This window comes from Streptomyces sp. P9-2B-2 (genome assembly GCF_030406865.1).
In the GTDB taxonomy this organism is placed as follows: Bacteria; Actinomycetota; Actinomycetes; order Streptomycetales; family Streptomycetaceae; genus Streptomyces; species Streptomyces platensis.
Map to the genome: position 1 here is coordinate 109,835 of NZ_CP129127.1, position 42,867 is coordinate 152,701.

A 42,867-nucleotide genomic window follows, 5' to 3' on the forward strand; every position below is an offset into this window, starting at 1 on the left:
CGCCATAGCCCAAGGCCCTGTGTGCAGCGGAGACGCGCCGTAAGTAGTACTCGTTGGTCCAGCCGTTCAGTGCCAGCAGCTGGGTGAGCGGGTGCCGGTCCGCTAACGCGCCCTCGACCATGCCTTCTCCCCTTTCCCAGAACCGCACACGGGTGTCCAGTGTGGCGGGGGCGCGGCCCGGCCACAGCCGTTCCCATTGGAAGGCAACCAGCGCAACCAGAGGCAACGGCAGGCAACCTGCCGCACCTTCCTGCCGACGCGCCCGGCCGCTGTCATAGGACCGCCAGCGCCGCCAGTCCGGTGGCGCACGTCAAGGAGGTTCTGCGATGCAGCAGTCCCAGATCCCGGCGAAGTCCACGCGGACGCTCAAGGCCGCGCCGAAGGTGACCGCTCAGGCCGTCACTGCCCTCCAGGGCCGGGTGGCCAAGGTGGTCGGCTCCGGCACGCTCGACAGCGCGCCGTTCAGCTACCACCACTGATCCCCGGTTCCTGGGAGGCGTGGCCGCCGCTGCACGCCGCGGCGGCCACGCCTCCCGCCGTATCCGCATCACCTGGAGGAGCACGATGACCGACCGCTCGCTCACGTTGACGTTCCTGGGGCATCAGACCTGGCTGGTGGAAGGGGACGGGCACTGGATTCTGGTCGACCCGGTCCTCGGCCGCGGCTTCGGGCTCTCGCCCGAGTTGGAGTTCCGTATCTGGCCGCCGCGCACCGTCGAGACCGCCCGGATGCCGCAGCTGGACGCGCTGGTGCTCACGCATGAGCACCTGGACCACTTCCACCTCCCGACCCTGGCGGCCCTGCCGAAGTCGCTGCCGGTCTACACCGGGCCGCTGCTGCCCGCACCCGTGGCCGAGGCGATCGAGTCGCTCGGCTTCACCGTGCGCCGAATCGACCACACCGGCGTCATCCAGTTCGGCGAGCTGACCATGAGGCTGTACCCGGCCGGCGCCCGGACTCTGTTCTGGGAGGACCGTGTCGTCCAGCCCGTCGCCCGGGTCGGCGACGGCCCGCCGGTGGTCATCGGCGTGGACGCCGACCTCTCCGACGTCTACAAGGACGCCGTCGCCTCTGGCCGCGAGCCCATGCCGCGCATGGCCATCGTCTCCAACAACTCCCAGATCGCACCGCCCGGGACTCCCGGCTCCGACACCAACCTGCTGCCCGGCACCGGCGACATCCGCGGCCGTAAATCCGGCCTGAAGGTGCTGGGCGAGCTGCTGCTGGACTACCTCGAACCCCTGCCCGGCATCCGGGATGTAGCGCTGTGCGGCAACGGCTTCCTGCCGGCCAACACCCCCCACGGCCCGTACCTGTACGCCGACCACCCCGCGATGGCCCAGGCCGCCAATATTCTCCAGCACCTGTTCACCGTCCACGGCCCCCGCCCCGGCGACCAGCTCACCGTCCCCGGCGACGGCCCGGTCACCAGCGAACGGGTCGACTGGGTCCACATCGACGAACGCTTCGAGGCTCAACAGCTCGCCGCGCACGAGGCGTTCCTGGCCGAGCCGAAGGCCCCGCCGATCGCCCCGATCGCACCACCGATCACCGACGGCGGCAGCGCCCTGATCGAGCTGGACGAGGAACTGCCGCGCCTCGCGCGGGAGCTGGTGCCCACCAGCGCCGGGCAGCTCGCTGCGAGCATCCCCGAGTACCTGGACGGCCAGCCATTGGGCCCGCACCGCATCCTGCTGGTGTTGCGTGACCTCCCCGGCGGCTGGGAACGGCGCTACGCCTGGGACCTGACCACCGCGAGGTTCACCCTCGTCGACCCGCTCGACCTGGACGAAGCGATGGCCCGCTACCCGTTCGGGTTGATCATGTTCTTCCAGGACCTCATCGGCATCCTGCGCGGCCAGGTCCAGATCTGGGACGTGGCCGGGTCCTCCATGCAGTGCTGGAACATCGGCCGCCCGCTCGACAGCTTGGTGTACGCGCTGTTCGCCATCTACGGCGAGCACCAGCGCCCCGAACTGGCCGCCCGCTCCTACGCCTACGCCCTCGGCCACCTCGCCGGCGCCCGGCGAGCGGGCTGAGACGGTGCGTCCCGCCACGGCGGCCGAGGCCCTGCACGGACTGATCCGCGTCCGTCCATACGGATGGCTCGCCTCCCCGCTGCCCACCAACCCGGCCGCCGCGGCGGAACGCCTGCACAAGGTCCGCGACCAGGACCACGCCGACCACCCGGCCGCCGGCGGGCCGCTGGAGGTCCTGGCTGCCCGCGCCACCGCGGCCGTCGCCGCCCTGGGCGAGCCGCCCGCCGCGGTGCTCAAGGTTCACGCCGACCCCGACGCGTTCAACGCCGAGCTCCTCGCCTATGCCCTGGTCGGTCACTCTCCGGTCCTGCCGCGCCTGCTGGGGGCAGCTGATGCCTCCCGATCCCTGCTTCTGGAGCACCTGTCCGATCCGTTCGACTGGGCGCCGGCCGACGCGCCCGCCGCCCTGGTCGACGCTGTCGCCGCCGTCCACGCCGCCCCGGCCGGCCTCGACGCGGCATCCGCCGACGCGCTGGCGCCGTTCCGCCTGGACCGGCTCACCGCGGCCCCCGCCCCGGCCTGGATCAGCGACTTGGACGCCTGGCACACCGCCCTCACCCTGTGCATCCGTGCTTACGGGTCCGAGCACGTCCCCGTCGGGCACCTCGACCTCAAACCCGAACACGTCCGCCACCGCCGCGGGGACGGTGCGGTGTGTCTGATCGACATCGAGACTTTGCGCCCGGATGTCACCGGGCTGATTGACCTGATCACCCTGCCCGCCGTGCTCCGCCAGGCCGGACACCCCATAGCCGGCCCCGACGTCCGGGAGCTGTACCGCGCGGCCACCGCCCGGCACGGCGCCGCCTGGACCACCAGCGACCTGCGCGCTGTCTTAATCGCCTACCAGCGGGCCACCAGCGTCGCTACGCTCTCCGGGCTGGCCGACTGAATGGCCGCCCCGCCGCGACTCCCCGTGAGGACCCTTCGGCCATGGAACCCACCGCACCCGCCGCTGCCCTTGCCGCCGCTGCCGCCCGCTCCCTCGGCGTCGAGGACCAGCCCAAGCACCTCACCGGCCGCAAGGGCGCCGACACCTGGCGGGCCGGCGCCTGGACCATCAAGACCGCGACCCCCGGCGCCCGTGGCCACCTCGCGCACGAGCACGCCGCCTACGAACTGCTCCACCGCCAAGGCCGCCACCCCGGCCCCCGCAGCACCGCCGGTCCCCAAGGCCGGTGGATGGCCGTGCCCTGGGTCGACGGCCGCCCCCTGTGGGACCTCTTCGCCCCGGCACGTGAGGACACCGCCACCGCCGAGCAGCGCACGCGGATGCGGGAAGCCGCCCGAGCCGCGCTCACCGCGCTCCAGGAGTTCCACGCGGCCGGCTGGATTCACGGCGACATGCAGACCGAGAACGCCGTCGTCCTCCCGGGCGGCACGGTCGAGTTCATCGACTACGACAACGCCCAGCACCCCGAACTGCCGCTCCCCTTCCCCTACCGCGGCGGCCTGGTCCACGTCATCGCCCCCGAGATCGCCGCCCAGCTCATGACCACCGGAGACGACCAGCACGTCAGCCTCACCCCCGAGGCCGAGCTGTACGCCCTGGGCGCCGCCCTGTACTGGGCATGGACCGGCAATCGCCCCACCGCCTACCGCGGCGACCCCGCAGGCCCGCACGCCGAGCTGTTCGCGGACATCGCCGACGGCCGCCGCCGAAACCTCACCGAGGACCGGCCGTGGACAGACCCGGAACTTGAGGTCCTGATCCTCGGCGCCACCCGCCCTGCCCCCGCTTCCCGCAGCTACAACAGCGCGCCCGATCCCCAGCCGTAGCGGCCGCACCCGACGACACCGCCGAGGGTGGTTGCGACCAGGACGGTGGAGACGGCACGGGCACGGTGGGCGGGGGCGGCGAGGTCGGCTCCGGCGTAGCGGGCCTGGAGGTTGGTTGCGGTACCGGCGCCGTAGACGAACAGGGCGAGGAACAGCAGGACAGGGTTGTCGGCGACGGCGGCGGCGATGACCCCGGCAGCGCCGAGGGCGCCGGTGAGGTATCCGGCGGCCATTCCGGGGCGGCGACCGCGGGACGGGGAGATCCGGCCGACGGCGACGGCGGCGAGGGCGGAGCCGGCGGCGAACAGGGCGCTGGGCAGGCCGGCGAGGCTGGTCGAGCCGAGCATGTCCTGGGCGAGCAGGGCGCCGACGGTAATACCGGCGGCCAGCCCGGCACCGCTGAGGACCTGGGAGGTGACCAGGACGGTCAGGATGCGGCGCTGGGCTTTGCGGTGCGGGGATATACGAGTTGCGGCGGGGGCTGTGCTCGTCACAGGAGGTTCTTTCTCTGGGGAGTGGCGGTGTAGCTACGGGGAGGCCCGACCGTCGCTTGCGCAGCCTTGCCCCTGCCCTGATGGAACGCCTTCAGCGACAGGCAGTCGGAAGGAACCGGGCGGATTGGCGGGGGTAGCGTGGTTCAGCATTCAGCGGTCCTGGCCTTTCCGGGGGGCTTGCCGGGCTCGTATACCCGTATCTCGTGCCAGTCGGTGAACCGGCGCTCCGTCAGCCGCAGACCGAGTTCGCCGACCTGATCCGCGTCCAGCCCAGGGGCGAAACCCGACAGGCCCAGGCTCCGCTGATCTGCCTGCGAATACAGTGACAGGACGCAGGCCCCAGGGCGCCAGGACGAGATCACGAGATGGCCTGCGAGCGCCGGCAGAAGGTCGCGGAACACCTGGTATTGCTGCTCGACCGTCAGGTGGTTGATGGTTCCCATCATCATGGTGACCAGGTCGAAAGGACCGTGGCGGTTGAGCAGCGAGGTGAAGGCCATGGTGTCGAGGAAGTCCGCGCGGTGTACGTGGACGGGACCGTGCCCGTGCAGTGCCTCACACCGGGCCACGGCGGCCGTTGACTTGTCGATGCCATGGGCCGCCGCAAACCCTCGGGATGTCCCCCACCGCAGGTAGCGACCCGTGCAGGTGCCGAGGTCGAGATGCCGGGCGGCGCAGTCGACCACGTCACCCACCTGGCGCTCGAACCAGGTCTCCACCGCCTCCAACTCGGCTTGGAGTATCGCCGCATCCAGGCCAGCGGCACGGTCGTAGCGTTCGAGCCAGTCGTCGTCGTACCACCCGCCGAACAGCTCCGGCGCCTCTGTCGTCCGGACAGACGCGGCTGCTTGGCCCCTCATGCGTCCCCCCCGGCGCGCAGGCGTGCCTGCAGCTCAGCCTGGTGGATGCCGCCTGATGACATGACGTCCATGATCTTTCGCCACCGGGAGGCTATGGCTTCCCGGTTACGGGCCAGCTCAGCGGCGAAGTCATTGCACTTGCAGCCCGTGATGTGCACATAGTTGGCGTAGGCCATGAGCGGGGTGTGAACCGCCGAGAAGAGCCCGTCGTCGCTTTCACCGATCATCAAGGGGTCGAGGACACCCATCGACCGCAGGTCCGAGGTGTCCACCCCCATTCCTGGGCTGACCGTGAACCCATTCACAATCCGGTGTTCCACATACTTCACGGTGGGCTGGTGGATGTTCCGGAACCCGCACAGGGTGCGCACCAGTAGCGGGGCGCTTGCGGCAAGGGCGGCCGGCTGCGCCTCACCCAGGTCGCCCGCCTTGTTGCGCCCGGTGAGGATGGTCGGCTCGAAGTACGAGCGCAGGCCCTGATCGACGACGTACGCCGCGACCCCGGGGAGGTCGGACACACTGGCGTCGCTCACCGGCATCTCGATGCCGAGTCGCGCCCGCAGATCACCGGTGAAGATCTGCTCCATCATGGCGATCAGTCCGGAGGGCAGAGAGAGCGTGGTGCCCCGGCTGTCCACCGAGATGTACCGGTAGTCGCCGGTCATGGGGCGCCGCAGCGACGTGTTGCGGTCCGCGTCCGGACTCCACAACGAGTGGTAGATCTCCACGTGTTCGCGGTACTCGGCCAGTTCCGCGAGCAGAGCTCGGACCGTGGGGTCCGGCTGCCCGTCACTGATGAACTCATGCAGTCGGCGCTCGATACGTTCCCGGCTGATGCCCTGCAGATGCTGACGGGCACTCTCCCATACCGAGATCGCCGCGCTCTCGCTGGAGAAGGCCAGCCCGGCAGTGAACAGCAACCACTGCATGCCCTGCCGCTGGAACTCTTCGAGGAGGTCGAAGAAGCGGGGAAAGAGCGTGGGCTCTCCGTCGCCCGATGTGTACACATTGCGGGCGCCCAGCAGCTTTGCCTGACGTATCACCGCAAGGCCGCCGTTGAAGTAGGAGTCGACCAGGGAGTTGGTGTAGGGGCGGGTGGTGATAGAAACAGCCGCGGCGTAACAGCCCCTACAGCTCATATTGCACTGTTTGGGGATGAAGAGGTTGACCGTCTCCATAGTGTCCTGGGAAGCCCGCGACACCTCGTTCGCCAATTGCGGGCCGTCCATGGACCGCAGCTGGGCCAGCCGGTCCGCGTAGGCGTTCCGGTCCGCGCCTTCGAGTCCCACGGTCCCACAGCTGCGCGCAGTTTCGTCGGCGAAGCTTTGCAGGTACTCCTCGTAGAGCGGTGCGCCGTACGCCACACCGATGCTGTAGTCGACCGTCATGACGTTCTGGACGAGCTGACGGATACGAGGCTCAGCCGGCAGGTGGCTGGGAAGGAGGTTCATCGCCCCGAAGGCGCCGCGTCGAGACTTGAAGAAGTCCATGACATCGGCCGCTATCTGCGGGACCTGCGGCGTCTTCTCCCGTGTGATTGTCATTCCTTGCTCCTCAGCTCGTAGCTGCCACAACGCCCTGGCTGGCGCCGCTGCCCCTCGACCCAGGGCGATGAGCGGGGTGAAGCCGACGTCGACAGGCTGGTAGGTCTGGCGTATGCCGCAGCCGATGGCGTTGAGATTCTTGAAGGCGGCGTGGTCGCGGTGAGGAAGCCCTCCGCCACTCCAGGTGCTGTTCACGGCCAGCGTGAGCCGGCGCTGTTAGAACTTCTTGCAACGTGTTCCGTTGCCCGTGTACGGGGCGGCTGGCGAGTCGTCGTAGCTCGCCAGCAGTTCGTCCTACGGCGTGGGAAGGCTGACGAAGCGGCAGCCCACGTCACCGAGTGGCATGGCGGTGTCCTTGCGCGCGGGGTAGTGCGGCGGGCGGGGTTCAGCCCCAGCCGAGGTCGTCCTCAGCGGTGGCGATGCGGGCGTGCCCATGCTCATGCCCGGCGGCCGAAGAGACGGCGACGGGCGCCACCGCCGATCCAGGCCAGAGCTGAATGACCAGTCCTGTGGGCACCAGTCCGGGCAGGGCGTGAGGGGAGGAAGCTAAGGCAGGACGCTTTGCGCAGGTGTTCATCTACAAATCCCCGTTCTGGTCGTGCAGGCGCCGCAAGGCGCCCGGCGGTTGAGCGGTTCCATGCTGCGCGCACAGGACACTCTTCGGCGCACTTGACACGCATCGTTATGCGAGGCGGCCAGCTTGGACGGGTGAATGATCAGTAACTTAATATCGCAAACATGAACATAGCCGAGCTAGCATCTGCGACTCCGCTAGGTGAGTTAGAGCGCCGCATCTATGAAATTGCCGTATTTCGCATAACTGTTGAGGAGCGGGAACTCACGGACCAACTTGGCGTGTCCCCGGACCGCGTGGCGGACGCCGTCCGCACGCTGCTCGCTCTTGGTCTGCTGCGCGAGCAGGAGGGGACACGCGGCACACACATCGCCATAGCGCCGGACAGCGCGGAGATCCAGCTGGTGGGGCCCGCGATGCGCCGCATCGCCCAGATGCAGAGCGCCATGGACCAGATCCGCGGAGAGTTCTCGGAGCTGCTCGACACCTACCGGTCCGGCATGCTCCACCGGCTGCGACGCGAGGGCGTGGAGATCATCACCAACCTCGAAGCGGTACGGGCTCGACTGGAGGATCTCTCCGCCGGCGCCAAGAAGGAGGTGCTCACTTCCCAGCCAGGCGGGGCGCGGTCCGCCGAAGTCCTCGGCGAAGCCGCAAGACGCACCGAGGCCACCTTGGGGCGTGGTGTCGTGATGCGCACGCTGTACCAGCACACGGCGCAGTTCAGTCAGGCCACGCTCGCTTTCGTAGAGCGGATCACCGAGCTGGGCGCCGAAGTCCGCACGCTCGGTGACGCCTTCTTCCGGTTAATTGTCTTCGACCGGGAGGTGGCCTTGATCGAACTGCACGACAATCCACGGGGAGCCGCGCTGGTACGGGATCCCAGCGTGGTGGCCTTCATGGTCGACGTATTCGAGCGCGCCTGGGCGCAGGGCAGGCCCTTCCCGTTGGCGGTGGGCCGCAGGGAAGCCATAGCGGCGTCGGATGCGGTGAAGGCCGACATCATCCGCATGCTGATCGCGGGTGCGGACGACAAGGTGATCGCCCGCCGGTTGGCGGTATCGGTACGGACGTGCCAGCGGCACATCAACGAGATCATGGCGCTAATCGGGGCACGCAACCGCGTTCAGGCGGGGTATCTGCTGCGGGAGGCGGCCCCGTACGCGACCGGCCGCGCCGCCCCGGGGGTGACGCCGACGTGCGGAGAGGAGCCGGGACCCGCCAAGCCCGAACTTCCGGAGTGGTGACCAAGGGGCGGCTGAAGGGGTCGGGTCTCCGGGGGCCCGTCGGGGGGAGGTTCGGGGGTGGCAGACGCCATCCCAGGTTGCTGGCCAGCGTGTCGGGCGCCGCCTCGCGCAGCACCGAGTGACCCAACAGTCCACGAGGCACGGCGCGGCCCTGGCGGCGAGACCGCCGGCTCTGCTGCTGAACGGAGGAGGCTCCGAAGCCAGTCCATGTCTTCTCATACGCTTCCGTGGGCGGCGGTCGACGGTGACGGCTTAGGCTGCTGAGCCTGGGGGCCACCGCCATGACGCCGCCCCGGCGGCCTGCCCCTTTCATGATCGCAAACCTTAGGACAGGAGCATGCTGTGACGACAGCAATCGTCGGTTTCGCCGTCTTCGCCTTGCTGGTGACGATGGTCCCGGGCCCGGACACGCTGCTGGTGCTACGCAACTGTGTGCGCGGCGGGCGTATTTCAGGTGTGGCTACCGCTGTGGGGGCGGCGGCGGGCTCCCTCGCCTGGGCGGTCGCCGCGGCGGTCGGTCTCGCCGCTGCTCTTCAGCAGTGGGACGCGGCGTTCATGGCCTTACGCCTGGCGGGAGCGGCCTACCTGGTCTTTTTGGGCGCGCAGGCCCTCTGGGCGCAGCGTCGGGCCGCCAGGGCGGTCCGGGACGAGGAGGCGGCCGAGCCGGAAGTCCCGGCCGTTGCCGCACCCACCGCGATAGCGGCCTTCCGCCAGGGGCTGTTGAGCTGTCTACTCAATCCGAAGGTGGGGATTTTCTTCGTCGCCGTCGCCCCGCAGTTCCTGCCGAAAGACGCCTCCGCCTTCTCAACTACGCTCCTCTTCGGCGCCATAGATGCGGTGATCGCCGCGCTGTGGTTGATCCTGATCGCGGTCTTCGCGACGCGCCTGCTGACCTGGCTGCGTCGCCCCCGCGTGAACCGGACCTTGGAGCGGACCACTGGTGGGGTGCTGGTCGCCCTGGGAATCGGCGCCGCAGTCGAAACGGTCTAGCTCGCCACGGATCGTGATCACAGTGATTACCATCGGGTCATCGTGAATGCGGTGATCCGCTTCGTACCGAGTGGCGGATCACCGAGCCCATTCCGTACCCGGCCTCACAGGGCCGTGCATCCGGCCGGGTCCTGCAGCGGGGTGACGCGCACATCGGGGCGAACGGCCGCGAGCACCTCGGCGACGGTCGTGCCGATCGCCTCGCTGTGTGCGGCTCCCTCGCCAGGGCATCCCAGAACCACTAGCAAGGCCTGACTGTCCTCGGGGGTGAGCTGGCGGGCGGCGGAATCGCAGTCCCGCCGCCCGAGCCACGCGAACGGCTCCACCGTGCCGTCCGGCTCGCGAGTGCCGTAGATCAGGTCGCCGGCCGGGACACGGCGGGAACGGGTGGTGAATGCCGGCGTGATCCGCTCATGACCGGAGGCGCGCGTGATGACGAGGTTCCGCTGCCCGTCGGTGGGCAACGTCCGGTGCAGGCCAACGCCGGCGCCGTGCCGCAGCGTCGCCACAGTCACCGCATCGACCACCGCACCGTGCGAAGCCCAGCCGCGTGTGCGTACCAGCTCCCGAAGCCGCTCGCCCGCCGGGATGATCTCGGCGTGCCCGAGGGCGGCGAGCAGTTTGCGATAGCCCTCCGGGATGGGGGAGCGGGCGTCGTACAAGGCGCCGGCCTGCTCGGCCGTCAGCCCGTCCTGGGCGAGGAGGGGCCCGTCGGACGTCAGACGCCAGATGCGGGGGTGGTGCAGGCCCAGAACGTGGACTTCGGGTGAGACGCGTAGGCGCATGGGGCTTCTCCAGCAACGGTAGTTGATTCGGTATCGCCGATATCCGGCAACGGCGTTGGCCGGCAACGACGTTCGGATGGTCCGCCAGCCATCCTCCTCCAGCCGTACGGATCTTTATCCCGGACACCTCAATTGTGTCGGTTTGTTCAGCCGACCGAACCTGTTTCCGCAGATCAGGACGTGTTTGCGCGGCACAGCGGCGGCCGGTGCGTGCACACGATGGGCAACGAGCATCCCAAGCAACCGACCCGGGGGAGAGCCGTGCGATTAGACCGAAGCGAGCCGGACATCGCCAGCCAGGAGCAGGTGTTGCCACTGATCAGCGAGTGGATCAAGGGAGACGACTTCTCCTGCCTCGCCGCCAAGGCCGCCGTACGTCGCGGACTGTTGGGCCACGCGGTGCTCGGCCCACTGGGGGCACCCGGAACCACCGAAGCCCTCCATGCGCACCTGGAGCGTTTCGTGACCGAATCCCTCGATCCACAGGAGAACTTCGCCACCTTCGTCGCGGTCTTCGACGGACCGACGGGGCTGATGGAGGAAGAGTTCGAAGGTGCACTGTGGGGGCAGCTCCAGGAGCTGCACGATTACGACGCTCAGCGATACGGCTGGGCAGCAGGAGCGGACGACGACCCCGAGTCTCCGCATTTCGCATTCAGCGTCGCAGAACACCCCTTTTTCGTCGTGGGGTTGCACGATGCGGCCTCCCGGATCACCCGCCGCTTCCCGCTTCCCGCGGTGGCGTTCAACTCGCACCATCAGTTCGACCGGCTGAAGCGGAGCGGGGTCTACGCGGGGCTGCAGCGGCGCATCCGCGAGCGGGAGATGCGGCTGCAGCATTCCGTTAACCCGAATCTGAGTGAGTTCGGCGATATCTCGGAAGCGCGTCAGTACTCCGGGCGCAGCGCAGAGGCCGAGTGGAAATGCCCCTTCCGCCCTCTCGCGCTGAAGCGCTGAGCCGCCCGCGCGCCCGGCCAAAGGTCGCGGACGAGCCGTCCCGGCGGGGCCACCCGCCACCCGCCACTCACACGGAGCGCGACGGGTGGCCCCTGTCCGGTGGGCGGACGATGTGACCGAGCGCGGATCCGGCGGGGTCGAGCGTTGTCTGCTGACCCACGACAACTCAGCAGTAGCCTCGTCCCCATGGGACTGGACATCACTGTGATGATCGTTGACTGGTCATGGCTGGGGGAGGTGCCACCTCGGGAGCGGCTGTCGCGGTTGAGGGATGCCTGGTACGCCGACGAGACGGGGCTGTGGGATCACGGCGCACCGACGGTCAAGGGCGACTGGGAATGGCCGCGGGGCCCGACGGCGCCTTCTTCGCCGTCTACGAGTTCCTACGCACCTGCGGCTCGTTCAAGCCCCACTTCTGGGCCGGGGAACGGTGGGAGCCCCTCCGCGACCATGCCGACCCGATGGTGCGGACCGGGTTGGACACCTTGCTGCTGGGACTGATCTGGAATGGGTCAGACGGTGAGGCGGAGCACACGGATCCGGGCTTCTTCTGTGATGACCTTGGATTCTCCTACGGCCTCCTGGTCGGGCGGTCGCCGGACAGTGTTCGGGAACTGGCCGCGACATGGGAGGGGGTACGGCCCCGGCTCGGCGGGTTGCGTGGGGGCTTTGACGAGCATGCCGCTGTTCCCGCGGCGCGCTGGTTCCCCGACTTCGAGGCGTTCACCGACCTGTTGGAGGAGTGGGGCCGCGTCCTCAGCGAAGCAGCACGACGGGGCTGGGGCATCGTGGGGCTGAGCGAATAGGGCCGGCCCCGGTCGCTGTCGCCCGCATGGTGGCCACGCCGGATCGCCGCGTACAGGCGTCGCGGAGCTGGGCCGGCTGACGGCGGTGGCGTCGTCAGCCGGCCTGAGCCGATCCGAGTGCGGTGGTTGGCAACGTTGGGACCGCTTGCTGCCGCGGCTCCACGAAGATGCCTGACCGACCCCGCCGCCATGGGCGCAGCGTTCGGCCCCGGCGGCCAGCTCCCCGCAGCAGCATTCGGGTAAATCGAAAGCGAGGTGCTTCAGGCGTGAGGGAAGCTCGACCCGCACAGGCCGTCCGACCTGCTGAACCTGGTGCACCGGATGGAAGCCATCGGCGGCGTCTACGACTTCCTCCCCGACTCCGCGGCCGCCGACGGCGACCCACCCAACTCAGCCGCCGGTGCTGCTCTCTCCGACCAGACCACACCCGGGATCCGGGACTGACCAGCTCCCGCAGCAACCAGGCCTCGCCGACGAGCACCACGCAAGACACAGCGCCGTACCGTCGTACAGAGAAAGCCGAACCAGGTCGGGGTGACGATGAAGGACCAGCACAGCCAGGCGGGCCGCCTGCGAGTACACACCGGTGCTGAACCTCCCGACGAGGCGGAGATGGGGCAGACCGGGGCACGGTCAGCTGAACTGCGATCCGCGCTTGACAGCATCCGCAACATCCGCAACCTCACCAACCTCGGATCCGACCCGGGTGCGCGCCCCACCGAGTGGGAGCAGCGCCGGCTGCTGCGCACGGTGAGCCTGCTGCTGGAAGCCGATTGAGAAGAGTCAACCGTTTATAGGCGGGACTCAATACCGAAGCCGTCCAGCAGCACGCGAACGCGACGTGCGATGTCGTCACCGATCGGCCGGACAGCCTCTACTCCCTGGCCAGCGGGGTCGTTCAGCTTCCAGTCCAAGTACTTCTTGCCGAGAAGACCAGGCAAGCGTCGCCGCAGCCATGGTGATCACCGCATCGGAGGCTTGCACCGCCTCCAGCGTCAGCACCTTCGGCGTCTCGGCCGACAGTTCACCGCGCTTAACCGACCACGGTCCGCGCACACCGCGTTCGGCACCAACGGCCCGGCCGGGGGCGTTAAACGGCGCCCCTGGTACCACCGGCCTCTTCAAGAATGCACTTGCTGTTCTCCGACGACAGCCACCGCGCCAGTCCCCGACCCTACTCACGGCTTGGTTCGTCTTGACCACCATCGTCGCCGGGGGCTATGTCATCAGGGGCCCCCTCCGCCGACATCGTGCCGTCAGAACCCACTCCAGAATGCTCCTGGTTGTGGGCGCCGTCAGGGCCGACGCCCTCGCCGTTCGCTTCACTTCCCGCACTGCGACCCCGCTGGACGCCCCGGCGCAGATTGCTCAGCCTGCCCCGTACGTCGCCAGGGGTGCGGGAGATCTGCGGGCCTCCCCGTGGGGTGCTCTCCGTGGCTTCCACCAGGTTGGCCTTGGGCACCCGCCGCGGCAGGCCGGAGGCGGTGACCCCGCCCCGCCTATGCTTCCGGAGCTGCGTGGCCTCCTGCCACCGCTCGTGGTTCGCCGCACGCCAGCTGCTGTCGCCGTTGCTCTCCGGTGTGGGGGCCGGTGCCGACGCTTCCTGCTCCACGGGCCGTGCGCCGTTGGTGCCGCCGCTCGCGGTGGATCCGCGGCGGGGAAGCTCGGCGTCGGTCAGGGCGTGGGCGGCGGAGGAGGCCGGCCCCGGACGGTCGAACTGCCCGCGTGAGTCCGGACGCCGCGGTAGCGGGAACTGCGCTGTGTCCGGTCCCGGACGGGCGAAGGGCACGTGTGAGTCCGGTCCCCGCCTCCCCCAGCGATCGGTGAGCAGTCTGTTGTCCGTGGCAGCAGGATGGGCGATGAGCCTTTCAGCCCAGCGCCGTGTGCCTTGGGCCTCTGTACCGGACAGTTCGACGCGGACGGCAGGGGCCTGCACGGCCTCTACGTCGAGGTGAGCACGAAAGGTGATCTTACTGCCGGGCGCGGAATACAGGGGCGTGCGGACGCTGTCATGCGACTCGTCGGGCACGATCTGTCTGCTGCCCACATACAGCTCCACCTTCACGTCGTCGAGTGGCACGCCGGCGGTCTGCGCAACGTCAATTGTCAGTCGTCCTTCGCCGCTGGGGAGCAGCATCGTCGCGGCGTGGGTGACTCCAAAGCGGGGCCTGATGCCGTCGTCTCGCAGGGAACGCTCCAGTGCGAGTTGGTCGCGCATCGCATTGGCCTGGTCCTCGGCCGCCTTGACGGCGCGTCTCGCACTCTGCGCCTGCCACCAGCCAACCCCCGCCGCAGCGGCGGCAACAAGCGCGCTGGCAGCAGAAATGAAGTCGCCCGCATCCATCGGCCCGCCCCTGTCTCGTCTCGTATGCACTCCTGCTTCCCTCACAGACGATGAGGGGTATCAGCCAGGTTCTCAGGAGAGACAGGAGACCGGGGTCGTTACGGGAGAGCCGCTTCGCCAACTGCGAATGGCGGTCGCGTAGCCCTCGTACCTCAGGCACTGATGCGGATCGTCACCATGTGCCTAACTTGCCTTACTCTCCTCCAACGCGTTGAGCTGTAGGGATAGTTGACAGCACTAGATAACGAGCGAGGACCCGACGTCTGGGGTGTCGCTTCGGCTGATGACGCAGGTGCCTGATTGGCGGGGTGGGGCCCTCGCCAGCGCCAGCGGCCGCCGTCCCGAGCACCTCGACCAGGCCCTCAACTCCGCGGGCGAGTCCACCGCTCTCGGCGAGCCACGACACGGCTCGGGTCCCGACGCCGTGAGCCGGGGCTGCGCAGGGGGCAGCTGTAGGATCGAGCCACAATGGCAGAAACGTTCGATTTTCCGCGTGATCTGGTGGCCGCCCAGCTGGAGCTGCGCAGCGTGCAGTCGGAGCTGTCCGCCCTGTACAAGCGCTTGCCCTGGTCGGTGGAGCCCCTGCCGGGGTGGTCGCACACCAAGGACGGTGGCCGCTACTACGAATCGAAGCGCCCCGATTCCCCAGGCTGGAATGACGAGGAAAAGCAGCAGGTCAACGACTTGCGCGCCCGCCAGATGGAGCTCGTCACCTTCATCTACGTCCACGACTTCTGGGCCTCGTGCTCAGACCCGGTCACCGCGCGCTCCGCGCTCAAGCATGTCCCGGAAGCCGGCGCCGCCCCGACCCGTGATGGATGACAAGGACGACCTGACGCCGGACGTCTCGCCCCCGCCCCCGCAGGCAGACGTCACGCTCCCGAATGGCCACCACCTGCAGGCGGCGGTCACCCGCCGGCGCCGGGACCGCTCAGTGGGTGTTTTTGAACCAAGCTGCTGGCGAGTGCCGCCGGTTGAGTTCTGGATAGACCGGGACGTCGTCGTGTGGCCGGTGCCGGTGTGGCAGAAACCCGGGCTCAGTCCAGTTCCAGCATGCCCACCGTTTGGTCTCCGCTGGTCTCTCCAGTTGGTCGGAAGCCGAGCGCCAAATAGAAGCCTGTGGGGCCATCCGGTCCGGGATGCCAGGTGGTAGTCAGGCGGGTGCCACCTCGGTGCCGGATCTCAGCGGCTACGGACTCCACTGCGAAGCGTCCGTAGCCCCGGCCCTGCTTTCCATCCGCGATGTTGAGACGCCAGAGCCCGGAGCGAAAGTCGGTGCCTTTCCCGGTCCAGTCGATGTGGAAGAAGGCCATGAGGAACCCGACGATCTCGTCTTCCTCGCAGATGAGCCGGGGCCAGGCGATGCCGGGGTGGACGTATGCCTCGGCGAGCGACTTCACCACGGGTGCCACCAGGTGTTCCTGGTCGGGGCGGACCCTCAGGTTGATCGCGGCCTCGAAGTTGTCAGGGGTGATCTCTTGTAGGTGCGGCGAAATTGGCATGTCCGCACTCTAAGCAGGCACTGCAAGTGATTTTCGCAGCGTGTTACCCAAGGTCAGCCGACGGGCCGCTGCTTCTTGGTCCAGTTGTCGGCGCGGGGGCTTTTGCGGGTCAGGCGTCGGGTCATCATGGTGATGAGTGCCCAGTTCAGGTGGGCTTCGGAGTGCTGGGGCAGCCGTTCGTAGTCGCGTGCATTGCGGCGGGCGTTCATGCACCAGCCGATCGTCCGCTCGACTTTCCAGCGGCGGGGCAGGACAACGAAGCCCTTGGTGCCTTTCGGCCGGGAGACGATGCGCAGGGTGAGCCAGAGGCTTTCGCGGGCCCAGTCCACGAGGTCGCCGGCGTAACCACGGTCGGCCCAGACCTGGGTGATCTGCGGCTGGGTGAGGCGCAGCCGCCAGAACACGTCGCGGGCGGCGTCCCGGTCCTGGATGTCGGCGGGCGTCACCGTGATCATCACAGGCAACCCGAGCGTGTCCACCGTGATATGTCGTTTGCGCCCGTTGATTTTCTTCGCGGCGTCGTAGCCTCGACTGTTGCGGCCCACGGTGGAGGCGCCCTTGACCGACTGGGAGTCGACGATCAGTGTCACCGGGTGCAGGCAGCGGCCCTTGCCGGTGCGGATTCGGAGCCGGAGCTGGTCACGGATGTAGGTGACGACTCCGGCCCGGTTCCACCTCCAGAAGAACCCGTAGATCGTCTCCCAGGGTGGGAAATCCGCAGGCAGCGCCCTCCATTTCGCGCCGTTGTCGACGATGTAGCGGATGCCGTCGACGATCTCCCGCCGTGGCCACTTCTCCGGATGCCCGCCGGCCTTGGTCTGGCAGGCCGGGACCGGCAGGAGAGGTTCCAGGAGTGCCCACTCGGCAACGGTTGTGTCGGACGGGTAGCGGCGGCGACGGGAGACAGCGGGCATGGCGGGCTCGGCAGACATGGTGACCGGCGGTGGACAGGGGCTATTTGGCGAGTTGGGCGAGGGTGGCGCGGACTCCGGTGAGCTGGGCGGTGGCGAGCTGGGCCCATTCGTCGTCGGGGTAGCGGGCCAGGTGCGGGTCGAGCGTGCCCGTGATCACCCGGGTCAGCCGTCCGAGGATCTGCCGGAACTGCCGCTTGTCGTACTCGATCCAGTCCGCGGGGTCGTCGGAGAACATGTATCCGTCCCTGCGGGTCCAGGTGATCGGGGTCAGGTTCTCCGCGGCGACGACGTCGCGGACGTGCCGGATGCCGCGGCCGACCTGGGAGCGGGTGAGGCAAGTGGCGGCGATGAGCTGATAGGTGTGCAGGCCGGCGGGCCTCGCTTCCATCAGGGCGACGCGGACCAGGTCGCCGTAGTACTCGGCCAGCGGCCGGGCCTCCCGGCGTCGCGGCATGGCCTACTCACCCTTGAGCAGCTGGACCAGCTGCTCATCCAAGGTGAACTCGCCATTGTCGAGGGCTCCTTCGAGCCAGTCCGCCGCCGCGCGGACCCGACCGATCTGCCGGCGCACTGTCTCGCGCTCGTCCTCAGTGAACGCCTGCCCACGCAGCTGCGGGACCAGTCGGCCCAGGGTGGCCACGAAGCCGTGGCAGGAACCGACCAGGTCGAGGTACTCGATGGTGTGCTCGATCGCCCGGACGGCCGGAGTGCGCTCCCGTATCCGTTCGCGGGTCTCGGCGGAGTTGTCGAACTGGGCGCGGTTGACGAGCATCCGGGTGGTGTCGTCCCGCATCGTCTTGCGGGCGACGTCGGGGCGACGCAGCAGGCTGGTGGTGACCTCCTGGGCGACGGTGTCGTCCCTGGTCAGCTCCGTGACGACCCGCACCTTTTCGGCCGGGGTGACATGCTCGGTCACCGCCGGCCGCTTCAGCAGGTCGGTGGCGACCTGGGCAGCGACCTCATCGTCGCGGGTCAAGTCGGCCACGGCCTGGACCTTCTCGTCCACCGTGACCGGTCGGTCGACCCGCTGGCCGACGACCCGCTTCGCGCCGTCCGGCGTCCACTGCCGGGTGCTGGTGCGCGGGTTGAACGGCGCGTCCTCGATCGCCGCGATGCGGTGGTGACCAGCCGATCGCCCCCATACCGGTCCCCTGTGGGGGCCGGTGCGTGACGGAGTCGGGCTTGTGGGAGATCTCGTCGTACATCCGGCGCGCACGAGGGAGCCAGTCACCTGGCCGATCGCGGATCCGGCGGTGCCGGGCAGGAGGAGGGCCTGCGTGACGTCGGACAGTGCGGACTGCATCTGCCGCGGCAGCGCCCGCCCGAACTGGGCGGCCAACCTTCCCGAGTGATGCAAACCACACGGTAACTCATCGTCACTCCATGCCGACGAAGCTGTGCATCTTTGTCATGATATCTACCGCATAAGATTAGCTAATCGCTACACGTATTCGAAAATCCGACGTCCGGGAATCTTTTACCTGGGCGTTTCGCCGGTCCGACGGTGTAGATTCCTGGCCGATCGCGAGGCTGCCCTGACTCGCGTGAACCGGGGGGTTCACCAGGGCGGAGCTCCCTTTGCGATTTCATCATTTCGTGATGCTCCCAGGGGGGAATTCAATGATCAACACCATCGTCAAGCCCGCGAGAAGTTTTTTCGCAACAGTCGCCGCCTTAGCGTTAACGGGACTGATCGCGCCGCACGCAGTTGCCGCTGACGCAAACGCGGAATCGGGGGTACGGATTTCTGCGCAAGCGAAATCCGAGACGCGTGCAATTGCTGCGAAAGACCCACAGGCCGTGAATTCTGCGGCAAATCTCTGCGGGTCAGGGTACGAACTATTCACGGCAGAGCGACTTCCGAATGCGACACGCCTTGGCACCCTCTTCACGTACACCAAGTCCGGATCATCGGGACTTACGAGTTCCTGTGCAGTATTCGACAACAACTCTGGCAGCAGCGTGTACATGAAACTCAAACTCTGCCCGAACAGCACCGACGCCAAGTTGTGCAAAACGGACGAAGGCACGTTCAGTCAGTACGCTGGCCCCGTCCGCGTCACAGGATCCAACGCTTCCATCCTCTGTTCCAAGGTGACCGCCATCATGAAGTACGAGGGCGGCACGGTCATCAATCGCGTCACGTACGCAGCCCCCTGCAACTGATGGGACAGCGAGCTGCGCACTCCGATGCGAATTCCTCCCGGCGTCGGGCCCTGATAACTGCCGTATTGCTGGCCGCTGTCACGGGGTTGGTAGCTATCGCTCTCTTCGCGTTCCGCGATACGGGGATCAACGGGCAGCCGGCACCGGAGAAGCAGTCTCCTGGGCGGGCCGGTAGTACTCCCTCCAGCTCTGCGTATCAGCCGGTTACTCCGCGGCCTTCAGAGAGCGCACCAAGCTCAGAAGGCTCTGAACCCAGCTCCTCTCCCGAGAAGCGCGAGTCACGCGAGCCGGAATCGTCGAAAAAGACTGACGCCAGCTCCGGAGTATCCCAAGCCGTCACCACCAGGGACGGCGTAACCGTAAAACGCCCAGTGGCAAAACCGTCCGGAAACGGGATGTGGGTAGCCGTCGACATCGCCAATCAAGGGCAGACGCCGGCAACCTACGAGGTTGAGATCCGCATCACTGGACCGCACGGGTTTTCAGCAACCGTACGGGCCACCACGCAAGTACTCGGGCCGGGCGATAAGGCATCTCAGGCGCTTACCGCAATGGATGCGTCCGGAACTCCCGTGCCGAAGCAACCAAAAGTCCAAATCATTGACGTAACCCGGACGCCTGCCTAGGTATTTGCCAATGAGGCGTTCGGGAACGGTCCGTGTACGTGCCCAGAAAGGTACGTAGTTCAAGGAACAGCCGTGGCGTGCAACGTAGATACGCCACGGCGTGAGAAGAAACAGAACCAGGGGGGTAACAGCAGTGCGGGGTAATAGGTTCAGACGCAGTCGATTACCTGTGACCGTGGGGGTCACACTGGCGCTTACCGCCGGCATCGCCGGCAACCAGGCTGTCGCCGCAGACAGCCCCGGCGTGCCCAAGAAAGCAGCGCAGGGCTGGAGTGGCCCAGGGGCTAGCGGAACGTCCATGGCCGAGTCGGGAGATAAGCCGCGATCGCTTCCGGTGAAGGAGAGGGCGGCAACGCTCGGCAAGAACTATCGGGCTTCGAACGACATCGCCTGGACCACCTCGGGAGACGGCACGGGCTTTCACCTCCTGACTGGTGCTGAGAAGGACGGCTACCGGTGGAGGACGGCCGCGTCGCTGTCCGAGACCGGGTTCGACACCGATACCTGGATAGGTAACGCATGTGTGACCGAGTCCGGGAAGCACGCGGCCGTCGCCTACGCTCCACGCACCTTCACAAACAAGCCCGAGATGATGTCGCGAGGCGCGTTCACCGCGGTCGTTGACCTGGAGACCGGAAGAATCACGAAGCTGCCGTTCCAGGCAACGCTCGGCTACTTCTCACCTGGCTGCGGCCATGGGGAGGATGCGGTGTTCACCGCACTGACGGACGACACTGCTAAGTCGCCAAAGAGCCGCCTTGTCACTGTCACCGCCGCGACCGGGAAGGTGAAGTCGAAGGTCTCCGTCGCCGGCCAAGTGACCTCGGCGATCCCCGTCAGAGGGGGCCTTGCGGCGGCGCGCGGCAACCACATTGTCAAGGTGACCGGCGGCAAGGTACGCGAGGTCGCCACGACGAAGGCGACTCCGTTCCAGCTCAAGGCCGATGCTGATGGCGGTGTGACGTTCATCGACCGCGTGCCCCAGAAAGCCAAGGCTCGCGCCGGCGCACAAGAGGCAGCGACCGTCTCTCGAGTGCCTGAGCTCGACTTACAGAAGGCGAGCGGCAATGCCCAGCCGACCGCACTCGCCCGGGGCAACCTGACCGGCTTCGATCTCACCGCGACGGCGTCCGGCGAGGTGTACATCACCGGTGAGGCCTCCTCCACAACAAGCCGGGCCGGCGGCGTGGTGCACAATCCGGGCGGGCTGGCCAAAGGGGCCCTGGTCTCCAGCCACGGACAAGCTGCGGTCACGTCACGATGGGCGGATGGGAAAGACTCCCGCATTCGCCCCGAAGAGGCACTCACCCAGCGGACCATCCGGACCACGCTGAAGACGATCGACACCGGCAAGACCGCCGTCCTGGACGCTGCTCCCGGCGACCTGATCGGCGGCGCAAAGTCAGCACGCGCGGGAAACGAGACCTCCCCGGTGCTCACTGCCCAGAGCGCGGGGGCCGCCACACGGGCCAGCGGGCCCGTCGATGACGACCGCTACTGCTCCGTGCCGCGGGGCGATGCGAAGAAACAGGCATTCCAGCCCACGCCCCGCCAGATCGAGTGGGCCGTGGACCAGGCCGTCGTCGGCAAACTCAACAAGGGAGCTACCCGCGGGGCGAACTGGAAGAACACCGGCATGGCCGCGTATGCGCCCCAGTCACTGTTCCCGCTGACTCCGCTCAAGGGCGGCTCGGGTGCGGACTGGCACGTTCCCGCACAGGTAATGCTCGGCATTACCGCGCAGGAGTCGAACATGTGGCAGGCCGCCCGCACCGTTGTCCCCGGCGTCACCGGCAATGCTCTGATCGGCAACTACTACGGCATCAAGTACAGCGCGGACGGCGACCAGAAGGACCCGTGGGCGATCAACTTCGCTGAGGCCGACTGTGGCTACGGCGTCACGCAGGTCACCGACGGGATGCGCATGCACGGCAAAGAGAAGGAGGACGAACACCCTAAGACGACCGTGCAGCAGGAGGCCGTCGCGCTGGACTACGCAGCGAACATTGCCTCCGGCGTGAACATCCTGATCGGGAAATGGAACGACACCCGCGACGACGGGATGACCATCAACGGCGGCGATCCGAGGTACATCGAAAACTGGTTCTACGCCCTGTGGACCTACAACTCCGGCTATCACCCTAAGTCCACAGCTGGCAGCAACTCCGGTAAGTGGGGCGTGGGCTGGACCAATAACCCGGCCAACCCACTGTGGAAGGAGAACCGCACCCCGTTCCTGGAAAACGCATCAGGCGATGACGACTACACCCACGCTTCGCACCCCCAGGACTGGCCCTACCAGGAGAAGGTAATCGGCTGGGCTGCACGGCCTATCTCCGCGATGTTCGGCCCCGGCGACTTCCAGGCCGGCTACCGACCCTCCTGGTGGATTAACGTGCAAGAGCGCACCCAGGCAAAGCCACCGATCGGACTGTTCTGCGACGCCTCCAACAAGTGTGACCCCCTCTCGGCCGGCGGCGGCGCCTCCAATGAGACGGGCAAGGGCCCCTGCATGCTGCCCGGTGACCCGGACACGCACAACCCGCTGTACCTGAAGTGCTGGTACACCAAGCCTGCCGCGTGGAAGAAGTGTGACAACGCGGAGTGCGGCAACGCCGTCCACCGGTTTGACGACACCTACCCCGAGCAACCGGACGTCAACTCGTATCCGCCGCGTTGCAACACGGGTTTGCCAGCGGGGTCACTGATCGTCGACGACCTGCCCAACGGCACGACCCCAGCGGGATCGTCCAACCGCTGTTCAGGAGTCGCCTCCCAGGGATCATTCACGTTCGACTTCGCGTCGCCATCGGCTCGGATCGACCTGCACCAGCTCGGGGCAGGCAACGGCAACCACTTCTGGTTCTCGCACACCCGCTCCAAGATCAGTCACGATGACGGGGCACGCCTGTACACCAAGGGCACCTGGACCCTCAGCTCGTCCAAGCGCGGTTGGATGCGCGTCTACGCACACCTGCCCGACCACGGTGCTCATACCCGCCAGGCCACGTACACGATCGGTGGGACGGACTCCACCAGCCCCTTCCGGGTACACCCCCAGCGGGTGATGGAAAATAAGTGGGCGGACCTCGGCGTCTTCAACTTCACCGGCACACCGACCGTGTCGCTGGACACGGACACGCAGGACGGCACCGGGGACGAGGACGTCGCGTGGGACTCGGTGGCTTTCCAACCGCTCGGTGCGAAGCCGAAGAACTTCGTTGTGGCGATGGGCGACTCCTACTCCTCTGGTGAGGGCGCGACAGCGCCGGGAGGCAAGGACTACTACGCCGAGTCGGACTACTACGACAAAACGCAGCCGAAGACGAAGAACACCTGTCACCGCTCAAAGCTCGCCTGGTCGCGTCAGGCGACTCTGCCGGGCTACAGCAAGTCCATCGGCGCAATGGCTGATGGGCAGGACGCGAACATGGACTACCACTTCGTCGCGTGCTCTGGCGCCCGCATCTACAACGTGGTGAGCTTCGGACAGAACAGTGAACTGCCACAGCTCAAGCAGGGCTACCTCGATCAAAACACCACACTGGTCACCCTGTCCGTGGGCGGCAACGACGCCCGGTTCACAGACATAGTCACGAAGTGCTTCCTGCCCATGCTTGTGAACTGCCAGGCGAGCTCACTGGACAACGTGAACCCGGACAACGGTGATGCCGCCGAGGGCGAAACAGGACGGCTCGACGAGTGGGCTCCGAAGTGGCTCCATGATCAGATCCGGCCGCGCATCACCGCGATGTTGAAGATGATCCACGACAAGGCACCCAACGCGAAGATCGTCCTCATGGGCTATCCGAAGCTCCTGTCAAACAACGGCTCATGCCTCCCCGCCATCGACGAAAGCGAGGGGAAGTGGGTCAATACCGTTGCCGACACCCTTGCCACCGAGATGAAGGGCGCGGTCGACGACGCTAACAGCAAGTACGGAGCGAAGTCGGTCTTCTCCGATCCACGCGCAGCGTTTGCCGGCAAGACAATCTGCGGCGAACCCGAGTCCGTACACGGCATCGTGATTTCAGGGCAGTCGCAAGCGGACAACGAACTACCACAGCCCTCGATGCAGTCGTTCCACCCCAAGCCCGCGGGCGCACGCCTCTACACAGACTCCCTCGAGAGCACCCTCAAGGGCTAGCAGCACTCGGCCAGGAACAGTTGGGAACCACGGAAGGATGATGAAGAGACGGTCGTCGAGCCGCTCGAACGAAACGGCAAGATGACCGGCACCCCGCTTCTCCTCTAACCGCCCTGAGGCTTCAGGGGTCCTGAGTACAAATACTCAGGACCCCTGAAGCCTCTTTCGAAAGTATGTGCCCTATGACCAGTTCTCGAGCTGCACGGCCCCTCAAGGGGGCGGCAGTCACCGCGTTCGCCATCCTTGTCTGCCACGTCATCCTCAGCGCCGGATATGCCGCCGCGAGGGCCAAGAAGCGGGCAGACCCGAGCAATGCCTGGGCGGATTTCGACGTGCGTCTGGCGACCTTCGCTCTGGGGCTCGTGATCGTGATGCCTCTGATTTTGTGGATAGGCATGCGGATCATGGGAGAGAAGGACAACTACGCGCTCGTCATCGGCGGCAGTCTGGCCTGGCTGTTCGGAGCTGGCTACAACCTCAGTTACATCGAGTACACGCCAAGCGAGCACCTGCCGGTACCGTTGCTCGTCGCCCTGGTGGCTGTTGGGGGGCTCCTATCTCTCGACAACGTGGCGCACCAACTGACGGGGCGTGCGAAGAGCTGAGGGGCGTCGGGTCAAGCTCCTCAACTTCCACGCAGTGCGGTCGCAGCGGCTGCCATAGATGGTCGTGTGTGCACTCTGCGCGGTCGCGGAGGATAGGGACGACCTTCTCGTCCAATGTGGCCGATGTCCTCCCTCGCGGGCAAGGACCCCAACGCCAGCTGAGCATTTGCCTGTGCCCGGAAGATGAATTCGTGTGGCTCCGCCGGATCCGGCGGAGCCACAGTGCGTTACGGGGTGGCGCGCAGGTGATCGCGCCGGGCGGTGACCAGGCTGTGCCAGCGGGTACGGGTAGCGCGCTCGCTGTCGAGCCACCGAGCCGGGGAGCCAGGATCAGCGAGGGAGTGGCGGTCGGCCATGAAGTGGGCGATGTCGGTGTAGTAGGCGTAGTCGCCGCTGCCGGTCAGCTCGCGCAGCCGGCCAATGCTCGCGTCGGTTTTCTCGTGGTCTTCGCGGACGGTGTGGTGGAAGCACAGGGCGAGCTCCAGCGTTGCTTCCACGGAGGCCAGGCCGGCGACGCTGATCTCGGTGCGCAGGACATGTGCGCGGTCCTCCACCTCCGCGGTGGTGCCGGCGTCGCGGGCGAGGGCGGCGATCTGAGTGGTGAGGGTGGTGGCGCGCAGGTCGAGTCCGGACAGCAGCTGCTCGGCGAGGTCGAGTTCGTCGGCGGCGCGAGCCGGGTCGGTGAAGGCGAGGGCGAACGCCCGCTGTGCCTGGGAGGTGGCCTGCTCGCCTGCGACGCCATGCTCCTCGGCCTCGGTCCGGGCGGCCTCGTAGGCGGCCGCCGCGCGGTCCATGTCGCCGTGCGGCCACCACACGTCGCCTTCGATGCGGTGGTGGCGTCCTGCCCAGCCCAGGGTGCGGGCTGCGGCCAGTGCGGTGGGGAAGTCACCGGCGAACCGGGCGAGGTGTGCCAGACCGCGTCGGGCGGCGGGTGCGAGCCGGCCGCCACCACCAGCGACGAGTTGCATGCCGCGGCGGGAGTCGTCGGACCGGCCGAGGTCGCGTTGGGCCTTGGCCAGGTAGTAGACGGCCATCTCCTGCAGCTCGGCGGGCAGCAAGCCGGCCTGGACGACCGCGGTGAGCCGGTCGGCGGTGCGCTCGCGGTGCTCGTGCTGGCGGCGGGCGAGCGTGCTGAGCAGCTCTACCAGTGCGTCGGCGGCCGTGGGCTCGCCGTCGAAGGTCTGCAGGGCGGGTGGGGCGATGGGTTCCCACACGGAGTCGCTGACGTACGTCCAGGCGGCATCGGTGAGCCAGCCCAGGTCGAGACCGAAGTCCCGGGCCAGGGCGAGGCCCTGGCGCAGGCATCCGACAAGCAGGAGCCGGCCCGGCGCGGTGCTGGTGGTCCATTGCGCGCCGAGCGCGGCCAGGGCGCGTTCGGCGGCTTGCTGCCAGTCACGCGGGGTCCAGCGGTCGTCGGCCTGGTCATCGGCGTTGCGGACGGTGGAGCGGATCAGACCGTGCAGGTGGTACGGCCACAGCCCGAAGGGGTGCTCGCGGACGAACGGTCGCTCGATCAGGCGCCTGGCCGGCGCTTCGTGCTGCATGCCGGCGGTCTGGGTGGCGAGGGGGATGTCGAAGGCGTCCAGGAGCGCGACGGAACGCAGGACGTGCCGCTCGTCCGGGGTGAGGTCGGAGAGGGTCCGGGCGATCAGGGCGGGGAAGTCGTGGTCGAAGTCGGCCGGCTGCGGTCCGCGGCCCGTGCGGCGGATCTCCAAAAACCGCATCACCGACAGGTCGAGATAGAGCGGCAGACCATGAGACCGGTCGGTGATGACGCGACGGACGTCTTCGCTGATGAGGGCCTGGCCGTCCCGGGCGAGCCGACGGGCGAGGTAGTCGTCGCAGTCCTCGGGCGAGAAGTCACCGATCAGCACCTGCCGCCTTCCCCGGGCCGCAGCAGACGCAGTGCCGCGAGCGGGCGGGACGGTGGAGGCAGCCAGCCCAGGCCAGGCCGCGGGCCCGGTGTAGTCGAGCTGGCCCTGGAGGGCGGGGTTGGCCCACTGCACGCGGGAGCGGCCCGTGATGATGAAGAACGCGGCGGGCATCAGCCACACCACTCGCTGAAGCAGACGCTCCATGTCCCGGTGGGTCCGGTCCCCGACGTCCTCGAAGGTGTCCAGCAGGATCACCGGCGTGACCTTCTTGTCGGCCGGGAGCTGGGCGAGGTCCCACGCCAGCAGGTGCGGGTAGAAGGACAGGGCGTCCGGGTCGGGTTCGGCCTCCAGAAGGTCGGCGAGCCGCGCGCATCCGGCGAGTGCGCGGACGGTCTGCCGGCGCTCCCGCAGCGCCCGCACGAGGGAGCCGCTCACCTGGCCGACCGCCGATCCGACGGTGCCGGGCAGGAGCAGGGCCTGGGCGACGTCGGACAGCGCGGACTGCATCTGCTGGGGCAGTGCCCGACCGAACCGGGAGGCTAGCCCGCCGCGGCGCAGGTACTCCTCCAGCGGCTCGCCGGGATGCTGGTGCTCCCAGTACCGGCGCAGCGCTACGTCGAAGGCGGGCAAGGGGCGGCCGAGCTCGGCGAGCGCGGCCCGGATGGTGAGGACGATCTGCTCGAAGTCGGTGCCGGCGGAGCGGGAGAGGTCGATCCGTACGGGCAGGATCCGCTCGCCGGACCAAGCCGGGGCGCCCCACTGTGCGGGCCGGTGGCCGGCGTCGGCGAGCGCGGCCTCCAGTTTGCGCGACAGCGTCGTCTTGCCGATGCCGCCGACGCCGTGGAACACCAGCACGTTGTTGCGGGGCGCTTCGAGGTCCTCGGCGTCGAAGGCGGGGTCGGCGGTGTGCCGTAGGTGTGCGGCGAGTGCGTGCGCGACCAGGTCCCACTGCGTATGACGGTTGGTGAATGCCTCTGCTGTCGTCAGGCCGCGGTCGTTGGTGCTGAACAGCGCCCGCAGATCTCGTCCCGACACTTCATCCCCCCGGTAAATGATCAACCCGGCCCAACCTACGCTCCGCGGCGGGCCTTTGAACAAGCATCCCTGCTGCGGCGAGGCGGCCACAGCAGGGCTTCCCGCCTTTCCCGCTGCACGGCCGGTCAGGCGGCTGTCGTGCTGGTCAGGCCGGTAGGACAATGGCGAGTTCCCTATTCCAAGGAGGGTGGCCGCTGTGTCCGACCCCAACGTCCCTGATTTCTCCGCGCTGGAGGGAGGTGAAGAGCAGCAGGCGTTCGATGCCGTCCGTGCGGTGGTGAGCTGGTACACCGCCCAGATCGCCGCCGAGCACCGGGCGCCGGTGTCCGACGAGGCGCGTATGGAGGAGCTGAAGGCCGCCCGGCAGGCCGCTCTCGATGACCAGGCGCAGCTGGCGACCGCTGATCCGGAGGAGGCGGCCCGCGTCGCGGCCGTCTATGCGGCCCGGCTCAAGGAGCTGACCAAGTCGTAGCCCGAGGTCCGGCGGGGGAGCGGCAGTGGCCACAGCGGCGGGTGCGGCCGGTCGATCCGGGCCGGCTGCAGCCCGGCGGGCATCAGTGGCCGGGCGAGTGCGATGATCTCGTCCAGCTCACGACGGTGCTGCGGCAGTGCCTTGCGTAGCGCCGCGTGCAGGGCGAGGACCTGGGTGGCCTCCTGCTCGGTGTACGGCCGCTGCCGCTCGGCCGCCAGCGCCCACGCCGCTCGCCTTCCACCGCCTTGCTCCTGGCGCAGCAGCGCCTGACCATCCCGGCGGATCACCGTCACGGCCGTGAAGGCCGGATGGGAGACGGCGAGCTCGACCACATCGGGGACTGCGGTGAAGCACCGACCGTGACCGGCCTTCGTGGTGAACCGGGCCGGGATACCGAGCTGCTGGGCGCGAGCGTAGCGCAGCGCGGTCGCCAGACGGCTGTCAGTCTCCCGGACGGCCACGACCACGAGTTCAACGGGGTAGCCGTCGGTCGCGAACGGCAGCGCGCTGGACAGGAATTCCTCCGCGCTGCCGGGCGCGGCCTCGAGCAGCGCGTCGCCGCGCCGGGCGCGCACAGTTGCCTCAGCCCTGGCGTACCAGGCGCGATAGTCGGCGCGGATCGCCGCGCCGGCACCGCGCGGAGCGTCCGTGAGCAGCTGCGGGTAGTCGGGGTGGGCGGCTTTGAAGTCGTCGCCGACCAGCCGCGTCGTCCCCGGCCGCATCGCCCGTCGCACCATGGTGGCGAGCGCGGTCTTGTTGGCTCCGGGCTGCCCGACCACGTACACCGCTCGCGGGTCCGTCCGGGGCACGATGCCGCCAAGGAGTGACGGCGCGATCAGCTCGTCGTAGATCCACTGGTGCTCCGCTTGGGACAGCCGGTGATAGTCGACACCGGGCGGCTCCCTCCTGGGCTGCGCAAGGCGGCGGACCGGTTCGGCCAGCGCGGCGGCGCGCTCGGCATCCCGCTGTACGGCCAGGCGCCGGTCCTCACAGTCGACTTCGCGGTGCAGACGCTGGTCGGTGCGCGCCAGGTTCCGGCGGAAGACGGCCGTCTCCTTGGCGGTCCACGGTCGGCCCCTGTCGTAGGCCACTGCATGGTCGGCTGCGGGCTGCCGTCGCCATGACCCGTCGATGAGCTCGTTGTCGTAGAGGACGGTGCCGTCCCGCCGGACGACGGTGATGCGGTCGGCCAGCTGCTCGGCCTCAATGACCGTCAGAGTGTGCAGCATCTCTTTCGCGCAGGTGTCGTGGTTCGTCCACGACACATAACGGTGTTCCGTCAGGAAGCGGTCCAGGATCCCGAGCTGGCTCCAGGCTTCCGCGGTGGCTACCGCCACCAACTCAACCCGGTAGCGGGATCGTCGGTAGGCGACCGCCGAGGCGCGGAACTCGTCAGCATCGGCGAGCGCGGATTCGGCCACCGCGTCGAACCCGCAGGATCGGACGTGCTCTTCAACGGCGGCCTGCCAGCGCCGCGTATCGGGCCGGACCTGGGCTCCTGCCGTGCGGACGTCAGCGGCAAGCAGCTCGGTGTAGCGCCGATGCGCGGCCTTGTAGAGGTCGCGGCAGACGCGCACGGCTCCGCCGCGCCGGCCCAGTGCGGCCTGGACGAGATCCGCGATCTCGGTCTTTCCGGCACCCGGCTGGCCTCCGACGATGACGACAACCGGCCGGTCCTGGCGCACAGCTCCCTTGGTGGCCGCCGGAAGGATCACCTGATGCAACACGTCGCGGCTCTCCTGTTCGGACAGCGAGTCCGGCACCGTCACTGTCCCCTCCTGGTGGTCTCTGTGCCGCTCCGCGCGACGGCAAGATCACTCTACCAGAATTCTCCGATCGGGTTAAAGAATCAGGTTAAATCCAAAGGCAAGTGCTGCTAGTGTTCAGGGTGGAGGTAGACACACATGGCAACTGAGGAAGAGCTGTTCGCATCGGTGGACGCCCTGCTGGAGGAGGAGCCGCAGCTCCCGCCCCCGGCGGAGCGGGCCCGGCTGCGTGAAGCCGCCGGCATCACCCAGGCCCGCCTCGCAGTCGCACTGAAGACGTCGACGCAGAGCATCAAGAACTGGGAGAACGGCCGGAGCGAGCCGAAGGAGCCGCGCCTGACGGCATACCAGCGGCTGCTGAACGGCTGGGCCGCGAAGCACCCCGCACACGGCGGCGCCCCCGCCGCTGCGCCCGCCCCGGCCGCCGCGCCCCACCCGGAGCCGGTCCCGGACACATTCACCGGCCCGACCGCACCCGAGGCGGAGACGGCCCCGGTGAAGGCGACCGCCGCCCCGGTCACGCCGGAGCGACCGGCCACCCGCCGCCCGGCGACGTCGTCACGCCGGCCAACCGCGAGGAAGGCCGCCAAGCCCGCCGTCGACCCGCGCTTCCCGCACGGTCCGCTCGCCGTCCTGGACGGCGACGGCTCTGCGTACGGCGTGGACGGCATCGTGCTCGACTGCCCGGTCACGACGGTGCCGGAGCTGGTCGAGTGGACCCTCAAGGAGTCCGGCCTCGGTGCCGCGAAGCTCAACCGCTACGGCAAGGACAGCGACCCGCTGATCGTGCTCACGGCGGCGGCCGCGGTGAAGCTGGGGCTGCCGGAGCACCTGGAGGGCCACGAGCAGCGCCGTTCCCTGCGCCTGCCCGAGGACCACCCGGTCGTCAAGCAGGTGGCGAAGGCGAAGTGGCAGCTCACCCAGCGAGGTTTCGGCCCGTGGGCACGCATCTACCGCAAGGCCCAGGGGCGCGAGCGGCAGTGCGTGCAGCTCGCGATCCTGTCGTGGGACGCCCTCGATGAGCGCTCCTGGCCCGGCGTCGCGGACATGGAGCCGGCCGACATCGCCCGCGTCCTCGGTGTCTACGCCCAGCGGGTAATCACCCCGCGCGGTTCCACCGCCGTCTCCGGCCTGGAGCTGATGACGGCGCTGCGCCCGCCCACGAAGGCCGTGCAGGACCCGGAGACCGGGAACTGGGTGTCCGGCTACAACTCCGGCTCGCTGGGCACGGAGCCGATGGACCCCGCGCCGCCGGAGGCCACCGCCGAACACCCCGTCGTCGTGCAGTCAGGCTGGACCGGCGGCTTCCTCAACGAAGAGGCATACCAGTGGGTGCGGTCAGTGGACACGCTCACCGATGAGGAGTGCATGCTGCCCTACGCGGTCGGCCTGGACCTCAACACCGCCTTCCTCGCCGCCGCGGCCCGCCTCGTCGTCGGCCTGTCCGCCCCGGACCACTTCCACGCACCGAAGTTCAACCCGAAGATCCCCGGGAGCTGGCTGGTTGACCTGCGCCACATCGAGCTGGACCCGCGCCTGCCCTCGCCGTTCACCCCGGACGGCAGCCGGCCGACGGGCCCGGCCTGGTACCAGACGCACACCGTCGCCTACGCCCAGGAGCTCGGCTACGACGTGCACCCGATCGAGGCGTACCTGCGCCGCGAGACCGGCGCCTACCTCGACCCGTGGCACGACCGGCTCAAGACGGCGTACGTCGACACCCTCGCTGACCTCGGCGTCACCCGGGACCTGGACGACCGCGCCTTCCTCGCCGCGATGGAACAGCACAAGCAGGTCGACCCCGCCCTGGCCGCCGTCCTCTCGGCCATCAAGGCCACGGTCAAGGGCGGTGTCGGCAAGCTCAGGGAGCGCCCGCAGGGCAGGCACTACAAGGAGGGGGAGCGGTGGCCGGCCCTGGAGCGGCCGACCTGGCGGCCCGACGTCCGGGCCGCCGTCATCAGCAAGGCCCGGGTCAACATGCACCGCAAGCTGCTGAACATGTCCCGGATGACGGGCCTGTTCCCGCTCGCCGTGCTGTCCGACTGCGTCGTCTACCCCTCGCCGGGTGAGAGCCCGCTGGACTTCCTGCCGTACGCCGCCAGTGGCAAGCCGCAGCCCGGCGGGTTCCGCCTCGGGCCCACGCCCGGCTTGGCAAAGCTGGAGGGCGTCCAGTCGATGCTGTGGGCGGTCGACCTGATGGAGAAGGACCTCAACCCGGCCCGCCACATCAAGGGCGGCGACGCCGTCCTGGACGAAGGGGAGTAACCGATGGGGGAGATCGAGGACGCCATCGAGCGGGCCGACCGGGAGGCGTTCACCCGGGAGCCGCCCAAGACGCTCCAGGCCCGGATCAACTTCCTGATGGGGAAGCTCAAGACGACCAAGGCCGTAGCCCAGGAACTCGGGGTCACCCAACGGTCGGTGGAGCGCTACCGCAAGGGCGAGCGCAAGACCCCGCCGAAGGACATCGCCGCGAAGATCGACGCGGCCGTGCGGCAGCGCTGGCAGCCGCAGGTCCGCAAGCGCCGCCGCAAGCAGGCCGCCGCCGCGACCGGAATCACGGTGGAGACCCGGGCCCGGTTCGGCTACACCGCACCGATCGGCACCACCGACGACGGACGATTCCGGCGACTCACCGTGCACCTCCCCGCGACGTACGCGCAGCGCCTGTTCGACGCCCGCGACGCCGGGGCAAGCGACCAGGAGATGCGTGGCATCATCGCCGAAGGGTTTAAGGACGTCTATTTCCAAGACGGCGGGGGCCGCGCTATGGGACTCTCGGACGTCGCTATCAACGACATCGACTACATGGATTTCGACTTCTAAAAAGAGAAAAACGTGACCACTGAATTCACCTGGCTCGTGAACCGAGGCACGATAGTTGTCACATGGGCAGGCTTGTTGTCACCAGGGCTGGACGCCGTGCATCGGCAGCTGCGATGAACGGCAAGGGCGTAGTCCATTTACTCGAGCCTGATCAGCGCAGATCAGCGCGAACGGCGAGCGTGCTCCTTGGTGTGCTGCCTCACCTTGGGGTGTCCCAAGACGCGTACATCTCCGCCCTGTACTGGGCACACACCGACGGCGGTTGGCTCTCCGTCCTGCTGATGAGCCGCCACGACCATGAAATGGCCGATGATCCAGCCTTCCGCGAGACGGTGGGAGCGCTTGCTGCGTCCGGGCTTCGGTGCAGCTTCGCGCGCATACTGAATCTCGCCGAAGAGTGTCATGAGACAGGCACCCCGTCAGAATGGATGGCCCTGAGCGAAGCGTCCCCCGAGGAGTGACAAGTAGCTTGCCTCGTCGGTGACAACTACGGCGCCTCGCTCGCGGGAATCCGCAGTGCGGCGCATCCCGGTAGTGACAACTACCGTGCCTCGGCACAGCTCGGATAGCCACCTGTGACAACGCCCCGACCCCGGCATTGCAGCTGCCGGGGTCGGGGCGATTCGCATCGTAGCCAGGGCTGTATCCAGCGGTAGTTACCTGGGCGGCAACGCGTATCCGCGCGAAGTAGTCACCAGGTGCCGGGAATGAGTGGCGCGGGTGAAACCACGAAGGCACAGCGCCTGCATGCACTCAGGTGTGGGTGGCAACCGGGCAGGGGAGAACCTAACGGCGCCTGTCATGCGGCGAGTTGGCCGTGAAGGCAGGGGAGTCCGAGTGAAGGGTGACGACGTGCCGAGACGCGATTTGGCCCCAACGAAGCTGGTCGTTTGCCCCAAGTGCGGTGTACCGACGAAGGCGAGCCTGCGTAACGGTCACCTCTACGAGCACTCGGCGCCGGATCACCCCGGCATTTGCCCGAAATCCGGCCAAGTGGTTGTGACCGGCAAAGAGCTGACGAACAGCTACGAGTGCGCTTGCGGCACCTGGGCCCGGATCACCCACAAGGACACTCTCGCCCAGCACCTCATGCCGGAGGGGGAGCGCTGCCCGCTGTCCGGAGAGCCGATAAGGACTCCAGCCCCTCCCCGCCCCGTCGTGAATGGGCTGCTGCGCATGGTGCCGACCGCGCCGGCCCAAGGGTGGCGGGCGGAGTCGGTCCCCAGCAGCCGCGGTTCCAGCGTGTACGCGATCCCAGCCGGCCTGCCCGGCCACGGCCGAAGGCGCCGCTGACCACCTACTGGCCGCCACCCCACCCGTTTCGCGCCCCGGCCTGGTGTCACGTACTTGGTGTCACGTCAGGCCCAGCCTGTGAGATCTGTAAGGCTCACAGGGCGTTTCCCCAGGTGGGCGAGGTGCGGTGTGAGGGTGTGAGGTGTGAGGCGAGGGCCTGCGGCGACGGGGTTGTCGCTGCTCCTGGTCGTACTGATCGACGTGGCGTGCAGCGGGTTGCTGCTCGGTGAGCTCCGGTGGGTGGTGGCCGTCGTCGGTGGGGTGCTGCTCGTGGTCCCGGTGGTGGTTGTCGGGTTGCAGCTCGGTGGTGTCGTGGGTGCAGCGCAGCATTTGCATGGGCCAGGCGGCAGACGGGTGCTGCACGGGTAGCAGGCCGGCCCCGGCCGGTGCAGCACGGCCAGCTGCTGCACGCGCTCGGGCCGCGCTGCTCATGGCCGACGCCTGCTGCTCCAGGGCCCGGAAAAGAACGCCGATAAGACCGCGATCACCAAGAGGGCGGTCATCGCGTACGAGGACCAGAAAGCCGCGCGCCGTGCCCGATAGCCCCACCCCGGCAACCGGCAGCGTGACCGAGGACATCGAAGACCTCAAAGCCCAAGTCCGTGCCCTGTCCACAGACTCTGCTGCCCAATTCACCATGGGGGTGAGGCCCATCGGCGACCTGGCCCTGGAAACATGAACTCGCGGCCGCATTTCCCCGCCTGGCCGCACTGCCCCGCCCCGCCACCTGACCCGCCGTCCCCGCCCACCTCGACTCAAGGACCTTGGAGAACCTGACCCCGCCTCGGGCCCCCACCATGCCCACCGGCCGACACGGCCTCAAACAACCTCAATCAGCCGTCCAGCAGACCCAACCGAAACGGCGAGGCTAGGGTCTGTTGCGAAAGTGGATCTTGGTCGTGAATGATCACGCGTCGTGGGACGTGGTGATCTGACGAATGGCCAATGGGCCCGGCTGGAGCCGTTGCTGCCGCAGGGCGTCAAGCCGGGCCGTCCGCCGTCGTGGACCCGGCGGCAGCTGATAGACGGCATACGGTGGCGGACCCGGACTGGTGCCCCATGGCGGGATGTGCCGGAACGGTACGGGCCGTGGGATCGGGTCTATGACCTGTTCCGGCGGTGGCAGCGCGACGGCACCTGGGCCCGGATCGTCACACAACTCCAAGCCCAGGCCGACGCGAAGGGTCTGATCACCTGGGACGTGAGTGTCGACTCGACCGTCTGCCGGGCCCACCAGCACGCTGCCGGGGCGGCGAAAAGGGGGATCTCCAGAAAGAGCCGTCCGGCGGGATCGCCATCGAGCCGGCCGACCATGGGCTCGGACGCTCCCGGGGCGGCCTGACCACCAAGATCCACCTCGCGGTCGAGCAGGGGCAGAAGCCCCTGTCCGTCGTGATCACGGCCGGGCAGCGGGGTGATTCCCCGCAGTTCGAGCCGGTCCTGGAAGCGATCCGAGTTCCCCGGAGTGGACTCGGGCGCCCACACAAGCGCCCAGACCGAGTCCGCGCGGACAAGACACCCCATGCAGCTATCGGGTCAAGCAGCTGCTGCGAGCGGGGGCAGCGCCGGAGGGGCGAAGGCGATCGCTTCGTCGAACTTCTGGCGGGTCGTCAAGCAGTGGTGGAGCTGTCCGAGCATGCGGTTGAACAGGCGGCGGAGGGCGGCGTGGTAGCGATCGCCGGTGTCTCGTCGGCGGTTGTAGTGAGCATGGGCTCCGGGTGAGGCGGTGAGCGCGGCGAACGCCCAGTGCCGACCGGTCTCGGCCAGGCGACTGTTCTTGATCCGGCGATGGCTGACACGGCGGCTCTTGCCGGATTCACGGGTCACCGGGGCGCTACCGGCGTAAGCCTTCAGGTCGCGGGCGGTGTCGAACCTGGTGCGGTCGTCACCGATCTCGGCGAGTATCCGAGCGCCGGTGAGCACGGCAAGACCGGGAAAGCTCGTGATGATCTCCGCGTCGGGATGCTGAAGAAAGAGCTCTTCGGTGTCACGCGCCAGGTCCTCGCAGGCTCGGCAGGCCGCGTCGAGCTGGGCGAGCAGTGCGAGTGTCTGGCGCCCCATCGCCGTCTCCACCAAGGCCGGTTGGCGAAGCGAGGGCCGGCGCAACACCTCAAGGAGCCGATCGGTCTCGGCCTCGATCCGGCGTTGGCGGCCGGCGCGCGTGACGGCAGCCCTCAGCCGGCTGCGGGTGAGGCGGACGGCCTCGGCCGGAGTGGGCGCGATCGCCAGGATCGCGCGGGCCTCACGCGCCAGCAGCCGCTCCCGCTTGTCTGCGAACGCCTCAAGAATCGCGGGGTAGTACTCACGCAGGTGCGACCGGAGCCGGTTGTGGGCTCGGGTGCGGTCCCAGACCGCATCCTGCTGGGCTCTGGCAAGGACGGCAATCGCCCTGGCCAGGTCGGAGTCCTCCGGCAGCGGTCGGTGCTGCCCGGCGTCGGTCCGCAGGATGTTCGCCAGGACAAGTGCGTCCTGGTGGTCGGACTTCTTGCGGGAGACGACATGGCGGTCGCGGTAGCGGGCGACAGCCATCGGATTGATGGCGTAGACCCGGCGGCCGGAGGCCCGCAGGCAGGCCACCAGGAGTCCGCGGGAGGTCTCGATCGCGATCGGGATCGGATCGTCCGGGCTGTCGCCGTTCTCGGCGAGCAGTCGCAGCAGGTCCTGGAAGCCCGCCGCGTCGTCGCTGATCCTGAGCTTTCCGAGCATTCGGGCGTCGGAGTCGACCACTGCCACGTCGTGGTGGTCCTCCGCCCAGTCAATTCCGCAGGTCACGTGCATCACGTGCTCCCTTCGAGCCTTCGCTGTCCCTCGGCGTCGAGCCGAGGCGGGACCACCCGGCGACCTAATAGAAGCGCTCGCTGGCGCACCACCCCATCAGCCGTCCGTGGCCCCAGCTGAGCCCAGGGTCCTCGCTCTCGTGAAGAGCTCCACGGCTCCGGCTGTTCGGGAGGTGGTCCTGGGAACGGCTCGAACCGCGGCACGGTATGCCGACCGAATTCGACACGGCAGGGGCCGCGTATGCGTCCCTCTTGTCGAAGCGCTCCCAGGCGCTGCGTACAGACCAGACGTCTCACCCGGCCCCTGCCAGGACTGGCCTAACAGCCAACCCACGGCGCCTATTAGGCGTACGACTCCCGAAAGAACCGCTCCTACCTGCGGCGACGCGGGATCAAGGCCACGATCCCGGTTCCGGCGGACCGGGTCCGCAACCGGCAGAACCTCGGCTTCAAGGGTGGCCGGCCGCCCAAGTTCGACAAGACCGACTACCGCAAGCGGCATGCAGTCGAGTGCGGGATCAACCGCCTCAAGCGCCACCGAGCCGTGGCGACTCGATACGACAAACTCGCCGTGCGCTACGAAGCGACCGTGCTGATCGCAGCCATCAACGAGTGGCTCTGACGTCCGTAAACGCTTCGGCGGCACCAACGGTCGAGCACTAACGTGCCCTCATGGGGATCAGCGTTCAGGTTCGGACATTCGCAGGCACGGTCGAAGCCACGTGCGCGCATCCTGCCATCGCTGCCCTGTGCGGACGGGCGGCGAGCCAGAACCTGCCCCTGCTCGGATGCGTCGATCCCTACGACGACACCGTGTTCAACCGGTTGCAGCTCAGGGTCCTCATTCCGGAACTCCGGGCCTTGACGGACGGCTCAGCCGCCGAGGAAGCCGAGGCGGTGCACGAAATCCTCGCTCTGACTGCTCAAGTCGAGCGCAGGGCTCACCGATACCTCGTCTTCAACGGCGACTGACGACGCCACTTTCACAACAGGCCCTAGTGCGTCGCCCTCTGCCCTGGCGGTCGGCGGGCCCGTGACACGGATGTGGCACCGTGTCACCCACTACTGGCGATCATGAGGACTCGCCAGCCTCCTGACAGGACCCCGGCCGTGATGGAGACCGTGAGCCGACGCGCTCATCGGGTCATGACGACGCCCGTCCAAGTGTCGAACAGGTTGCCGCCCAGTGTGTATGCCTGTAGACGGGAATAAGTCCATCCGGGAGTAAGGGTGATTTGGGCCGGGTCCGCATTCGCGAGCTCACCACTGGCGAGTGTTCCGTCCGAGCCGCACGACTGGAATCGCACCCTCATCCGCGGGCCGTCGTCCTTCACGATCGTGGCCGTGCCAACCGCTATACAACCGGTGGCGTTTATCCAGGAGCCCCGCTTGAGGCCCGCGTTGTCGATCTGCAGGTTCGCGGCGTTCGCTGGAGTCGAGGCCAGTGTCACCACGGCGGCAGCTGCGGGAAGCACAGCCCACCATCTTCTTCTGTTCATAGTTCCTCCTGAACTGATGTGGCGTACCGTCTCCCAGTTTCACGTCTGTCGCGCGGAGCGCGACAGACGTATCAGCGCCAACACGACCGACCCGGCCAAACGGGGCATTCAGGATGAACCTGGAAGTAAGGTCACCTCTTTGTTCGTCCCTGCTCCAAAATTTTCCGTGCCCAAGCCTAGGGCTGCCGGGCCGGATTGCATGGAATTCTTTCGTCCACCGGTCCAGGCCGCGTGAAATCTGAGAATGGCTCACCAGGGACGTGACAACGACGTGTGTCCAATGCTGGTCTTGGACTACAGCTGGATATCTTGCGACAGGGTCCGTGCTGCAATTTCCGCACGCGAGTGATGGTGGCCCTCAGCTCACTGCCGGGCGCCCGTGCCTCCCGAACTGCCCGAGAAGCGCTGCTCGTCATCGACGAGCCAGGCTCCAGGGTGCGTGCTGTGTGAAGGCGTTCCCGGTAGCCTCCGGGCCTGCGCCGGACAGGGAGTCCTCTGGGCTCACCGTGCTGATCTGGCGCTGGACGGACCTCTACGCCCTGCGCACCGGGCTACAGGAGCAGAAGGCCCTCTGGCCGCTGCCCGAAGGGCACCAGATCGTCGAGCTGGAGCCCCTCACCGCGGCCTGGCGCGGCGTCACCCCGGACGGCCACCGACCCCGCCCCATCCCGCCCGGCCGCGCCGACCGGATGTTCTACCTCCTGCAGCAGATCGCGAGCACCGACGAGCCGTTGGCCGGGCCCGTGCCGACGGCGGTGACCCTGCACAGGCCGTGGGGACAGTGACCGTCACCGACGTGGTGCTGGGCCCTGCGGGGCCCAGCACCACGGTGGCGGGGGATCGCCGCATCCCGGCCCCCACCGTTCCTCATCGCGCGTACCGTGGCGGTACGACCCGCCGGGAGGAACAGCCGATGAGCGCGCAGTCCGACCACGCTCCCATCCCGCCGTACGCCCCCGCACCCGGGGCGCCGGCCGAACTCCTCGCCCAGCTGCGCGCCGACCGGCGCGCCGCGCAGTGGGTGCCGGCCTTCGAGCGGGAGTGGACGGCGGCGCTTGAGGAATCCCGCCGGACGCCCTCGGCACGAGTGCGGCGGATGCTGAAGGGCAGATCCCTGCCCCCCTCACAGCGGGGGCCCTCGCATTCGGTCACCTCAAGATCTTCGGCGTCCATCGTTCTCCGAGCCTCGCGCCGGCGTGCTTCTGTCCTGCTCAACGACAGCCAGGCACGGCGGTGGCCGCAGAACCCCCCTCGTCGTGAAGATCACTGGCAAAACGGGACCTGGCCAGGTCCGCCGACGCGGAGGACGATGGAGTCGTGGGCGAGCACGACCGCGACCAGGACGACCTCGCCGAACCGGCACGGCCGGCGCTGACTGCTGCGCAGGCCCGGGAAATGACGGCGGGGCTGCGCGAGGCGGTGGACGACGTCCGGCGCTCCGTGGCGGTCCTGGCCGCCCGGGTCCGCGACGCGCCCGCCGCCCGCGTCTGGGTACCGCTGGGTCACGCCTCGTGGGAGTCGTACTGCCAGGCGGAGTTCGGCATCAGCCGCGCGCAGGCGTACCGGCTGCTGGACGTCTCCCGCGCCCTCACCGCGATCCACGGCGCCGTCGCCGCCAGCACCAAGACGTCTCGCACGCGAGACACCGGCTCGGCCACCCTGGCCGCGCTCGACTACGGCCTGTCCCAGCGCGCCCTGATCGCCGTCTCCGGCCGTGCGGGCGACGTTGTGGAGCTGATCACCCGCCGACTCGCCACGCTTGCCCACAGCGGCCTCCAGGCCCTCGATGAACCGACGGTGCGCGCGGTGGTCCGCCAGGCCGTCCGCGACGCCCGCACCGCTCCGCCCCCACCGCCCGCTGATCCGTCGCCGGATCCCGCGCTCGCTGCGCTGCGCCGTGTCGTCGACGACCTCGCCGCCAGCACCCACGCGATCGGCGAGCTGATGCTCGAAGTCGCGCCGGCCTACCTGTCCGACACCGAGGCCGTCCACGTCCTGGCGCCGCTGTGCGACGCGATCGGCGAGGAACTTGAGCACGGCCTCGCGGCCCGCCGCTACGCGATGTCCGGCGACCGCCGCGCCCTGCTCGGAACCGTCCTGTGACCTCTGCTGCCTGGCTGCTGCTGTGAGCCACACACCCTGTTTTCCCAGGTAGTCGGGGTGCGCGGTGAGGCTGTGAGGTGTGAGAGGAGCCGTCGGCGCGGGCCTGCGGCAGCGGCTTGGCGCTGCTCCTGGTCCTGCTGCTCGCGGTAGTGAGCAGCAGCGCGCTGCTCGGTGGGTTCCGGTGGGTGGTCGTCGTCGCGGTTGTGCTGCTCGCGGCGGTGGTCGCCATCGGAGGGCGGCTGGGGGGTGTCGTGGGTGCAGCGCAGCGTTTGCACGGGCCAGGCGGCACACGGCTGCTGCACGGATAGCAGCCTCGCCGCGCAGCCGGTTGTTCTAGAGGACCAGAACAACACGGTTCCCCTAGTGATACCGACCAGCCGAGTGGAGCACTGCTGACCTGCGGTTTCCCCTGGAGGGGAACGATGTACGCCTTCATGCGCCGATCGTCGCGGCGCTTGTTCTGGAGAACCAGAACAAGACGGTACCCCTGGTGATACCGTCCCGGCCGCGCCGCGCACTGCTGACCTGCTGTTTCCCCTCCAGGGGAACGCCATCCGCGTGAAGGGCAATGCGAACGGCGCCGCACCCCAGTGTGCGGCGCCGTAGCGTCGGGAAGGGCCCTGTACGGCCGCTCAGGCGCTTTGCGCGAGGTTGGCGACCTGGGCGGCGAATCGGGTCCGGCGCTGCTCGGTGAAGTCCTCTGCGGGCGTCGTGTTGATCTCGGGCACCGCCATCGCGGGGCCGGCGACCCGGCCGCCCGTGAGGACGGGGTGGAGCTGGTAGCAGCCGCGGCGCAGGAGCCAGGCGAGGCCGGCCTCCCTCAGCTCCTTGAAGCCGCGGTTCACCGCGGGCTTCCCGGCTCCGAGTTCGGCAGCCATCTCGGCCTGGCTGATGTCGACGGCGCCGTTGTCCGGGTCCTGGAGGGCCAGGAGCACATCGAGCACGCGCCGGGCGGTCAGAGAGATGTCCACGAGGGCGAGCATCCGCAGGGCGTCACGGGTGAGCACGATCGGCTCGTCGGACGGGGGGCCAGGTACGTAAGTGGTGCTCACGAGGGCCTCCTGGTCAATGTCGTCTGGCTCTGAGGATATGCCTGCCCGCGTCACGCGCTCGCCTTCCGTGCGGGCAGCCGGCGCCGCGGAAGCGCCACGACCTTCTCGCGACGGCGCACGGCCTCGGCCTCTTTCTTCGCCTTCGCCCGCTCCGCGCGCCACTCGGCGGGGTACTCCGGGGCCGGGATGACGCAGGTGGGGCCCTTTGCGGCGTTCCACTCCTTCTGCCACTTCTCCTGCTCAGCAGAGGTGCCGGCCACCGTGAGCCAGGGGTTCAGCTGGAGCACGCCGGGCTTCGCGGTCCGCATCCACCCGATGTGGTGGAAGAACTGCGACGGCTCGCTCACCGAGGCCGCAGACAGCGAGCACAGCTTCTGAAGATCGCGCTGATTGATCCGGACGTACCCGCGCGGCGCCTTCGACCGGTCCACACCGTGGTAGCTCGGGTCCTGGGCGGCCACGAGCTTGCACCACACCTGGAACCAGCTGCCCGGCATTTTGAGGCTCCCCAGCACATCCATCAGCAGCCGAGCATCCAGGACGTACCCGGTCACCTGCGCGCTGACCGCGAACTCCCGGCCCTGGATCTTCTCGACACTGACGACCATGCCGCCCTTGCCGTCCGACCGAGCGACAACGCGCTGGCCGGGCCGAACGATCGGCAGCTGCTCCATCAGCAGGTCCTCCAGGAAGATCATCGAGTGTGGGCCGAACGGTATCACTAGGGGAACCGTCTTGTTTCAGAGGACCAGAACAAACCCCGGCCCCGCGAGCCGCTCTGCTCCGGTGACCCGCACCTCGTTTGTTCTGAGGATCTAGAACAAAGCACCACCCCTTTGTTCTGGAGATCTAGAACAAACGGTTCGGCATTCCCGCAGGTCAGAGCCGTTTTCGTTCGCGGGCACTCTTAGGTTTCTGTAGAACAACCCCCACCGGGGCTCCGCTGCTCCATCACGTCGCTACGCGGCAGGCAGCTGAGGCACGCACCGGGCGTGTCATGGCTGCCTACGAGCCCACAACGGGCCTCTGGCGACGGCTGAACCGGCTTCGTCTGCGCCTCCGCGGATCCAGTGCGGACCGTATGTGGCACCAGCAGCGGAAACAAGGAGGCATGGTGCTTGCCGGTGGGGGATCGCCTGGCCGGACCTGGGGTTGTTGTCCGGTGGGGGCCGAGGCCGGCCGGACGGCTCCCGTACCTCCGCACGCTGAATTGCGACATTCCCAATTCGGAGCCTCCGTTCTATGGCTGAGCAATTCCACTCCACGCAATTCTCAATTCCACCGCTACTTTTCCCTCCGGAGTGGGGTGGTACTTGCCCGGTCCCAAACACTACACAGTGCGACACCGTGATGCATCACCCGTGCGGCGCGTTCACTCTGGCCGGTGACGCATCGGCAGTTCTCGCCCCATCGCGACCGGTTGGAGTGTATGCTCCTGGGGTGTTTCTGGGGTTCATCGTGCGGCTTTCTTGCAGTAGGGAAGGGGTTCGGGTGGAGCGCAGCGGAGCCCGTCACTGCACTGGGGCCGACACCCGCTGGACCGGATGACCCGTCACCTCCGTTGCGGAGGTGCTGTCTAGTATTCCCAGTCGCTACACAGTCCCGCGCGCGATGCACCTCCTCTCGTAGGCAGCTTCAGGAGTCCCGCTTGCGGGACTCCCTCAATTCGCGCTTGCGGGAATTGAGGCTCGTTCAGAATTCCGCTTGCGGAATTCAATTCCCTCGCTTGCGAGGGAATTTGACGGAGCGTAAGCGGAGTCGTTTCACTCCTCCGCGCGCCAGCGCGGAGG

Annotated in this window: 36 protein-coding genes and 6 pseudogenes (1 of these 42 running past the window's edge); 25 read left to right on the forward strand and 17 right to left on the reverse strand. The window is 68.1% G+C overall.

What is annotated here, in order from left to right; translation table 11 throughout:
• Window positions 1-121, reverse strand: partial view of a transcriptional regulator gene (locus QT196_RS39095; RefSeq protein WP_290356941.1) — the 5' end (the start) only. Its footprint begins 1,253 nt before the window's first position; only the first 121 of its 1,374 coding nucleotides appear in the window; the start codon lies at window positions 119-121; its stop codon lies beyond the left edge, outside the window.
• Window positions 122-326: 205 nt separating this feature from the next.
• Here QT196_RS39095 and QT196_RS39100 point away from each other — a divergent pair, with 205 nt between their 5' ends.
• The 4 genes from QT196_RS39100 (at window position 327) to QT196_RS39115 (ending at window position 3,819) form a co-directional block, all read left to right on the forward strand.
• A complete protein-coding gene (locus QT196_RS39100) occupies window positions 327-479 on the forward strand; it encodes a hypothetical protein (protein WP_290356942.1) in 153 nt (50 codons plus the stop codon).
• 85 nt (window positions 480-564) lie between these two features.
• Window positions 565-2,040, forward strand: coding sequence for an MBL fold metallo-hydrolase (locus QT196_RS39105; protein ID WP_290356943.1), 1,476 nt, complete (start codon window positions 565-567; stop codon window positions 2,038-2,040).
• A 4-nt stretch (window positions 2,041-2,044) separates the two neighbouring features.
• A complete protein-coding gene (locus QT196_RS39110; RefSeq protein WP_290356944.1) occupies window positions 2,045-2,932 on the forward strand; it encodes a hypothetical protein in 888 nt (295 codons plus the stop codon).
• A gap of 41 nt (window positions 2,933-2,973) precedes the next feature.
• On the forward strand, window positions 2,974-3,819 hold the full coding sequence (locus QT196_RS39115; protein WP_290356945.1) for a hypothetical protein: 846 nt from the start codon (window positions 2,974-2,976) through the stop codon (window positions 3,817-3,819).
• A 14-nt stretch (window positions 3,820-3,833) separates the two neighbouring features.
• Here the strand turns inward: QT196_RS39115 and QT196_RS39120 are convergent.
• From QT196_RS39120 to QT196_RS39130, 3 genes and pseudogenes are all read right to left on the reverse strand, one after another.
• Window positions 3,834-4,313, reverse strand: a pseudogene (locus QT196_RS39120) (MFS transporter); the annotation flags it as partial.
• A 143-nt stretch (window positions 4,314-4,456) separates the two neighbouring features.
• On the reverse strand, window positions 4,457-5,173 hold the full coding sequence (locus QT196_RS39125) for a class I SAM-dependent methyltransferase (RefSeq protein WP_290356946.1): 717 nt from the start codon (window positions 5,171-5,173) through the stop codon (window positions 4,457-4,459).
• Window positions 5,170-6,717 (reverse strand): hypothetical protein, encoded by a 1,548-nt coding sequence (locus QT196_RS39130; RefSeq protein WP_290356947.1) that lies wholly within the window; start codon window positions 6,715-6,717, stop codon window positions 5,170-5,172. Before QT196_RS39130 ends, QT196_RS39125 begins: the two co-directional genes overlap by 4 nt.
• Before the next feature lie 855 nt (window positions 6,718-7,572).
• Between QT196_RS39130 and QT196_RS39135 the strand changes: the two genes are divergently transcribed.
• Together QT196_RS39135 and QT196_RS39140 are read left to right on the forward strand one after the other, a co-directional pair.
• Window positions 7,573-8,538, forward strand: coding sequence for a LuxR C-terminal-related transcriptional regulator (locus QT196_RS39135; RefSeq protein WP_290356948.1), 966 nt, complete (start codon window positions 7,573-7,575; stop codon window positions 8,536-8,538).
• A gap of 342 nt (window positions 8,539-8,880) precedes the next feature.
• The gene (locus QT196_RS39140; protein WP_290356949.1) at window positions 8,881-9,528 is read left to right on the forward strand and encodes a LysE family translocator; all 648 of its coding nucleotides are present in this window, start codon (window positions 8,881-8,883) and stop codon (window positions 9,526-9,528) included.
• A 104-nt stretch (window positions 9,529-9,632) separates the two neighbouring features.
• Here QT196_RS39140 and QT196_RS39145 read toward each other — a convergent pair whose 3' ends face one another.
• The gene (locus tag QT196_RS39145; RefSeq protein ID WP_290356950.1) at window positions 9,633-10,313 is read right to left on the reverse strand and encodes a hypothetical protein; all 681 of its coding nucleotides are present in this window, start codon (window positions 10,311-10,313) and stop codon (window positions 9,633-9,635) included.
• Between the two features lie 219 nt (window positions 10,314-10,532).
• On the opposite strand from QT196_RS39145, the gene gntA reads away from it, so the two are divergent.
• The 4 genes from gntA (at window position 10,533) to QT196_RS39165 (ending at window position 12,853) form a co-directional block, all read left to right on the forward strand.
• A complete protein-coding gene (gene gntA / locus QT196_RS39150; RefSeq protein WP_290356951.1) occupies window positions 10,533-11,270 on the forward strand; it encodes a guanitoxin biosynthesis heme-dependent pre-guanitoxin N-hydroxylase GntA in 738 nt (245 codons plus the stop codon).
• Window positions 11,271-11,608: 338 nt separating this feature from the next.
• Complete coding sequence (locus QT196_RS39155) at window positions 11,609-12,076, forward strand: hypothetical protein (RefSeq protein WP_290356952.1); 468 nt, start codon at window positions 11,609-11,611, stop codon at window positions 12,074-12,076.
• Window positions 12,077-12,397: 321 nt separating this feature from the next.
• Window positions 12,398-12,520: a hypothetical protein gene (locus tag QT196_RS39160; protein WP_290356953.1), complete on the forward strand. Its 123-nt coding sequence runs from the start codon at window positions 12,398-12,400 to the stop codon at window positions 12,518-12,520.
• Between the two features lie 90 nt (window positions 12,521-12,610).
• Window positions 12,611-12,853 (forward strand): hypothetical protein, encoded by a 243-nt coding sequence (locus QT196_RS39165; RefSeq protein ID WP_290356954.1) that lies wholly within the window; start codon window positions 12,611-12,613, stop codon window positions 12,851-12,853.
• A gap of 14 nt (window positions 12,854-12,867) precedes the next feature.
• Here the strand turns inward: QT196_RS39165 and QT196_RS39170 are convergent.
• Together QT196_RS39170 and QT196_RS39175 are read right to left on the reverse strand one after the other, a co-directional pair.
• Window positions 12,868-13,102 (reverse strand): annotated as a pseudogene (locus QT196_RS39170) (phosphotyrosine protein phosphatase); the annotation flags it as partial.
• Window positions 13,103-13,352: 250 nt separating this feature from the next.
• A pseudogene (locus QT196_RS39175) lies at window positions 13,353-13,799 on the reverse strand (ATPase); the annotation flags it as partial.
• Between the two features lie 1,089 nt (window positions 13,800-14,888).
• Here QT196_RS39175 and QT196_RS39180 point away from each other — a divergent pair.
• On the forward strand, window positions 14,889-15,242 hold the full coding sequence (locus QT196_RS39180; protein WP_290356955.1) for a hypothetical protein: 354 nt from the start codon (window positions 14,889-14,891) through the stop codon (window positions 15,240-15,242).
• Window positions 15,243-15,457: 215 nt separating this feature from the next.
• Here the strand turns inward: QT196_RS39180 and QT196_RS39185 are convergent, their stop codons facing one another.
• Genes QT196_RS39185 through QT196_RS39200 form a run of 4 tightly spaced genes read right to left on the reverse strand, consistent with a single transcriptional unit; the run spans window position 15,458 to window position 18,175 of the window.
• On the reverse strand, window positions 15,458-15,922 hold the full coding sequence (locus QT196_RS39185; RefSeq protein WP_290356956.1) for a GNAT family N-acetyltransferase: 465 nt from the start codon (window positions 15,920-15,922) through the stop codon (window positions 15,458-15,460).
• A 53-nt stretch (window positions 15,923-15,975) separates the two neighbouring features.
• Window positions 15,976-16,854 (reverse strand): IS5 family transposase, encoded by an 879-nt coding sequence (locus tag QT196_RS39190; RefSeq protein ID WP_356948511.1) that lies wholly within the window; start codon window positions 16,852-16,854, stop codon window positions 15,976-15,978.
• A 22-nt stretch (window positions 16,855-16,876) separates the two neighbouring features.
• Window positions 16,877-17,290, reverse strand: a complete 414-nt coding sequence (locus tag QT196_RS39195; protein ID WP_290356957.1) for a hypothetical protein — start codon at window positions 17,288-17,290, stop codon at window positions 16,877-16,879.
• A gap of 3 nt (window positions 17,291-17,293) precedes the next feature.
• The gene (locus QT196_RS39200) at window positions 17,294-18,175 is read right to left on the reverse strand and encodes a DUF6192 family protein (RefSeq protein ID WP_290356958.1); all 882 of its coding nucleotides are present in this window, start codon (window positions 18,173-18,175) and stop codon (window positions 17,294-17,296) included.
• Window positions 18,176-18,456: 281 nt separating this feature from the next.
• On the opposite strand from QT196_RS39200, the gene QT196_RS39205 reads away from it, so the two are divergent.
• From QT196_RS39205 to QT196_RS39215, 3 genes are all read left to right on the forward strand, one after another.
• Window positions 18,457-19,002, forward strand: coding sequence for a hypothetical protein (locus tag QT196_RS39205; protein ID WP_290356959.1), 546 nt, complete (start codon window positions 18,457-18,459; stop codon window positions 19,000-19,002).
• Between the two features lie 801 nt (window positions 19,003-19,803).
• Window positions 19,804-23,775 carry an SGNH/GDSL hydrolase family protein gene (locus QT196_RS39210; protein ID WP_290356960.1) on the forward strand — a complete coding sequence of 1,324 codons (3,972 nt, stop codon included), beginning with the start codon at window positions 19,804-19,806 and terminating at the stop codon, window positions 23,773-23,775.
• A gap of 182 nt (window positions 23,776-23,957) precedes the next feature.
• On the forward strand, window positions 23,958-24,380 hold the full coding sequence (locus QT196_RS39215) for a hypothetical protein (RefSeq protein ID WP_290356961.1): 423 nt from the start codon (window positions 23,958-23,960) through the stop codon (window positions 24,378-24,380).
• Between the two features lie 227 nt (window positions 24,381-24,607).
• On the opposite strand, the gene QT196_RS39220 is transcribed toward QT196_RS39215, so the two are convergent.
• Window positions 24,608-27,289, reverse strand: coding sequence for an ATP/GTP-binding protein (locus QT196_RS39220; RefSeq protein WP_290356962.1), 2,682 nt, complete (start codon window positions 27,287-27,289; stop codon window positions 24,608-24,610).
• 196 nt (window positions 27,290-27,485) lie between these two features.
• On the opposite strand from QT196_RS39220, the gene QT196_RS39225 reads away from it, so the two are divergent.
• Window positions 27,486-27,761 (forward strand): hypothetical protein, encoded by a 276-nt coding sequence (locus tag QT196_RS39225; RefSeq protein WP_290356963.1) that lies wholly within the window; start codon window positions 27,486-27,488, stop codon window positions 27,759-27,761.
• Here the strand turns inward: QT196_RS39225 and QT196_RS39230 are convergent.
• Window positions 27,725-29,530: a zeta toxin family protein gene (locus tag QT196_RS39230; protein ID WP_290356964.1), complete on the reverse strand. Its 1,806-nt coding sequence runs from the start codon at window positions 29,528-29,530 to the stop codon at window positions 27,725-27,727. The two genes, QT196_RS39225 and QT196_RS39230, sit on opposite strands and share 37 nt — an antisense overlap.
• Window positions 29,531-29,665: 135 nt before the next feature.
• Here QT196_RS39230 and QT196_RS39235 point away from each other — a divergent pair, with 135 nt between their 5' ends.
• The 5 genes and pseudogenes from QT196_RS39235 to QT196_RS39255 form a co-directional block, all read left to right on the forward strand.
• Window positions 29,666-31,792: a helix-turn-helix domain-containing protein gene (locus tag QT196_RS39235; RefSeq protein WP_290356965.1), complete on the forward strand. Its 2,127-nt coding sequence runs from the start codon at window positions 29,666-29,668 to the stop codon at window positions 31,790-31,792.
• A gap of 3 nt (window positions 31,793-31,795) precedes the next feature.
• Entirely contained in the window at window positions 31,796-32,353 is a 558-nt protein-coding gene (locus tag QT196_RS39240) for an XRE family transcriptional regulator (RefSeq protein WP_290356966.1), read from the forward strand.
• A 62-nt stretch (window positions 32,354-32,415) separates the two neighbouring features.
• Window positions 32,416-32,814 carry a hypothetical protein gene (locus QT196_RS39245; protein ID WP_290356967.1) on the forward strand — a complete coding sequence of 133 codons (399 nt, stop codon included), beginning with the start codon at window positions 32,416-32,418 and terminating at the stop codon, window positions 32,812-32,814.
• 976 nt (window positions 32,815-33,790) lie between these two features.
• Entirely contained in the window at window positions 33,791-34,015 is a 225-nt protein-coding gene (locus QT196_RS39250) for a hypothetical protein (protein ID WP_290356968.1), read from the forward strand.
• 547 nt (window positions 34,016-34,562) lie between these two features.
• Window positions 34,563-35,161: pseudogene (locus QT196_RS39255) on the forward strand (IS5 family transposase); the annotation flags it as partial.
• Window positions 35,162-35,182: 21 nt separating this feature from the next.
• Here the strand turns inward: QT196_RS39255 and QT196_RS39260 are convergent.
• Complete coding sequence (locus tag QT196_RS39260; protein WP_290356969.1) at window positions 35,183-36,424, reverse strand: IS110 family transposase; 1,242 nt, start codon at window positions 36,422-36,424, stop codon at window positions 35,183-35,185.
• A gap of 345 nt (window positions 36,425-36,769) precedes the next feature.
• Here QT196_RS39260 and QT196_RS39265 point away from each other — a divergent pair.
• Both QT196_RS39265 and QT196_RS39270 read left to right on the forward strand, forming a co-directional pair.
• A pseudogene (locus tag QT196_RS39265) lies at window positions 36,770-37,045 on the forward strand (transposase); the annotation flags it as partial.
• Between the two features lie 50 nt (window positions 37,046-37,095).
• The gene (locus QT196_RS39270) at window positions 37,096-37,395 is read left to right on the forward strand and encodes a hypothetical protein (protein ID WP_266734613.1); all 300 of its coding nucleotides are present in this window, start codon (window positions 37,096-37,098) and stop codon (window positions 37,393-37,395) included.
• Window positions 37,396-37,559: 164 nt separating this feature from the next.
• On the opposite strand, the gene QT196_RS39275 is transcribed toward QT196_RS39270, so the two are convergent.
• Window positions 37,560-37,922 carry a hypothetical protein gene (locus tag QT196_RS39275; RefSeq protein WP_290356970.1) on the reverse strand — a complete coding sequence of 121 codons (363 nt, stop codon included), beginning with the start codon at window positions 37,920-37,922 and terminating at the stop codon, window positions 37,560-37,562.
• Window positions 37,923-38,428: 506 nt separating this feature from the next.
• On the opposite strand from QT196_RS39275, the gene QT196_RS39280 reads away from it, so the two are divergent.
• From QT196_RS39280 to QT196_RS39290, 3 genes and pseudogenes are all read left to right on the forward strand, one after another.
• On the forward strand, window positions 38,429-38,707 hold the full coding sequence (locus QT196_RS39280; protein ID WP_290356971.1) for a hypothetical protein: 279 nt from the start codon (window positions 38,429-38,431) through the stop codon (window positions 38,705-38,707).
• Between the two features lie 128 nt (window positions 38,708-38,835).
• Window positions 38,836-38,997: pseudogene (locus QT196_RS39285) on the forward strand (DUF6247 family protein); the annotation flags it as partial.
• Window positions 38,998-39,239: 242 nt separating this feature from the next.
• Window positions 39,240-40,025: a hypothetical protein gene (locus tag QT196_RS39290; RefSeq protein WP_290356972.1), complete on the forward strand. Its 786-nt coding sequence runs from the start codon at window positions 39,240-39,242 to the stop codon at window positions 40,023-40,025.
• A gap of 632 nt (window positions 40,026-40,657) precedes the next feature.
• On the opposite strand, the gene QT196_RS39295 is transcribed toward QT196_RS39290, so the two are convergent.
• Together QT196_RS39295 and QT196_RS39300 are read right to left on the reverse strand one after the other, a co-directional pair.
• Window positions 40,658-41,077: a helix-turn-helix domain-containing protein gene (locus tag QT196_RS39295; RefSeq protein ID WP_290356973.1), complete on the reverse strand. Its 420-nt coding sequence runs from the start codon at window positions 41,075-41,077 to the stop codon at window positions 40,658-40,660.
• A 50-nt stretch (window positions 41,078-41,127) separates the two neighbouring features.
• Window positions 41,128-41,775 (reverse strand): hypothetical protein, encoded by a 648-nt coding sequence (locus QT196_RS39300; protein WP_290356974.1) that lies wholly within the window; start codon window positions 41,773-41,775, stop codon window positions 41,128-41,130.
• Window positions 41,776-42,867 lie beyond the last annotated feature (1,092 nt).

What these genes read in the sequence shown, in the direction of transcription:
- QT196_RS39100 (WP_290356942.1), top strand. Translation starts at nt 327, where the DNA reads ATGCAGCAGTCCCAGATCCCGGCGAAGTCCACGCGGACGCTCAAGGCC.
- QT196_RS39105 (WP_290356943.1), top strand. Translation starts at nt 565, where the DNA reads ATGACCGACCGCTCGCTCACGTTGACGTTCCTGGGGCATCAGACCTGG.
- QT196_RS39115 (WP_290356945.1), top strand. Translation starts at nt 2,974, where the DNA reads ATGGAACCCACCGCACCCGCCGCTGCCCTTGCCGCCGCTGCCGCCCGC.
- QT196_RS39125 (WP_290356946.1), bottom strand. Translation starts at nt 5,173, where the DNA reads ATGAGGGGCCAAGCAGCCGCGTCTGTCCGGACGACAGAGGCGCCGGAG.
- QT196_RS39130 (WP_290356947.1), bottom strand. Translation starts at nt 6,717, where the DNA reads ATGACAATCACACGGGAGAAGACGCCGCAGGTCCCGCAGATAGCGGCC.
- QT196_RS39145 (WP_290356950.1), bottom strand. Translation starts at nt 10,313, where the DNA reads ATGCGCCTACGCGTCTCACCCGAAGTCCACGTTCTGGGCCTGCACCAC.
- gntA (WP_290356951.1), top strand. Translation starts at nt 10,533, where the DNA reads ATGGGCAACGAGCATCCCAAGCAACCGACCCGGGGGAGAGCCGTGCGA.
- QT196_RS39155 (WP_290356952.1), top strand. Translation starts at nt 11,609, where the DNA reads ATGGCCGCGGGGCCCGACGGCGCCTTCTTCGCCGTCTACGAGTTCCTA.
- QT196_RS39160 (WP_290356953.1), top strand. Translation starts at nt 12,398, where the DNA reads ATGGAAGCCATCGGCGGCGTCTACGACTTCCTCCCCGACTCCGCGGCC.
- QT196_RS39180 (WP_290356955.1), top strand. Translation starts at nt 14,889, where the DNA reads ATGGCAGAAACGTTCGATTTTCCGCGTGATCTGGTGGCCGCCCAGCTG.
- QT196_RS39185 (WP_290356956.1), bottom strand. Translation starts at nt 15,922, where the DNA reads ATGCCAATTTCGCCGCACCTACAAGAGATCACCCCTGACAACTTCGAG.
- QT196_RS39190 (WP_356948511.1), bottom strand. Translation starts at nt 16,854, where the DNA reads ATGTCTGCCGAGCCCGCCATGCCCGCTGTCTCCCGTCGCCGCCGCTAC.
- QT196_RS39195 (WP_290356957.1), bottom strand. Translation starts at nt 17,290, where the DNA reads ATGCCGCGACGCCGGGAGGCCCGGCCGCTGGCCGAGTACTACGGCGAC.
- QT196_RS39205 (WP_290356959.1), top strand. Translation starts at nt 18,457, where the DNA reads ATGATCAACACCATCGTCAAGCCCGCGAGAAGTTTTTTCGCAACAGTC.
- QT196_RS39215 (WP_290356961.1), top strand. Translation starts at nt 23,958, where the DNA reads ATGACCAGTTCTCGAGCTGCACGGCCCCTCAAGGGGGCGGCAGTCACC.
- QT196_RS39235 (WP_290356965.1), top strand. Translation starts at nt 29,666, where the DNA reads ATGGCAACTGAGGAAGAGCTGTTCGCATCGGTGGACGCCCTGCTGGAG.
- QT196_RS39240 (WP_290356966.1), top strand. Translation starts at nt 31,796, where the DNA reads ATGGGGGAGATCGAGGACGCCATCGAGCGGGCCGACCGGGAGGCGTTC.
- QT196_RS39245 (WP_290356967.1), top strand. Translation starts at nt 32,416, where the DNA reads ATGGGCAGGCTTGTTGTCACCAGGGCTGGACGCCGTGCATCGGCAGCT.
- QT196_RS39260 (WP_290356969.1), bottom strand. Translation starts at nt 36,424, where the DNA reads ATGCACGTGACCTGCGGAATTGACTGGGCGGAGGACCACCACGACGTG.
- QT196_RS39270 (WP_266734613.1), top strand. Translation starts at nt 37,096, where the DNA reads ATGGGGATCAGCGTTCAGGTTCGGACATTCGCAGGCACGGTCGAAGCC.
- QT196_RS39275 (WP_290356970.1), bottom strand. Translation starts at nt 37,922, where the DNA reads ATGAACAGAAGAAGATGGTGGGCTGTGCTTCCCGCAGCTGCCGCCGTG.
- QT196_RS39300 (WP_290356974.1), bottom strand. Translation starts at nt 41,775, where the DNA reads ATGATCTTCCTGGAGGACCTGCTGATGGAGCAGCTGCCGATCGTTCGG.